Source organism: Streptomyces sp. NPDC007929 (assembly GCF_042959065.1).
Taxonomy (GTDB): domain Bacteria; phylum Actinomycetota; class Actinomycetes; order Streptomycetales; family Streptomycetaceae; genus Streptomyces.
The window spans coordinates 1-56627 of the sequence record NZ_JBIBKD010000004.1 but is presented as its reverse complement, the minus strand read 5'-3'; the positions used below and the strand labels follow the sequence as shown (position 1 = coordinate 56627).

Sequence of the window (56627 nt, the reverse complement as noted above, 5' to 3'; positions counted from 1 at the left end):
CCAGGTACTCGGCGTACAGCTCCGTACGCAGCTCCAGCAGGCGCGTGACCGACTCCCAACGCCAACGCCGCCGGTCCCCCAGCGCCGTCGCACCAGCACCCAGCAGAACTCCCAGCAGCGCGGACAGCGGCGATACCCAGCTCATCCGTGAGCACTTCCCGCCCAGCGCACGTGGAACGCCCCCTTCCCACGCCCCATCCCAGTTGATCAATCGTCAAGGACAGCACCATGGTTCCCCGGATCCAGAAGCGCGGACAGCGCACCATTGGCCTCCTGTACTACCTCTACGGACCAGGCAAGTACGAGGAGCACACTGACCCCCACCTCGTCGCTTCCTGGGACCACAACGCTCCCGACCCCGGCCGCGACGCCACCGCAACCCTCAAGCAGCTCCAGCAGCTCCTGGACCAGCCCGTCGACAACATCGACCAGTCACAACGGCCCAAGAGGCATGTGTGGCACCTCTCCGTCCGCAACGCCGGCGAGGACCGGATCCTCACGGGCGAGGAATGGGGCGACGTGGCACGCCGCATGGTCGCTGCCGCCGGCATCGACGACCCCGAGGCGGGAGCGGGCTGCCGGTGGGTGGCCGTCCGGCATGCCGACGACCACATCCACATCGTCGCCACCCTCGTCCGCGAAGACGGGTACAAACCCGACCTCGCCAACGACGCCAACCGGGTGCAGGCTCAGGCCCGAGCCCTCGAAGCGGAGCTGGGTCTGCGTCGCCTCAACAAGGGTGATGGCACCGCAGCGAAGCGCCCCACCAGCGCCGAGCGCCACAAGGCCCAGCGCCAGGGCCGCGAGCGCACCGCGCGGGAAGAGCTGCGTGAGACCGTACGCGGAGCCGTGACCGGCGCCCGAAACGAGACGGAGTTCTTCGACCGCCTCGCCGCCGCCGGCCTCCTGATCCGTAAGCGCGAGGCTCCCTCTGGCGACCTGCTCGGATACAAGGTGGCTCTGCCGGACGACCGCAACAAGGACGGCGAGCCCGTGTTCTATCCCGGAGTGCGCCTGGCCCCGGACCTGTCCCTGCCGCGGATCCGCGAGCGCTGGTCCGCCGACCAGACATCATCGACGGGTGCTCCCGGCCGCGCCGCTCCGACCAACCCGTCTGCCGCACGTCGGCGGGCAGCGTCGGCCGCCTGGTCCGCGATCACGGTCATCGAGCACGGTGACGACGCGGTCGCCGCCGCCTACATCTCTTCGGCTGGCGAGGTCTTGGATGCCCTCGCGAAGACGTCCGCTGCACACACCCGCCGCGAACTGCGGGATGCTGCCTTCGCGTTCGAGCGGGCCTCCCGATCCCACGTACGTGCCGAGCGTGGGCACGACCGCGCTCTACGGCAGGCCGCCCGCGACCTCGTCCACGGCGGTCCTGCGCTCGGCCGAGGCGAGGATGGTGCGAGCACCGCGATGGCCATCGACATGCTGTTCTTCCTCATCATCGCCGCCGCGCACTGGCACGCAAAGAAGGGCCACGCACAGCAGGTCGCTGCTGCGCGTCAGGCCGCCGAGCACCTGCGCTCCGCCTACGAGGATGCCGCCGCCCAGCCCCTCGGCGTGCTCTACCAGCGAGGCCGGCGTCTGAGCCGGCCGGTGTTTCAGCGGCAGACGGTACTGCTGCGCGAGGCGCTGCCGGGGCTGGCTGAGCGGATCCTTGCCGAACCCGCTTGGTACGCCCTGGCCGCCACCATCACCGACGCCGAGGCCGCCGGCCACGACCCAGCGGACCTCCTGTCCCAAGCAGTTGAGCGCCGCGAACTCGACACCGCGGACTCGGTCAGCGACGTCCTGGTGTGGCGACTTCGTCGCCTGGCCGATCTGCCAGCCGACGCTACCGGGATACCGGAGAACAACACGAAAAAGAGCCCGACGACCGTGCGCCCGGCATCGGCTCGCACCACCGCCTCTGGCCGCCGCTTCGGTGAAGAGGCGCCGGGCAATACACGATGAGCCTCGCGCAGGTGCGACGGCGCTTGTATGTCAGAGGAACTCACGGACGCCGCGCAATCTGGTACGCAGCTTGGCCTGGGTTGCGCGGCTGTCGAGCCGGACGTCGAGTGCGCCGGGAAGCGCGGTGGCTGCCCGGAGGCCCTTCGGTAGACGGGAAGCGTCGAGCCCGTCGCGGTGGGCGATGAGAACACCAAGGGCGTGACGACTCACGGCGTCGGGACCTGCAAGGTGGTGGATGCCGCGCGCGTCGGTGGAGGCCAGCTCCAGCAGGGCGGCGGCCAGGTCACCGACATGAACGGGGCAGCGGATGTCGTCAGTGAACAGGGATCCCGCTCGGGAATCGGTCGCGAGGTCGTGCACAAGGCGTACGTGCTCGGACTGGATGCCGCCGATGATCAGTGAGGTACGGGCAATGGCGGCGTCCGGGGCCAGCAGCCGGATGCCGGTCTCCGCCGCGGCCTTCGCTGCGCCGTACGGGGTTACGGGATCGGGGAGGCAGGATTCGTCGTAGTGGGCGCGCGTGCCGGAAAACACGGCGTCACTGCTTACGTGAACGAGACGGCAGTTGTGCTTCGCCGCGGTCATCGCCAGGCGCACGGAACCTTCGGCTGTGGCTGCCCAATCGGCGCTGCCGCTACTCGCGTTGATGACCATGCAGGGGGCGAGCGAGGAGACGACCTCCTCGACGCGATCGCCGTCCCGCAGGTCCAGGTCGTACCAAGTGGCCTCCGGACTGCTGACCGGCCTGGTCGCAAAGGTCGCGGCGGTGAGATGCCCGGCGGCAGATGCCTGGCGGACCAACTCGGTGCCCAGGAACCCGCTGCCGCCGACGATGAGGACAGTCATGGCATGCCACGGTAGACGGTCCTCGCTCGCTGGAAGCACCTCGCACAGAGCGGGCCCCGGCCCCGGGAAGCGATGAATCACCTTGCGACCGGCCCAAAACTGACTGTGATCTTTGTGAATTGAAACCGCCAGGGGCGTAGGGCACGATCATGAAGCGAGTAGGACGAGGCAAAGGAGGACGCCAGGGTGTTTCACCGGATACGCCGCCGGGCCAAGGAGCCGAGCGAGGCGCAGCGACAGTTCGCCGAGCTGCATGCGCGGCTGCAGAACCAGGTCCCGCCCGGGTTCGGGCTACCGCCGGCCGAGCCGGAGCGCACCGAGCCGACCGCCGTGGTGGACGACTTCCTTCCGCCGGAGCTGCGGGTACCAAGCCACGACCAGCTCGACGGCAAGATGATGCCGTGGAAGCAGCCGCTCGTCCTCGACGGTGAGATGGTCGCCTGCTCCGAGTGTGGCGCATACCGAGGCTGGCTCATCCTTTCCACGCGCGACCAGATCTGGCTGCGCTGCCGGGTCGGCCACCAGCAGCAGGAGACCCGCCTCAACACCGCCTGGTTCAACCGGAACTCCGGGCCGGCGGACGCGACGCACGCCACGTTCGAGGACTGCCTGCGCCACCTCGGACACTGACCTCCACTCCTACGACCCCACCGGGCCCGCGGGCCCGCACTGACCACCCGTCGCCTAGCACCAAGGGGTCAGTTCCGTCATGCGCGTTCGCGTCGCCAGCACCGCCCTCGGCATCACCGCCGCCCTCCTCGCCGTGCCCGCCTGCTCCACCGACACCGCCGGCACCGACACCTCCACCCGCACCGGGAAACCGGCAGACGCCGCGCAGCAGGCTGCCCCGCTCAAGTCGGCCACGCTGCAGACGCGTCTGCTCGACCAGAGCGACCTCGGCAGCAGCTACCTGCGCAAGCAGGAGCGCCCCACTCAGCACGACGACGTCACGGTCATCGGCTGCCCCGCCCTGAGCGAGCTGGGCGGTGACGCGGCGACCGGCGGCACTCTCACCTTCCCGCACAAGGCGAAGGCCGCCTTCACCTACGACGGCAGCAGCTCCGAGGTCGCCGAGGAGCTGTACAGCGACAGTGCGGACAAGCTGTCTGACGGCATCGGCCGGATCTTCGACGCCATGACGGGATGCCCCACGTACCAGGTCGTCGCGGGCGGCACCCCGGTCGACATGGCCTCGCAGAAGCTGCCCGCGCCCCGCAACCTCGGTGACGAGCAGTGGAGCCAGCTCCTGACGTTCTCCACCGGAGGAAAGAACACCGTGGTCAAGCAGACCGCGATCCGCGACGGCAGTCTGCTGCTGATCGTCTCCGGCTCCCCGGCCCTCGTCGACCGCCACCTCGACAAGGCGCTCGCCAAGGCCACGACAACGAGCTAGCCCCTCCACCACCCAGCTCCTGCCCCCGACCACCATGGGTCGGGGGCAGCAGCGCGTTACTGGCCGACCCGCTGAGCGGCGCGGGCAGCTTGGCCAGGCCCCAGGCTCGGACAGCCCGGGAAGCAAGGAACCCGGCGCCCTCCACCTGGGGAGGAGCCGGGCTGCGTGCGTTGGGAGTTGAGCGGGACGTTAGATGGCCGGCGCGCGCAGGAGGCGCTCCTGGGTTGCCTCGGGCAGCACTCGGCGCAGGACCGGTGCGGTCGAGCTGAAGGATGCGGCGAAGGCAGCCACGAGGTCGTGCGGGACGCTGGCCCCGAAGGAGGCCGCCCACAGGCAGGGGGCGCCGAGCGCGGGCTCGGCCCATGCCTGCCATCCGGCCGGTCCCGCCTCGTCGGCCTCGATGGTCAGGGCGCGCGGGTCGGCGTCCTGGATGAGGGGCGGCACCTCGCCAAGGCTGACGTGCGAGGTGAACGTCGGGTCCGTTGCCGCCGCCTGCGGCTGGTCAATGTCGCGGAGCCAGCCGTGTGCTGCGACGGCGTCGAGGACCAGCTCGGGGCCGGCGAGCGGCGCGGCGGGTTGGTCGCGGGCGTCGAGCGCGACAAGGAAGTCGGCCACGGCCTCGCCGGGGACGTCGGGGGTGAAGTAGGCCGACCACGACGCGATCGGGCTGCTCGTGTCCGTGCGGGCCGAGATCTGCCAGGCGATCGGTAGGTCGCCCAGGTGGAACGGCTCGTCCGGCAGACTCCACTGCGCCCAGCGGAGGGCGTCGGGGCTGATGTGCAGGACGGTGCTGCGCAGGACCTGGCGGTCCTCCGCTGCTTCGTCCGGCTCGTACCGTCCGCGGACGATCGTCAGGCTCGTCCAGCCCAGGCCGGAGAGCGTGTCGGCGACGGCGTCGTAGAGGCGCCCATCGTCGCCGGCCAGATGCCGGGGCCCGACCCAGAACGCGGGCTGGCCGCCGCGCGGAGTGGACGAGTCGAGCGGGAAGTCGGGGTACAGGGGCGCCTCCAAGGGCTCAGTGCGGGTCTAGTTGCCGCCGGCACGGCGGCGGGGGCGGCGCGGGGGTGCCTGGACGGGGCCCTGCCACGTCAGGTCGACGGCGACCTCGGACGGCAGATGGCCGAGTTGTGCGTCCTTGTCCCGCCCTTCGGCGAGGTAGACGACGGTCCGGCCGGTCTCGTCCACGGACTGCACGACCTGCGCCAGGCGGTGTGCCATCGGAAAGAAGGGGTTCATGGCCTGGCGGACCGGAGCACTCCGGTCGCAGGCGGACAGCAGGTCGATGAGATCACCGACGGTCATCTCCGGGGACGTCACGAACAGCCTCCTGGGGTGAGGGGAAACGGGGAGCAACGGAACGGGCCGGAGGCCAGCAGTAAGCCAGTCTTCCGAGTGAGGGCTACCAGTGGGCTCTACACGGTCATACGCGACGCGAGGTCTCCAGCACGCACGCCACGGCGGCGGCGACGATGTCGGCCGGCGTCTCGGTGTCGAACGACAGGTGGTAGCCGGGCACCTGGGCCGTGCCGGTGACGGCGATCCTCCATCCCTCGCCGTCGGTGCCGGGGCGACCGAGCGGGAACCAGCCAAGGTAGAAACGGCCGTCCTTCGAGCTGACGTGCACGTCAGCGCGGTCGTCCACAATCAGATGGAAGTCCTCTGCGGAGAACTGGTCCATGACGAGCGTGGGCTGGCCGGGGCCGAGCTGCCACTCGCGCAGCCGCAGGGCTTCGACGGTGGTGGAGAAACCGGGGGCCACTGGCGCTACGGCCACAGGCAATCACCTCTCTGACCTGGTGTTTCTTGCAAGGTCGTCTACGTTGACATGCTCTCGCCCGCGTTGGCCAGCCTTTCCGCGATCTTTCCTGTCTGCCCCCGGCGAACTGCTATTCCAAGTCACTTCGCGTCGAACTCACGAAGTCACCCCACGGGAAACGGGTGGCCGACTGGGGGCCTATGGGTGCATGCTGGCCCGTTTCCCATCGTGAGGAGAAGTACGTGGAGATCCGGCCCCTTGAGGATTTGCGCGCCGCGGACGATCTGTCGCTGGCGTACAACCCCTATGGGCTCGGCGGCCGTATGAAGCCCGAGGACGCTGCGGAGTTCCAGCAGCGGCAGATCGCCGACTGCGACCTGGCGAAGAGTGTCGCGGCTGGAACACGCGACTCCTTCGAGCGGCTGCGCACCGTCTTCGCCTACGGCGTGCTGTGCTACGACGTGTACACCATGGTCGGCGACCAGGCGCTCCTCATCTACGAACAGGCGTTGCGCGACCGCTTCATGGAGTGGTGCGCCGGCACCATCACCTTCCGCCCCACCCAGGCCCCGGACGTCTGCTACACCGTCTCGTCGTACGACGACGTCAAGAAGTGCGCGGACAGGATGGCGCGACAACACGCGAAGCTGGTCGTAGCCACCCACGCCATCGACTTCAACGGGATGCTGCACGGGCTCCGTCTGTGGGCGCGTGCGGCGGGTCTGCTTCGCGGGCGGCGCAGCCGCGCGGTCGAGGACGCGCTTGCCAAGCTGCGTAACTACGTCGCCCATCCCTCCGGCCACCATGTCGACACCCCCGTCGGGGCGGCCCGAACGGTGCGGGATCTGGCGGAGCTGATCAACCAGCTGTGGGGGCAGGCCACTCCCAATGGGCGCCTGTACCCGGCCCCTCTGCGCCGGGAGATCGCCGTGCTGAGCTGGAACGGGTCCGGGCGGACGCGGATGGAGCCCGCCGATGCTCTCACCGTCCCCGACCCCGTAGAAGATCAGGAGGACGACGAGTACCAGCACGTCGTGGTGCGGGCCATCCCCTTCGTCCCGGGCAGCCGCTGGGATGACGCTCACTGGGCGGAGTACGACACCCGCTACGAGACCACACGGTTCCCGACGGATTACCTGTGGGGGCCGGGCACCCGGGAGCAGGCCCGGGCGTGGCTGGAGCAGGAGCGCCCCGAGGGGGACAGCGTCGACTTCACCGACCGGGTGTTCCTCGTCCAGGACCACGAACGCCTGCTGCCGCCGATGCGGCCGGCGGTGGCGGCCGGGCTGCCCGACAACGAACGCGTCGGGATCTGGCATGCCGTTCGGGCCGACTTTCCCGACGACGCCTTCACGCACGTCCGAGGCTCCGCGGATCGCAGCGCCGGTCATGCCCGCCGCCCCGGTGACTGTTCTGCCTGTTCTGCTGAGGTCCTTGGTTTCGGCTCCTACGACGAAGCCCTTCGCGCTGCAGCAGCCGCCCTCGGACCGATCCGGGCGGTACAGCTGCCCTCCGTCCGGCTGCCTTCGTCGACCTTCTGGCCCGACCGACCGTGAGCGGCGCATCGCGGTGAGGCGGGTGGCAGGCCAACAACACCCGTCGCCATCGGACATGGCCGCGACTGCGCCATGACGACGGGAGTCAAGCAGATCGGCGGCCCGCTGCCCGGCATTCGGAAGGGTCCAGACCCGTGCCACAGTGATCCTCATGATCCCCGCACACATCGTCGACGAGCCGCCGCTCACCTACGCCGACAGCTTCGACGTACCGGTCCTGTTCCGTAACGGACCCGCGAACAAGCCCAAGAGGCAGTGGCGCACGGCGAAGCATGAGGCGTGGAGCGCGTCGGACGGGTTCCCGGCAACCGATGGCTGGTACGCCCCGACCACCACGTGGCGGGAGATCATCAAGGCCGCCACCGAGGTCGGCCGCGACGTCACCCCGCACCTGCAGAACCAGCCCCGGTACGCGCACGGGGAACTCGTCGCCCGGGTCTCCCCGCTGTACGCCTACCTTGGCACCCACCCCGTCACACCCCGGCACCCCGTACCGGGCGCAAAGGGCCAGCGCCTGACCCTGAACCCGGTGTACGAGCACGGCACCGAGCGCACTGCGAAGAACGCCGCCGCCTACCGGCTGGGCATGACGATGACTGAGTGGGCGTGCCGCTCCCTGCTCAGCCTCGGACAGACTCACCACCTCGAACTGGGCGGCCCCATCCCCGCCCTGAGCGGCACGTTCAAGGACCCGAAGAGGACGCTGCCCGACCTGTGGGGACGGCACGAGGCGGAAGAGATGTACTGGCTGATCGAGGCCAAGGGCGGCAGTGTCGGCGTCGGCGAGCTCCGCAAGGGGTGGGTGCAACTGGAGGCCGGCAGCAAGATTCTCGGCTCCTACAAGCACCGCATCGTCCTGGTCGGGGCGTCCGTGCGGCCCGGAGACGACCTCTTCCTCACGATCGACCATGACCTGCGCTCCGGCGAGCCGCCCCTTCTGCCTGCCGGATCCGGCGCTGACGACGCAGCGGTCGGCCCCGGCAACCTCGAAGACCACCTCGGGGACAGCGACGAAGCGCTCATCGGCGCCGCCCGTGCACAGATGCTCGCTTACCTGGCGCTGCGCTCCGCTCCCGCCTCTCAGTTGCGCACGGTACCGGTACCGGCCGACCGCGCTTCCCGCCACCGGCGTTCCGGACTGACCACCCCCTTGGAAAGCGACGACCTCACCCTCGCCATGCGGGCGGACGCCCGCGGAGCGGCGCTCCACATCGAGTCGCACACCCTGCGCGCCCAGATCCGCTCCTGGGGGCTCGACGACTTCCTCACCTGCCGCATCCCTGGAACCGAGGTCCACCTCGGCATGTCCAGAAAGCTGTTCGCCGCCTGCGCACGCCTCCACGAAGAAGATCTGGCCATCGCCCAGCGCACCCCGGGACTGCGCGCCGAGGATCAGCCGGCCCTCGACCACGGGCTCAGCGACGAAGCCCAGGAAGTACAACGGCTCACCCAGCGACGGATCTTCCGCGAGCAGCAGGAGGAAGCCCGCCCACGGCTGCGCCCCCTGCTCCGCGACGCCTACGAGCGGGGAGCGACGAGCGACTGGAGCGACCTGCTGCGCCGTCCCCAGGAGCCGAAGCTCGACCTGGAGGACGACGAGGGTCTCCTCGAAGCGGCCACGCCGGAAACGTACCTGGCCGTCAGCCGCTACGACCTGCCTCCCGCACGCGCTTAGTCCGGTCCGGGCGGCGTCCGGGGTGAGTGCCAGGCCACGAAAAATTTGGTCGGGTAGCTGGGGACCATTGCTGATCCCCAGCTACCCGACCACGGGAAATGTGACTGAGCGTCCAGGTTGGCCAGTCTGAGCACCACAGTTGGCCACACCTCGCGCCTCACTTCACTGCGCAGGGAGCGCGAGCCGGCACGAACTACCGGGACTGGAACCACCAGATCCCGCCAGTCACGGCAGCGCTGCCGACGGCGTACGCAGCACCTCGGATCATGGCGAACCCGGCAACCCGAAGCATGTGTCGAGGCCCCTTACGGAATCGGCTTGTCATTTGATCTTCCCATCTGGCCTGGTTGCCGTGCGCACAACGCGCGGCACTCGTATGCCCAGTAGGCCAACCCGTCCCACGGTGAGGGCCTCTGTGGATCGCGGGGTTCTAACTAGACTGGCCCCGTGGCGTGGAAAGAGCCCAGTGACGCCGAACGGCGACTGCGTGAGCGGCTTGCGGCGGATGGGCTATCAGTGAGCTGGGCGAAGATCCGCCGATGGCGGGAGTTCGGCGCGCTCCCCTGGAGGAAACAGCACGGCCTGGGGCGTGGGTCTGGGTCCACCTCGGAGCTCCTGCCGGAGACTTTCGTGGTCGCTGAGGCCCTGGCTTTGGCCACCATCAAGAAGAGACCCCTGGAGCAGGCGGTACTCCACGTGTTCACCACGCACCCTCGGTTCGATCAGGGCCTTGCGGCCACGTCGATACCGCTGCCCGAACGTGCGGTTCGACGCGCTTTGGCCTGGTACATGGCCCGGGACGACTCTCATCCACTTGCCGCCATCGAGAAGGCCGCCCGGTCCGCAAGCAGCTGCCCCGACAAGGCCATGGACGCCGCCCTGGAGTCGGCTCACCGCTATTTCTCCAAGCTGTACCGGCAGGCGACACAAAGAAGGCACCCACCGGGCACGACGGCACCCGATAATCTTGCCGACGCCGACGGTCTCGCCACCTTCGCCGTGGCCACAGTGCTCGGCTTCGAGAACTACGGCGCCGACGCCATCGTGGAGGCAGTCAGCAAGTCACTGCCGGAACTCGCTGACGAGTACGGCAACCAGTTGTTCGCCCAATGGAGTAAGGCCGTCCGAAAGGCAGAGGGCGTCAGCGAGAGACCATTTTCCCGCCAACCTCGCTGGCCCTCACTCGAAGACCGGGTCCAGAGGATGGAGCGGGTCGAGTATCCGGTGATCTGCACGGTCCGCGACGTGCTGGCCCTTCTCGTAGAAGCCTCCCCTGCGCTGGCCTTGGCCCGGCAAGCAGGGATCGACAATCCGGACGTACTGCACATTGAGGCAATTCGGACATCAAACCGGCGCACGGACGAATACCTGAAGCGGGCTGAGGCCATCAGCCGCCGTCCCGGGGAACGGGCCTGGAAAGGCTTCACTGGCCTTCTCCTGGACGTGTGCACCTCGCCGCGACGGCTGAGCACGTTCCAGGAGGATGTCACGGCACTGGACCCTGCCTTGGACGACGTGCCGGGCCTTGGTCGTCGCATACTCGCGAGCTGTAACGCACCCACCGCCAGCTCGGACGGCGAAGCATGAGGTCACCAAGCGCCACAAGACGCCGTTGGCCCGTTGAGCGTACGGATCTCCTCGACGTTGGACCCCGGGCCCGCACCCATTCCCCCGTCCCGGTCCTCCATATCGGGTCCCGGGCGGGCCACGTGGCACGAGGATGGGGGAACGCCGTGGGAGGCCGACGGGGAGCGAAGAGAATCAGCGAGTCTCTGGTGGAGATGGTTAGGGAAGCCGTCGCCGAGCTGATCCTCACTCCGATCACCTGGGACACGCTGCGGGCCGACCCGCTGGAGCAATGGAGTGTGGAGCTGCGCCGCGCGGTCCGAGCACAGGACCGCCCGAATTCGCCGTGAATGCCCGCGGGGACGCGCCGATCTCGTAACCGGGGCTCAGCGTAGACCATCATGTCCGGCGCTGCGGGTCGGGCGCGAGCGTGATGGCCATCCAAGGCGCCGCCTCCTCGCGGTAGCTGTGTCCGACCGGGGCCAGTTCAGCGCTGCGGGAAAGACTGAAGATCGCGACCATGATCATGTCCGAGCCGTCCGCGACGGAGGTGAGCTGGGTGCGGCAGCGCTGGCAGGACCCTCGATGAAGCGTCGGCCAGGTGGAGAAGTACGTCGGCTCACCTACCGGGCCCGTCCACTTCAGAGCGTCCCTGTGGAATCCGACCCACGCCATCGCCGGCGCACCGGACAGGCGCGTGCAGTGCTCGCACGAGCACAAGTGCGGGTCGTTCGGAATACCGGACGCCTCGTACGCGTGGTCGCCACACTGGCAGTGCCCCGTCCATAGGTCGGGGACGACGATCGACTCGGCCATGGGTGGCTCCTCTGGTGCGAGAACTCTGATTTCCCGCGGCAGCTTGCCGCACCTCTGCACGCCCGCGCTGGTGTTCGGTATTGCCCGACACCAAAGAGGTGGTAAGTCCACCCCTGACGGTGAACGCGCGTACGAGTCTTCACGGTTCGGCGATACGCAAGAGCCACGCATGGGCGGCGGGTGAATCGACCGCATCGCACACCGCCTCCGCTCGCATCGGATACGCATCCACGACAGAGCCTCCGGAATCGGGGGATTCCGGGGGCTCTGCGTCATGCCGTGAGTAGGGTCAGCTCTCGCTGGAGCCGTCGTCGGTGGAGTTGTCCGTGCGTCGGCGGCGAGCCGCAATGAGGGCGCCTCCGCCAGCAGCGATCAGAACTCCGGCACTGCCGATCAGCCACGGGGCGGCGTCGGCGCCTGTGTGCGCGAGCGAGCCCGCAGGGGCGGGCGCCGCGGTGCTCGCCGCGGTCTTGTCGGCGGTCGGGGTACCCGAGGCGGATGGCACCGAGACGTCCTCGTCCTTGCCGGGCTTGCTCGGGGAGGGCTTGTCGGTGGCCCTGTCGGTCGGCTTCTGCGGGGGCGGCGGGGTGGTCGCGGTCTGGGCGTTGGTGACTGTCACGGTCACGGGGACGCCGGGACCCGCGCGGAACGTCTTGGACGGCTCGTAGAGGTCGTAGCCGGCGGGAGCCTTGATCTCCTTGACCCAGAACTGGGTCTTCCGGCTCGACACCGGCAGCTCTCCAGAGGCGGTGCCCTTGGAGCCGGTGGTCAGAGTGAGCAGCGTCGAGTCGCCGGTTCCGATGTTCACGGTCGCGCCGGGCAGGAGCTTGCCGGACTTGTCGTCCTTGGCATGTAGGAGGACCTTGGCGGCCTTGAACGGGTCGGTGATCAACAGCCGTGTGGTCGCGCCCGGGGTGACGATGACGTCCTGGTCGGCGACGACCTCGTGGAGCGGGCTGCCAGAAGCCATCTCCTTGAGCCGGTAGACACCCGGCGCAAGGCCGGGGAAGGTCAGCTTCCCCAGTGAGTCGGTCTTCCCGCGTCCGGCTTCCTGGCCGGTGGAGTCGAGCAGCAGGAGCGTGGCGCCGGGGAGGACGTCCCCGGCCGTGTCCTTCGCGGTGATCTCGACGCTGCCCGCGTCCGGGGCTGGTGTCTCGGCGGGGACGGCAGAGGCCGAGGGGGTTGGTTCGGAGGGCTGGGCGCTCGCGGCCGGCGCCCAGGTGAGGGTGGCGGTCACCGCGACAGCGACGGCGGCGGATCGGACGAGACGTGCGTGCACGAAGAAGAGGACTCCTTGGTCAGTAGGGGGAAGGTCAGCGAGTGCGGCCAACGGCGTGCGTCGCGTCGGGGCGGCAGAGCGGGCGTCGGATAGCTGGGCGGCCGCTTGGCCGCAGCTGGTGCGGCGACGAAGAGGTGACGGCGGGTGTGGAAGGGGACCTCTTTGACGGCGGCCCGGTGCAGGGGCTCGGTGGAGATCAGGCAGACCTTCCTCCCTCCGGAGGGCCTGGGCAGCGTGCGCCACCGATATGGCCGGGACCGGCGAGGTGACCCGGGCGAACCCTCACGGTCTGGGCAGGGTCGAGGTCCTTGAAGGGGTCGGTGAGCGGTTCGGGCAACACGAGGGGAGGCTCCTGCCGGGAAGGCTGCGCGGAACTGAGCTGCGCGAGGATCGGTACGCGGAATCAGCGGGTGCGGGCCCTGGCGGGGGTGGTCGGCGGGACGGGAGTGCTGCGCGGTGTACGGCTAGCCGTGCGTCTGGGCGCGGACGCGGCCCAGGCGCCGGGAAACCAGACGGTGGTGTACTGCTCGATGGCGTCGCGCAGCCCGGTGGTGACGGCCCCGTCCCACGGGGGTCGGCCGGGGCGGTGGTACGTGTCGAAGGTGCCGTACTGCTTGGTGTTCGGTCGAGTGTTGGTGGCTTCGTCGCGGCGGTGGAAGGTCCCGTGGTCTACGAAGCTGAGCGCCACCGCGTCGATCTCGCCGCGGTCCGGGTGGACGACCGCCACACGCAGCCCGCCGTAGGTGTCCGCGTGGATGGTGCCGGTGAAATCGATTCGCAGCCGCAGCGGTGCGTCGGGGACGGGGGCGGCGAAGTAGGTGTTGCCCACGACCGTGTGGTCGTGGAAGGGGAGGCACAGCTCGGCGAAGAACTCGGGGGCTTGCAGGGACAAGAAGGTCTCCGGTCGGGGTTGGGCTGGTCCTACCGGCGTGGGCCGGGCAGGGCCGGTCGGCTGGCGGTGCTCCAGCGCGGGACGCTGGGAGCGGGGAGCGCGGCCGGGCGGCGGGATGCGACGGCCCGCTGCACGTCGAGCGGGGTGGGGGCCGGCGGTCCTGGCGGAAGGATCGGGGTGAGCTGGGCCATCCCCTTGATGTAGCTGAAGGTCTCCTCGCGCCAGCGGGGCAGCGGAGCCGGATCGGCGACGCACTCGGTGACGGCGGTGAGCAGGGCGACGGGGATGTCGGTGCTGGCCGTGGCGTACCAGACGGGCCGGTCGATGGACTTGCCCGCCCACAGCTGCCAGCGAGCGTCCCGCGTCGTCAGCTCGGCCTCCGGATCGAGGTCGCCGGTGGTGAACTCCATGCCGGCGAGCCCGTCCGGTGCCTGGACCGCGAAGACGCCCCAGCGCGGGCGGTCGATCTCCCAGCCCTGTTTCAGGAGCGGGACGACGGCGAGAAAGGGATCGTGCTCGTCGATGCCGGAGACCGGCCGGGCGAGGTAGGCGTCCGGCCCCTGCTCGTACGCCGTAGCGAGGACAGTGGTGAATGCCTGGACGAACTCGGTGGGGACGCGGTCGTTGAAACAGACGCCCCATGCCGGCGGGCCGAACGAGTCCTTGTAGGCGTTGATGCGCCAGAGCCCGTCGTCTTCGCCTTCGGGCAGGTAGCCCAGGCGCACTCGTCGGTCGGGAGCGCTTACGTACACGTTGGAGTCCTCGTCGTACCGGAGGTCCCAACCGAGGTCGAGCAGCGGCGCGAGGGCGGGGTCACCGGTCCCGGTGGTGGAGGCGAGATAGCGCGGGGAGACGTAGACGTCGCCGTCAATGTCGCAGCGCGGATCGGGCTGGTGGCTCATCGGTCCGTCCTCGTGGCGATGGTGATCTCGTCGGCGGCGATATCGAGGCGGTCGGTGACCTCGGCGGTGCTGCGGCCGGTGACGATGTAGAACCCGGCCCGGGCGGTGAACAGGTCGCCGTCGGGCGGCAGGAGGAGCTGCTCGCCGATCTCGCGGATCCACTGGATCTGCCGCAGCCACGGGGTGTGGGCGGCGAAGGGTTGGTTGATGTGCCGTGCGGTGAGGGTGCCGGAGGCGTCCGGGTAGAGCATGTGGATGCCTGCGGCTGCGCTGCGGGTGGGGGTGAGGTCCGGTGCACGGCCGCAGGCAAGGTCGGCGGCGGCCTTGGGCAAGTCGATGCCGGTGGCGAGGCGGACGAGGTGGCCGATCATGTCGCCGCCGACGCGTGCGTTGACCTCGATCAGCCGGGGCCTGCCGTCCACCAGGCGCAGCTCGACGTGCTGCACGCCTTCGGTAACGCCCAGGGCCTTGACCGCAGCAGCGGCTGCCGGGGCGACCTGGTCCAGGAGCGGGTCGGCGGCATCGACGGTGTGGCCAGTCTCGACGAAGTACGGTGCGGGGCCCAGGTGCTTGCGGGTCACGGCGACCGCTGTGGTCGCGCCGCGATGGGTGACGCACTCGACGGAGACTTCCGGCCCGTCGAGGTACTCCTCGACCAGGACGCCGGTGTCCTCGCGGCTGCGGCTCGCACCTGCGGAGGCGAACTCGAAGGCCCCAGGCAGTTCTTCGGGCTGATCGACGCGGATCACGCCGATACTGCCGGCGGACGCGGCGGGCTTGATGACGGCGGGGTAGCCCAGCGTCATGGTCGCAAGGCCAGCCTCCAGCAGGGTCCGCGCCTTCATCGAGGCGGCCGACGGCACTCCGTGGCGGGCGAAGAGGGTGCGGGCGGTGGCCTTGTTGCGGCAGGCCCGCATCACCTCGACGGACGTCGAGGACAGACCGAGCGCGCGAGCAAGGCGGGCTGTGGGGACGAGGTGCCACTCGTCCCAGGTGACCACGCCGGCGAGGTCGTGGCGCTCGGCCAGGGCCCGGCCGGCGGCAAGCAGTGCGGTGGGGTCGGTCAGGTCGACTACGGCGTGGTCGACGATGAACGGCTTCTCCCACGACGGCTCGGCGCCGGTGAGCAAGACGACGTCGTACGCGGCGGCCACCTGCTCAAGGAGGTAGCCGCGATAGGTCTCGTCGCCGGGAGAAACGACGAGCACGAGGGGACGTGCGGACAAGAAGGGGTTCTCCGTATCGGTGGACGGCAGGACGGGAGAAGAGAGGGGTGTCTCAGGCGGCACGGCGGCGGCGCAGCTCGAACGCCCCGGCCCAGTGGGGGTGGTCGTCGATCAGGCGGCGGGCGTAGAGGGCGGTGAAGTTGTTGTTCAGCCCGGCGACGCCGTACGGGAGTTGGCGGCGCAGGTCTTCGAAGAGGTCCTTGAGGCTGACCCGTGTGGCGCCGGCGGCCAGGCGGCGGGCGGCCATGCGTTCCAGAGCGCGGTAGACGTGCGGGTTGTGTGCGTCGAAGGCGTTGAACTGTTCGGTGATGGTGCGACCGCTCGCGCGGTTCGTCTTGAGGACGGCGGTGGGCATGAGGTTCTCCACAGGCTGGGCGCAGCAGGGTCAGGCGTGCAGGGCGGGATCGGTGCGCAGGCGGGCGAAGGCGCAGAAGAGGCCGAGGGCCTGCAGGGCGGCGCACGCGGTGATGACGTGGCCCAGCGCGTCGGGCGGGGTGAGCGCGGTGAGCACGCCGGCGATGGGGAAGGGCAGCAGGAGGATGAGGATGGTCGCCGACAGGGTGCTGCCGAACTTCTCCGGGGGGATCAGGCGGGAGCGCAGGGTGCGCAGCACGACCGTCATGCCGCCCTCGGCCGCCATGAGGACCGCGACAAGGACCAGGTAGGACAGGTAGTCGGGGGCCTGGGCCGCGGCGAGACAGGCGAGCGAGGCGAGGGCCGCGCAGGCGGCGCCGACCGGCCAAAGGCCCAGACGGTCGAGCGCGAACCGGCAGAGCGCGACGCTGAGGAGCGTCGCTCCGGCGGCTGCGGACCAGACCAGGCCGACGGCAGTGGTGGACTGCCCGAAGCGCTGGACGACCATCACGGGACCGGCCGCTTGGAGCAGCCCGATGGCCAGGTTGGACAGGGTCAGCCCGGTCACGAGCCAGCCGAGCGCGGGAAGAGAGCGGATGGTGCGCCACCCGGTGAGGAGTCCGGAGCTAGACCTCCCCTTCGGCGCGCGGGCCGGGGCGACGGGCGAGGGGGGTGTGCGCAGGGCGAGCAGCGCGGCGAGAAGCGAGAGCACGGTGATCACCGCGAGCATCGACGTCGGCCCGGCGAGCAGGAGTACCCCGGCGAGCGCCGGGCCGGCCAGGGTCGCGGTCTGGTCAATGCCGAGCAGGACGGCCTGGACGCGGTGGGCCTGCGCCCCCGCTCGGCGGCCGGCGGCGGCACCCGCGGTCTCGGCAGCAATGTAGCTGAACTCGGTGAGCACGCCGGTGGTCGCCGCGAGGACCATCACGGTCGCGGTCGCGACGGTGCCGGTTGGGTGGAGGTGGAGCAGGGCTGCGCCAGCGGCGAGGGCCAGCGCGCGTCCCAGGGAGGCGAGGTGGAAGACGACGGCCGCCCCACGCCGGTCGACGATCGATCCAGCCCACCCGAACGCCGCCAGACGCGGGATCCATTCCAGAGCGAACGCGGCGCCCGTCAGCGCGGCGGAGCGCGTGGTGGCCAGGACCAGAAGCGGGATGCCGTAGGTGGACATGGCGAACGCGAGGGCGTCCGCCGTGCGCGGCAGGTAGATGCTGTGCATCAGCCCGGCGGCGTGGCGTGCATGCCGGGGTGTAACTGCTGCGCTCACGCGGCCGGCTCGGGCTCGAGCACCCGGGTGACCTGGGGGTTGCCAGCCAGCCACTGGATCAGGAGAGCGCGAGGGCGGGCAAGGTCCGCCTCGGCCTCGTCGCTGGGCCGTCGCGTGGCGGACGGCCACGACAGGCCGTTGGCGCGCTCGGCCGTGAGCGAAGGCGCCAGGAGGTCGAGCACGTGACGGATGCGACTACTGAACTCGCAGACCGGTGCCGGGTAGGCGTGGTGTCGGGCCCAGCGCGCAGCCGCGTCGTACAGGTCGGCCAACTCCGCTCCACAAGCGGTGAGTTCCAGGCCGGCGCCGGGTGCGGTCCGGACGAGACCGTGGGCACGGGCCGCTTCGGCAGCGCGGCGCAGGTGATGCGAGGAGAGGTCGGGGAGGGTGGCGGCCAGTCGGCGTGGCGGTATCGCTCCGTTGTCGTCGATCTCGGTGACCAGGCGGATCAAGGAGCGCGACGCCAGCAGCTCGACCGCGTTGCGTACTTCGGCGGTGGTGAAGGGGGTGGTCATCGGCGCGGACCTCCCGCCTGGATGACCGCCTTCGGGCGGGCGGTCGTGGCGTGCGAGAAGAGATCGCGGCTGTGCCACGCCTGAGAGGACTCCCCTGTCCGGGCCTGCGGGAGGGCTGCGGGGGCTGGCCAGGACGGGCTGCTGACCCACGGCCTCGGCGCGGGCTTCGCCTGCGGGTGCCCCCAGACCGGGTGTTGGCCCGCGTGGTTGAGGGGCTGCCCGGCGGACCACGCGGACAGAGCGCCGAGAACGGGGCTCAGGCCGTCGCCCGCCGCGGACAGCCGGTAGGGCCAGCCGATGCCCTCGGTGTCGACCAGGCCGTCGGCGACGAGCTGCCGCAGCGGCGGGTACACGTTGGTCCAGTCGCTGCTGGGCATCACGATGCGGGCAAGGGCCCGTCCGCTAACCTCGCCACGGGACTTGAGCACCCACAGGATGGCGGCGGCGTGCCGCCGGGTGAGCAGGGTGAGGCTGTCCTCGATCTGCTCGATCGCGGGCAGCGGTCGGTCCGCGGTCTCCAGATGCTCCTCGGCCCAGGTGACGATCATCGGAAGCACCGGCAGCAGGGCGACACCACGCTCGGTGTGCCCGTAGGTCACATGGCGTGCGGTGTGTTCGGTGCGCTCGACAAGGCCCGCGTCGCACAGCGCCTTGAGCTTGGGGTGGAGCTGGCCGTTCTGCAGCCAGGACACCTTGGCCGCCAGCTCGCTGTAGCGCAGCGGCGGGCCGGAGAGGGCCAGCATGATCCGGACGTTCCAGCGCGGGGTGATCATGGCCAGGGCCTCGGTGACCCGGGCGATGTCGGCGTCGGTGTCAGGGGGCAGAGCGGTGATGGCCAAGGGAGGAACTCCAGGGTGCATGAAAGGTGGGATCGCCTGCGAGTCAGCGGCTCTGCGCCGGACTCGGCGCCGCAAGAGGCGGAGCCGGAGCAGGTGGCGAGGGAGCTGGCGGGACAGGCGTCGGGGCCGGGACGCGGGCCAGGCTCTGCAGGACGGCGGCGACCGATTTGGCCTGGACCTCGCGGACGGCGACGGCTTCGGCGAGCCGGCGGGTCCCGTCGAGGAGGTGGGAGACCTCGTGCGGGCCGATCTGCCGTTCAGGGTGGATGAGCCGGGCGAGGTGGTCGCGGTGGAAGTCGATGCTGCGCTCGGCGAGGGCAAGGTCGTCGTGCATGCCGAGCAGGGCGGAGAGCATGCCGGGCGGCTGGTCCTGGGCGTGGGCTTCGAGGTCGGCGAGCGGTGCGCCGTACAGGTCCTCGATCCGTCCAGCTATGTCGGTGGACGTGGGGTGGGGCAATCGGGGGCTTTCACGGTCGGCGGGCCCGGGCCGCCCCGGCACGCTGGGGTGCCGGGGCGGCAGACGGGGGCAGGGTTGCGGTGGCCCTGAGCTGAGCCGTTCGTACGGGCCGGGCCTGCTGGGCGGGCGGGGGCATGGTGCGCAGCAGCTCGCCGAGGGCGGCGCGGTAGCCGTCGCGGGCCTTCAGTGCCGCGTCCAGCCACTGCGCGTCGAAGCGGAGCTTGTCCGCCGACAGTTCGCCCATGTTGCGGTCCGGATCCATGTCGGCGTGGACGCGGTCGCGGACGCGGGCGACCTGCTCCTCGGTGAGCGCCAGGAAGGACCGCAGTTCCAGGGCCCGGGCGAGCGCGGGCGAGGCATCGTAGTCGGCAGCCGCCTCGTACAGCTCGAGGACCGGCTTACCGAAGACCTTCTGCAGGTCGGCGTCCATGGTGCTGGCCTTGTCCCGGCTCATCGGGCGGCCCTTGCCGACCGCCAGGCCGTCGCCGGTGCGGTTGAACCCGCTGGCCGGTTGGGGGCGCTGGTCTGCACCGCAGGCCCGGGGCGGGGCCGAAGGCGGGCGAGGCGCTCTGCGGCGAGGTCCTTCTTCCCCGGGGCGTTCGGGTCGAGGAGCCATCGCACCACCATGGCCCGGCCGTCGCGGGCAGTGACGGCCGCGTTCACCCGGTGGGCGAGGCCCATCGTCGGGTCGTCGACCTCGCTGGGCTGGGTCTGCAGTGCGGCGAGGAGGTCGTCCTCCGCGCGCTCCAGCACGGACTGGGCCTCGACGAGAAGGCCGTGCCACTTGACGACGTCGCTGGCGTCAGGGTTCGCGGTCGGCGCGGCGGCGACCGCGGCCTTCAACTGGTCCATGCCCATGTCGAAGCGCGCTTCGATCCGTTCGGTGAGCACGCCCACGACATCCGCAGAACCCTCGGTTATGCCGTCGGACAAGGGGGATCTCCTGTTCTGGATAGGCTGATGCGTAGGGAATGTGAGGGGCCCCGTACTCGGCAGATCAGCCGCTTGCCGGGAGGTGCTGAAGCCTGGTCAGTCCAGGCACATACGGACGTCGCGGTAGACGTACGTGCCGGAGACCCAGCCCTTGACGCCGGTCGTCTTGTCTGTGATGTAGAGCCAGTTGCCGCTCTTCTTGGAGACGGTGAACTTGTGGCTCTTGTAGAGCACGCCGAGCGCCGTGGACTTCGAGCTGGCCTTGGACCGGATGGTCACGGCCTTGGCGTGCACCGCGTACGGGAGCGGCGGCAGGTTGTGGCAGCTGACGGCGGGGGCGGCGGTTGCTGCGGTAGGTACGGTCGCGGCGCTGGCGGAGGTGGCGGACAGCACCGGCAGCGCGAGTGCGCCGAGCATCGCCGCGGATATGGCAATTCGGGTGGAGCGCATGCGGAAGAAGCCTCCGTGAAGGCGTGGGGAATGTGTGGAAGGGCGCCGCGGGGGTTGTCCCGGCGGCTGTATAAGAGTCCGGAGAATCGCCGGTTTGGCTAACCGGCGATCGTCGGCTATGTTGCGCCGCCCTCGTCGGGCTGAGCGCTCAGCGCGAACGGCCTGGTGGGCGCGGGGCAGGGGCCTTCGCCACACCGGCCGGGCGGCTGGCGGCGGCTGCCGGGCGGACCGGCGGGAGAGGGCCGGCCTCGCCGGTGAGCCGGTCGTCGCACCACTGCAGGGCCTCGTCGACCGTGTCGAAGCCGCCCTCGCGCAGGGTGTGCGTCCAGGTGTCGGTGTCGACCTCTTCGACCACAACGCGGAACGGCGACGGGGCGCGTTCGTCCAGGGCACGCAGTGCCACGACGACGACCATGTCGTCCGGGTCGTCGCTCGTGTAGGAGTAGCCCATGGCGTAGTGGTCGCCGTCGCCGGCGAGGCGTCGCTCCAGTGCTCGCGTGGCCTCGTCAGCCGGCGGCGGGCCCAGCTCGGGGTCGAGGCCGATGGCATCGTGCGGGCAGCCGCGGTGGATGAGCCAGGACTGCGCCATCGCGGGCAGCGGCAGCGGGGCCTTCTCGAAGCTGAACGTCCGCTTCTCGTGGTCCCGTTGCAGATGCACGGCGAGCACCTGGGGCATGCCGGGGTGTCCCCAGGTCGCGGTGCGGTCGAACAGGACGTAGTAGCTGTGCGGACCGTCGTGATGTTCGGCGAGGGGGACGAGCATGTCCTCGTGGACGCCGACCTTGCGGTAGAAGTCGAGGTACCTCTCCTCGTCGGCGTCGAGGTCGTCCAGATCGAAGTCGACTTGAGGGATGGACTTCCGGACCGGCGCCGGTTCGGTGGGAGACAACAAGGGGCCTTTCGGTGGAGTTCAGCGCCGCTGCGCCGGAGTGGACGGCGATGTGCCGGGGCGAGCTGGGACCTTCGGCGTCTGCGTCGTGGGGGCCCGGCGGGCGGCGAACAGCGCGGCTCTTCCGGCGTCGGTGAGCGCGACCGGCTGGCCAGCGTGTACGGGGTGGCCGGTGTCCTGGGCGACTAGGCCGGCGTCCTCCAACCGCCGTAGCTTGGTGTGGGGGATGCGGGTGCCGGAGGCGGCTGCGACGGACATCCGGCCGGTCAGCAGGTGTTCGTAGAGCTTGGCGACGCCGGCGATGGCGAGCAGCGCCGCCGGGTCGTCAGTCGAGAGCTGCTGCGCGTCGGGCGCGACGGACGCTGCTGCGGCTCCGATGGGCTCCAGGGCGGCGAGCACATCCCGTGCAGCGGCGTCCCGCGCGTCGGCAGCCTCTTCCAACTGGTCCACGGTGCGGTCGATACGCGTGAACAGAGCGCCGTCGATGTCGAACTCGCCGCTGGACAGGCGGTTGAGGAGGCGCAGATGGAAGATGACGCCAGTCTGGGTCTTGGCCAGCTTCCGGTGCCGGTCCACCAGTTGGGCGTGCTGCTCGTCGAGGACGCCGCGGTCGCGGTAGGCCCACAGGGTGTCGATGTCGTGCCCGGTGGCGGCTTCGAGGCGATGGTCGAGAGGGGAGACCGCACGCCGGGAGGGTGTCGGCGCGGGTTCAGGGGGCATAGGCGACGCTCCGTGCGTTCAGCGGGTGGGATGGTGCGCGGGGTTCGGTGCGGGACGGGGCAGACCCGGTGGCGCAGTGGGCGGCGGACCGGGCCGGGGCACGGGCGCGCGGGCGGCCAGTTGCGGGGAACGGGAGCGTGCCGCGTGGGTGCGGGCGCTCAGCGGCCGGCGAGTCATGCCCAGACGGCGGCCGACCTCGTCGTAGACGTCGTTGCCCGCGCGCGGCCGGATCGCGACGACGTGGATCTCCTTGTGGTGGGCGGACTCCGCGGGCGCCGGCCGGACGGCGTAGACGACACGCCAGTCCTTGCGGGAGTCCACGAACAGCTTTCGACAGCCCTCCAGATCACCGTCGAGGCGCAGCCCGAAGCGCTGCGCGTTCACGACTTCCTGCAGGTAGGCAAGGGTGAGGTCGCGTATGTCGCTGGGGGCCTGGAGAAGATCGGTCAGCGCGCGCGGATCGAAGCTCAGTCCGAAGGCGGGCTGTCCCTGTCCCGCGGTCATGACGCCGGCTCGTCCTGGTCAGCGGCTTCCGCCGTGGCCGCCGTATCCGTCCGTACTGACGGCGGCGGGCCGGGCAGGAGACGGTGTGCGGGCCGGTCGGGAGAGGTCATGCAGGCCGACAGCGGGCCGCCGGGTGCGCGGATCGCCGCGACGGCGTGGGTGAGGAAGTCTCGGTGCCACACGAACAGGCCGGAGAGCCCGGCTTCGGGGTCCTTGTGCTGCTGGTAGGCGAGCCACAAGGCATGGAGCCAGGCCACGACGTCGTCGTGCTCCTGCCACTGCAGGCACCAGGGCGCCGCGGTGGTGACCTCCGCCCCGTAGACCGGGAGGAAGAAGTCGTCGACCCAGTCGGACAGGGCGTCGAGTTCGTCCTCGCGTTCCTCTCCGTCCAGTTCCAGGATCGGGCGGGGCTCCGGTGGAGCGGCGGCCGGCGGGCCGCCGAGTCCCGGCATGCCGAACGCGGCGGACAGTGATCCACTCGGCGACGGGGCGGACGCTAGGTGGTCGAGCTGCTGAGCCTGTTGCGCCGACTGCTCCATGAGCCGCCGCACGCTCGCCTCGATTCCCTCCAGCTGCGGATCCGGAATACGAATCGGCTCCGTCTCTCCATCGTCGGCAGGTTTTGCGGATTCGGGCATTGAGAAGTTCGGCCTCCTACGAGACGCGGAATGAGGGAAGTGCGGGGGCGCACTCTCGCGGCACCGTCGGCGGATTGCACGTTCCTCCGGCGGTATTCCGCCGACGGCTACGCCTGGGAGCTGGTCGCCTTGGCGACGGGCAAGGACGCGGCTCAGGCTGTGAGAACCACGTCGTCCTGCGTGAGGGTTGCGTGGATCGTCTCGGTGAGCCGGTCGGCCGCGATCGACGCGTAGTGCTCGGTCTTCTCCACGCCGATGAAGTCCCGGCCTTCCAGCAGGGCGGCCACGCCCGTGGAGCCGGAGCCGGCGCAGAAGTCGAGGACCGTGCCGCCCTCGGGGCTGATCTTGACCAGCTCGCGCATCACCTCGACCGGCTTCTGCGTGATGTGCTGGCGCTTCGCGCCAGAGGGCTGCGAAGCCGAGTACGTGCCAGGCAGATAGACGGGGTTGCGGGAGCCGTCGATCGGCCCCTTGCTGGCCCAGACGATGAACTCGCAGTTCTGGGTGAACCGGCCCTTCTGGGGCCTGGCCTGCGGCTTGTGCCAGGCCAGGACACCGCGCCACAGCCATCCGGCCGCCTGGATCGCGTCCGTCGTCGTCGGGAGCTGGCGCCAGTCGGTGAACAGCAGGGCCGTCCCGCCGGTCTTGGTGAGGCGGTGAGCCTCGGTCATGATCTGCGTCAGCCAGAACGAGTAGGACCTCTGGTCCATGTTCTCGCCGGTGAAGTCGGCAAGGTCGTTCTTGGAATCGGCGGAGGTGTACTTCTGCTTCGCGGAGCGCGTGGTGCGCTCCTTCGCGGTCCGCCCTCCGCTGTTGTACGGCGGGTCGGTGATGACAGAGTCGACGCAGCCGTCCGGAAGACCGGAGAGAACGGCCAGAGCGTCTCCCTGGTGAAAGGAAAAAGGCAAAGAGGAACCCCTATTCGGGTGCGGAAAGGCGGAGGGAAATAATCGCCTCGCTCAGGAGTCCTCGCGGGCCGGAAGTGGGCATGCAGAAGCCCAGGGCCGCAGACCGAGGAGGGCGAGGGGAGTCCAAAAACTGTAGAGGCGAAACCGCCGACGACCAAGAAGTGCCCTGTCGAGGTATCGGTTTCCGGCACCTCACGCCGACTTTTTGGTCAACCGCCGATCCGCGCCTACTGTTTTTGAACCGCCCGGCGCACACCGCCGCCGGCCACTCCCCTGCCACACCTCACGGAGGTACCCCTTGCCCCGGCACACCTAGCTCACGGTCCGGCCACGCGGAGCGAGCGGCAACTCGCCCCGCACCGGCCCGTCCCGATCGCCCACCCCGGCTGCCGCGCCCTTCCGAGACGCCTCGCGCACGCGGTACGCCGGACACCGCACCCCCAAGGACACGTTCATGATGTCTCGCTACCCACCCATGCCCGAAACCGCTGACCGGCGAGCGGTCCGCTCGGATTGAAGGGGCTCGCCGCCGGCATCGGCGTCGTCTTCCTGTCCCCGATCCTGATCGCCGGCACCGGCATGATGCTGGCCTCCTCGGCCGACGCCGTGCAGAGCAGCGGCTCCTTCAGCAGCTGCCTGAGCGACATCGACAGCGACAAGGTCGCCGAACAGGTCACCAAGATCCTCGACGGCGCCTCCGGCAAGGACGTGCACGTCGAGGGCCTGGACCTGCCCGCCGAGCAGGTCCCCAACGCCCAGACGATCGTGGCCGCCGGCCTCTCCCTCGATGTCCCCAAGAAGGGACAGATCATCGCGCTCGCCACGGCGATGCAGGAGAGCCGACTGCGCAACCTCGCCTACGGCGACCGCGACTCCCTCGGCCTCTTCCAGCAGCGCCCTTCCCAGGGCTGGGGCAGCGCCGAGCAGATCCGCGACCCCACCTACGCGAGCGAGCAGTTCTACAAGCACTTGCTCAAAGTGAGCGGGTGGCAGCAGATGACCGTCACCCAGGCCGCCCAAGCCGTGCAGAAGTCCGGCCTGCCAGACGCGTACGCGCAGTGGGAAGAGCTCGCCACCGCGCTGCAGGCCGCCATCGCCAAGACCTTCCCCGGCGGCGGTGACGCGGAGGGCAAGGGCACAGACCAGGACAAGAAGCCGTCGACCAGTACGACCGGCTGCGCGCCGGGCGAGGACGGTTCCGGCTTCGGCCGCATCCCCGAGGGGAGCGTCCCGAAGGGCTACTCGATCCCCAAGGACGCCCATCCGAGGGCCCGTAAGGCCATCACGTGGGCGATGCAGCAGCTCGGCACCCTCTACCAGTGGGGCGGCTCCTGCACGAACTCGCACGGGCCCGACCCCATGGGCCGCTGCGACTGCTCCAGCCTGATGCAGCAGGCGTACGCGCATGCCGGCGTAACGCTCACCCGCACCACGTACACGCAGGTCAACGAGGGCAATGCGGTCTCGCCCTCCCAACTTGAGCCCGGGGACCTGATCTTCAGCCGGGGCACCGCCGCACAGCCCGAGCATGTCGGCATGTACATGGGCAAGGGCCTCGTGATCGAGGCGCCGCGCACCACCAAGCCGGTCCGGATCACCCCGATCAAGGACTGGACGATCCTCGCCGCCCGCCGCGTCATCTGATCCCGAACAGCCCGCAGGCCCGCGAGCCGCCGTCACCAGGACCTCGCCGGCGGTCTGCCCGATAGCTGGGCTCGGTGGCCGACTCCCCATCTCTCTCGACCGCTTCGCCCGACGGCCGCCCAGCAGGACGAGCCGACGGCCCACTCCCTATCCCTCAACACCCCGGAGCATCCACGTGACAATCCACCCCCGCGTCCGGCGCGCCCTCGCGGCCAGCTCGATCGGCCTCGCAGTTGCGGTCAGCGGCCTAGCCAGCGCCTCCACAGCCCAGGCGTACGACACCGGCCACACGACGATCTCGTGCAAGGCGGTCAAGGTCCGCAAGGACCCTTCGAAGAAATCCACCGTCGTGGGCATCGCCTACCGGCACGACAAGGTCACCTATAACCAGTTCGCGTACAAGCACGCAGAGAAGACCTGGTACACCCGCGGCACGGTGACCCGGAAGTCCGACGGCAAGAAGATCCGCGGATACATGATCTACGACTGCGCCAACCCGTACGGGTCGAACCCGGCGCCGAAGCCGTCGATCCCGAAGTAGCACGCCCCGGCAGCCCTCCCTGGCCCCGAGCCGAAAAAGCGGCTTCGAAGCCGCGCCCCGGCCCTAGGAGTGGACTCTGCCCCGCCTCTGCCCGACGCCGGTCCGGGCGGGGCGCCGCCGCGGCCACTTCCGCGCTCCGAGCGCACCTCCCCCTCCGCTTTCCCCCTTTCCCGCCGGCCCTCGCCTGGCCCCGCGTATGCAAGGAGCCCTGCCACACCTATGTCCGTCCCTCTCGCAGACCGCGTCATCCAGCTCGCCTACGACCCAGGAATCTCACCCAAAGGCGGCGGACTGCCCGGGCTGAGTGTGCTGAAGAACGTCGTCAACAGCATCAACATGTTCGGGATCATCGCCGTCGTCGGCGCCCTCGCCGTCTCGCTCGGCGTCTGGGCCTGGGGTCACCACACCGGTGGTCACCAGGCCGAAGCCAACGGTAAGAAGGGCGCGGTCGTGGCCGCCGGCGCTGCCCTCGGGTTGGGTGCCGCGAACGGAATCGTGGCCTTCTTCTCCGGCCTGGGGTCGCAGGTCCACTGATGCGGAAACGATCCCCCTCCTTTTCGCTGTCCTCGTACGGCTCGGGCTGGTCGGCCAACCGGCGCATCGCGATCGTCACCTGCGTAGTCGCAGTCCTGCTCGCCATCGCCGGGATCGTCGCCCTGCTGACCGGCGGTGGGAACAGCCACCCGGCCCCGGGCACCGCCGCGCCCGCCCCGGCTGACAGCCCGTCCTCCACCGAGGCCGCCCCGAAGCCTTCCTCCGGATCCGGTTCGGTGCCCAAGCCTCCGCAGATCGCCGAGCCGGTCGCCTACGCCAAGGCGGCGGCCCGGATGTTGTGGTCGTACGACACCCGCGACACCAGCCGCGACCAGCAGCTCGCCGGAATGCGCGCCTGGATGACCACGGAGCCCAAGTACGCCGACTGGGCCTCGGTCTCCGGCCAGGTTCCCGATCCAGTGCTGTGGTCGCGGATGGCCGACCAGGACCAGCGCGCGACCGCCAGCGTCACCGAGGGCCACTACCCGTCCGCCTTCAAGGCGGCCCTGGCCGACGACCCGTCCGGGATCACCGAGGCGTACATCTACGTCGTCACCGTCGACGGCAAGCAGACGCTCAGTTGGAAGAAGGGTGGCGGAGGGGCCGAGGAACGGGCCGTGACACTCGCCGTCCAGTGCCGCCCGAACCACGACTGCACCCTGGCCGCCATCGCACCGAGCGTCACGCAGTGACCCGCGCCTGACATAAGAATGGAGGAGTAACTCCCCGTGGGTTTCTGTGATTTCCCCCTGGCAGACAAGCTGTGCGCCGTCGGTGACGCGGTCGACTTCGCCTCGGACCCCGCCAAGGCCATGGGCGACTGGATGGCGAAGTCCGCCGGTGAACTGGCAGCCGCCGCAGCCGAGCTGGCGGCCGTGGCAGTCAACACCACCACCAAGGTCGATCTGAACGCCGGGTGGTTCCTGGACAACTACGAGATGTTGCTGCCGCTTGGCCTGGTTCTGCTGGTCGCGACGTTCTGCGCGCAGCTGGTCCGAGCCGCCGTCAGGCGCGACGGACAAGCTCTGACACAAGCGTTCACCGGCACCATGTCGGGCGTCCTGTTCGCCTTCTGCGCCATCGCCCTGACCACGGTCGCCGTCGAAGTGGTCGACGCCCTGTCTGCCGGCCTGTTCAAGACAGCGAATCTGAACATCGAGTCGGCTGTGCGCCGCATCGTGAAGGTCGGCCAGATTCCGGGCCTGTCCGCACTGGGCTGGCTCGTGGCGGCAGTCGCCGGTCTCGGCGCCGCCATCGGCGCGTTCCTCTACTGGTGCGTGATGATGGTCCGCAAGGTCGGCATCCTCGTCATGGTCACCCTGGCCGTCTTCGCGTCCGCCGGCGGTGGCTGGGAGGTCGCGCGCCGCTGGCGCAGGGGCTGGATCGAAGCCACCGCCACGCTCGTCGTCTCCAAGCTGCTGATGACCGTGATCTTCGTGCTCGGTATCGCCGCCATGGGCAAGACTGAGGCCGGCGATGGTATCGCCGCTCTGGCCGACGTGATGTCCGGCATCGTGATCATGATTCTGGTGTTGCTGTGCCCGTACGCCGTCTTCAAGTTCGTGCACTGGGCAGCCGAAGGCACCGACGGCGAGTCCATCCACCGGGCCGGTGGCGCTGGGGCCCAGATGGCCAAGGCTCACGCCGAGAAGGCCGCCCGTAAGACCGCCGCCGCTGCGGCCACCGCCGGAACCGGTGGCGCTGCCGCCGGAGCAGGCGCCGCAGCGCTGGGCAGTGAGGCTGCTGCCGGAGGCGGTTTCCCTGGCGACATCGCCGCCGACCCGACCGGCGGAGGCGGCGAGGGCAAGGAGGGAGCGCAGAGCGGCGGAACGGGTGCCTCGCCCGGCGGCGACGCGGTCAAGTCCGGCTTGGAGAAGGCCGTCCAGCCCGCGCCGACGAGCGTGTCCGACGACACCAGCGGCCAGGTGGGCGGCAGCCCGGGGCCTGGCGGATCCGACGCGAGTGCCGCGTCTGGGCAGAGCGGCGGATGGCAGTCCACTCCGCCGACGACGACACCGCCGCCGCAGGGCGCACCCCTGTCCTCCGGCACGCAGAATGCCCCGTCGAGCGGGGCGAGCGGGCCCCCGCCGCCTCCGACCGGCCCCTGATTCCCTGACCGATCCCCGGGGGCGGGATGTGCACGCGCCCTCCCGCCCCCGGGTTCCACCCGCGCCTCCAGGACCCGCCCCTTGACTGATCTTTCCGTCGCCCCGGTCACGGTGAAGTTCCCGCACCGGAGCCGCCGCGGCATCCTCCTCGGCCTCTCCCTGCCCCAACTCGTACTCGTCTCCTGCATGCTGGCCCTGCTGCTGATGACGGTGATCTCCACCGGGCTGCTCGGCGCCGTCGCCCTGGCACCGCTGTGGGCGGCATCCGGGGCACTCGTCGCGATCCGCCGGCATGGCCGCTCCCTGATCGACTGGGCGCCGATTGTCACCCGGTATGCGCACCGTCGCCGCACCGGCCAGACCCTGTGGCTCGCTCGGCCCGTCACCCGTCCCCGGCAGGACGGCGTCCTCCATCTGCCCGGCACCGCCGCTTCCCTCAAGGTGGTCACCCCCGGCGACTCCGCCAACGGCGCCGCAGCCGTCCACGACCCGCACCAGCAGACCCTGACCGCCATCGCCCGCGTCACCAGCCGCGCCTTCGCCCTCCTCGACCCTGCCACCCAGAACCACAACGTGAGCAGTTGGGGACGCGCGCTCGCGGGCATCGCCCGCACCGGGCACGTCGCCACCGTGCAGGTGCTGGAACGCACCGTCCCCGACTCGGGCGACACCCTCACCCGCCACTGGACCCACAACGGGCAGCCCCAGACCCCCGTCGCCGGACAGATCTACTCCGAGCTGGTCTCCTCTGCCGGCCCTGCCGCCGCCCCGCACGAGACCTACCTCGCCATCTCCCTCGACCTCAAGGCCGCCCGGCGCCTGATCAACCAGGCAGGCGGAGGGCTGCCCGGGGCGTTCACCGTCATGAAGCAGACCACCGCGTCCATCGCGCAGGCCGCCCGCACCGCAGGGCTCCAGGTCACCGGCTGGCTGAGCGCGCGGGAAATCGCCGCCGTCATTCGCACCGCCTACGACCCGAAGGCCCTCGCCGCGCTCCAGCAGTGGTCCGAGACCGGCCGCGCCGAAGCCGACCCCGCAGCCGCCGGTCCCGTCGTGCAGTTCGAGGAGTACGACCGCCTCGCCACCGACAGCGCACGACACGCGACGTACTGGGTGGAGAACTGGCCGAGGACCGAGATGGGGGCCGGGTTCCTGCACGGGCTGATGTTCACGGCCGGCGTGCGCCGCAGCCTCTCCCTTATATACGTACCGCAGGGACTCGAGTCCGCACTGCGGGACGTCCAGCGCAAGAAGGCCGCGATCATCGCCGACGCCAACGAGCGCGCACGCCGCGGACAGGTCGACTCCGAAGAGGACTCCGTCGAGTACGCCGACGTCAAAACCCGCGAACGCCAGCTCATCGCCGGACACGCGGACGTCGCACTGACCGGCCTGGTCACCGTCACCGCCGAGACCGACGCCCTCCTGGACGCCGCCTGCGCACAGATCGAGACCCACGCCGTCACCTCCGGCGTCGACCTCCGACGGCTCAACTACCAGCAGCCCGACGCCTTCGCCCTCACCGCGCTCCCGCTCGCCCGCACCGCCCTGTGAACCAACGGCGCCCGTGCGCACCCCGACCCACCGCACTCCGGATCACCGCCGACGGGGCGCCCCTCACCACCCTGCCTACCGGCAGGAAGGACCACCACCTTTGACCTCTCCTACGCGCCCCGACGACGCGCACCCCTACCTCCGCGCCGCGAGCGCCGGCATCCGCCACCACGCCCGGACCCTAGCGCCGTCGGACGCGGACCCGCCCAAGCCCGGAGATCGTCTGCACCTTGACGTGCTGCACGCCCACCTCACCGCTCTGCTCCAGCTTCTGGACCGGCTCGCCGACAACACCCGGCCCCCTCACCCGGCCGCCGGACGTCACCTGGCAACCGCCCACACCAGGCTCTGGCAGGCCACCAGCGAAGTCCACGCCGCCTTCCACCTGCTGCCCGGCACACCCCAGGCCGACGCCGAGACAAGCGCCTGCCATCCAGAACGGCTCCCCGAGGGCCCGCCCGTGCTGACGATCTGCCAACGCCACCTCACCGCCGGACACGTAGTCCGCCGCAAAACCACCCCCACCGACCTCCGCCCGCACACCACGGCCTGCGTGCGATGAGCACCACCCGCAGAATCGAGGGCCCCCGATGAGCCACCGGCCCGCCCGTCGCGCCCGCCGCGCGTCCGCCAGCCCACTGTTCACCCCCCACGGCACCGACCGCGCCAGCCGCAAGGCCGCCCGCCGCCAGCTCGCCGAGGCCACCGCCAAAGCCCGCGCCGAAGCCAGCGCCCACCAGAGCGAAAGCACGCCCGCCGAGCACCAGATGCCCGCCCCGCTCTACCCACCGAGCGGACGCCCCGGGCCCGCCTCCTCTCGCAACAACCGGCTGAAACTTCCCGCCCACCGCATGACCACCGCCGTCGCGGCCGGCGCCTATCCCTTCCTCGCCGAAGGCGGACTCGGCGCCGAGGGCATCTACATCGGCCGCGACGTCCACGCCGAAGCATCATTCGTCTTCGACCCATTCGCTCTGTACGGCAACGTCGAGGGATTCACCAACCCCAACCTGTTGCTCGCCGGCGTGATCGGCCAGGGCAAGAGCGCCCTCGCCAAGTCCTTCGCGCTGCGATCGGTCGCCTTCGGATACCGCGTCTACGTCCCGTGCGACCCAAAGGGCGAGTGGACTCCGGTGGCGGAAGCCCTCGGCGGCCGGTCCGTCGCCCTCGGTCCCGGACTGCCGGGTCGCCTGAACCCTCTGGACGCGGCCCCGCGCCCGGAGAGCGTGGCCGAGGCCGACTGGGTCGGCGAGATCCGCAAGCGGCGCCTGCTCCTGCTCGGCTCCCTTGCCCGCACCATCCTGGGCCGGGACCTGATGCCCATGGAGCACACCGCCCTGGACGTCGCCCTCGACGCCGTCGTCACCCGCGCCGCCGACACGCACCGCACCCCGCTCCTCGGCGACGTCGCCGCCGCCCTCAACAACCCCCACGAGCTCGACGAGACAGCCGGGATGATGTCGGGCCAACTCGGCGACGCAGCACGAGACTTGGCCCACGCCATGCGGCGCCTGGTCCACGGCGACCTGGCCGGCATGTTCGACGCCCCCTCCACCGTCGCATTCGATCCGAACGCGCCGATGCTCACCATCGACCTGTCCCGCCTGGGCGGCTCCGGGGACGACACCGCCCTCGTCCTGGCGATGACCTGCGCGAGCGCCTGGATGGAATCCGCCCTCTCCGATCCCAGCGGCGGCCGGCGCTGGATCGTGTACGACGAGGCATGGCGCCTGATGCGGCACGTCGGCCTGCTCCAGCGGATGCAGGCCCAGTGGAAGCTCAGCCGCGGCCTCGGCATCGCCAACCTCATGGTGATCCACCGGCTGTCCGACCTGCTCACCGCCGGCGACGCCGGATCACAAGGCCGCGCCCTGGCCGAGGGACTCCTCGCCGACTGCAGCACCCGGATCATCTACCGCCAGGAAACCGACCAGCTCCACGCCGCAGCCTCCCTGCTCGGCCTGACCTCCGTCGAGATGGACGCCATCGCGCACCTCAACCGAGGGCGTGGCCTGTGGAAAGTCGCAGGTCGAAGCTTCATTGTTCAGCACCTCCTGCACAGCCACGAACTGGCGCTCTTCGACACCGACGCCCGTATGCACTGAGGACCAAGAGGCCCGTGAAGCCCGACTTCCAACGCGCCTTGATACCGAGCTACGAGGTGCTCCAGCTTATCGGCGCACTCAACGCGATGAAGGACGAACTGCTCAACGCTGCCCAGCAGTGGGAGCTGCTGGACGAGAACGGACACGTACCGGACACACCTTCCTACACCGCGCTGCTCCAGCACGCCACCGACGCACAGGACCTCTCCCGCGATGTCCTCCGGCTCACTGCTGACTTCGCCAGGAGCCCACACCACACCACCCGCGCCGGCAGCACCGTTCTGAAGCATCTCGGCACGGCGGCGACCATGTCGAGCCACGCAGCCCCGCACTTCACCGAGTCTGCGGAGTGTGCCCTGGCCCTGCCCCGGTCTGCCAACCCGACCGACCGGCACTACCTCGCGAATCGCATGGTCATCGACCACGCCTCAGCCCGCGCCTTCCTGCGGCGCACCTCGGAATCCCTTCGTGACGCGGCCAAGGAACTCGACGACCACCTCGGCTTCCAACGCTTCCTCGCGACGCTCACCCGTCAGGAAGTCCCGCCGGCACCTCGGCCACCCAGGCCGGGCGATCGCCACCGCTGACCGCGCCTGCCCTGAAACCCGATCCACCCACATCCCAAGGAATGCTCTGAACCGCCCCGCTCATTTCAGCGACGCCGACTGGGCCGAATACCAGCAGTGCCAGGCCGAGCACGGCGACCTCATGGCGCAGGTCGCCGAACGTGAAGCCCAGCTGGAACACGACCTGATCACCGCCTACGACGAGTACGAACTCGACTCCAGTCCGGTTCCGAAGCCAGAAGCCGACCTCGCTCGCCGAACGCCTCCGTCACACCGACCGGCGTCCCGCAGGAGAATCCGTGGCCGCTAACGAGGCGAACGCTACGGACGCCCGCGCGGCTCCGATCGCGCCGCTTCCCGACTACCGCGACGTGAACATGCCGTGGTGGCAGGAACTGTGGCGCCGCCATGCGCACATCACCACGCCGCTGCGAGCGCGCGGACTTCCATGCGACATCGAGTTCGGCCTCAGCGCCTACATCGTGCGCGTCTCGCTCCCCGACGACAGCTACCTGATCATCAGTCCGCCGCAGGAACCGTCCTCCGACCGCCCGCCCGGAGACCCCGAGGGCTGGATCGCGACCCGCGAGCACCCCGACGACCAGACGCTGTTCGAGGTCCTCTACGACTCTGCCCCCTCCGACGACCCCGGCGCTCGCCGGCGGTCCGAAGCCCGCCACGGCGGCAGCGCCCAACCCCTGATTGAGGCGATCGACCTCCGCCTCGCCCAGCTCGGACTGCTACCGCACCCCGTTCTGCCCCACGAAAGCCCCCACGTGCACCCGGCCCAACCGACGCCCATGCCCCCGTCCCGGGACACCCCCGGCGCACCAGACCGCGGCCCCACCTACGTCTACGGCGACGCGCTGCGCGATCTGACCGACCGGCTCAACGCAGCCGAGTCGCACGCGGATGCCGCTGCCCTTTTGCATCAGATCCTTGAACCCACCGACGGCCTGCTGGCACAGCTCGGCGAGTTCTTCGAAGCAGCCGGCGAGAAAGCCAAGGAAGCCGAGGAGGACGACGGCTTCGACCTGTCCTACGACCTCGCCGACGCCGCTGCCGAGATCCGCAGCCTCGGAGAGGTCCTGCATGTGGCCGAGGACCGGATGCGGGCCCTCACCCCGCTCGCACCCGCACCGCGGCTGCCCTCCACCCCGGCTCGTGCACCGTCCCTTCCGCCGCGAGCCCTCCCGTCGGCTCCGCCGCGGCACACGCGCTGACGCCGCACCGCCGCCGCACTCCCCTTCCCACCGCCTACGGGGACAGAGGTCGCGCACTTCGCGTCCACGGCGTGGTCCAGCAGCTCACGGCCAAGGGCATCAGTGTGAACCTCCGCCACTCGGCGCCCACGACCAGCGCGGCCTTCCGCCGGCATCGCCGAAGACAGCACCCACGACCAGTCGTGCCCGCTCATCCCCATCCGCCCAGCAGACCCTTGGAGCCCCCTATCCGCACCGCTCGCCGTACCCTGCCGATGTTCGTCGGCGCCGCCTGCCTCGCCCTGGCCCTCACCGGCTGCGCCGGCGAAGACGGCCCCGCCCATGCCCGGCAGACGCCCCGCGCCAGCACCGCCCCGAAGCCCGTGCCCGCTCTCAGCGCCGCCCAGGCCCGCGACGTCATCACCCGCTATTCGAAGATCAACAACGAGGCCAACACCGACCGCGACCGGCGCCTGCTCGACACGGTCGAGGACGGCCCGCTGTACGCGATGTCCATCTCGGACTACACCGAGACCGAAGGGCTCCCCGCGGCAGACCGCAAGCCGTACAAGCCGTGGTCCTACGACTCCGCGGACGCCAAGTTGTACATCCCGCGCCTGGGAGCCGGACAGAACCGCTGGTTCGCCGCCGCGCTCTCGGACCAGAAGGGTAAGGCCCCCTCGCGCTTGGCCGTGTTCGCCGAACGCCCCCAGCACAAGCGCTGGGAGATGGTCTCCGTCGTCGACCTCGACAGCCCGGACCTGCCGGACATCGCCCTCGACCACGACGGATACGCAACGGCCGTCACCACCGACGGCAACAAGCACCTCGCTGCCGACGCCAAGTTGCTGCGCACCGCGGTCCTCGACAACTTCGCCACCGGAGGTACGAACACGGGGACGAAGGTCTTCGCACCGACCAAGGCGAGCAAGCGGCAGATCGCAATCCACGACAAGACAGGCACCCGCTTCGGGGCCCAGGGCACCACCGTCTTCGCCGGCGCCGCCAACCGCTACACGGACGCCTACGCCCTCAAGACCACCGACGGCGGCGCGCTGATCCTCTTCTCCCACACGCACACCCAGACCGACGCCGTCGCGCACTCCGGCCTTCAGATCAACCCCGGCAAGGACGACCGGGCCTGGCTCCACGACGTGCCCCGCACCTCCATCCGCTACACGTTCGTGTGCAACGACGCCGCCACCGTCCCCGCGAAGGCCGAGCCCTCCCGCCTGATCGGCTACACCTGCGCGCGTACCGACGCCTCCGGCCCTCCGGTCCCGTCCTGGTCCGACCGCGCGTAGACGCACCCACGCGCCACCGTGACGGCCGCCGAACCTCCCCCGCACCCCGCTCGCTCCGGAGAACACCTGTCCACACGCTCCTTCATCGCCCGCCCCACCCGCGGTACGGGATACACGGGCATCCACGTCCAGCTCGACGGCGTACCCAGCCACCACCTCCCCTTGCTCCTGGCCGCCTACCAGTACAAGTTCGGACGCAACATCGAGGCCATGTCCCGACACCTCATCGACGACGTCGCCGTCGGCTGGGACGAACTCGGCACCGATCTCCTCGACGACGCCCCGCCCGCACTCGTGACCGCGCTGACGGGCGGCGAGCACTGGCCCAGCCGAACCCTCGACCACCTGATCACCCCGGACGGCTCACCCCCGGTACGCATGTCGGTCACCGACACGACCGCCGATGAGCAGGACGTGCAGTGGGGGTACGTCCTGCACAAGGAGGGCGTCGAGGTGATCAGCCTCCTGCACGAGGACATCGGCCCGATCGTGAGCTGGTCCACCGACCCGCGCACCGCCTTCAACGACCACCCGGCGGCCTGGTCCGTCCTCGACTCCCCGCCCGCCATGCGGGCATCGCGCGGCAGGCAGCCCCAGAGCGCTCCTGCCGCAGCCCCGGCGAAGGCCAGCGCCCCGCGCCCCGCCGCCCGACGCTAGTTCCCCCTCGTCTTCCCGGAGCCTTCTCTGCCCCCGTACACCACGCCCCTGATCACCGTCGTCATCGCAAGCCGCCTGCGCGAAGAGCGGCTGGACTACCTGACCGCCATGCACGCCAGCCTCACCCGGCAGTCCGTGCCGTGGGAGGCCGTGATCGCGCTCGACGGTGCATCGCCCGACCGTCTGCCGGCCTCGCTCGCGCAGGATCCGCGCGTTCGCACGCTGGCGCTGCCCCGTCCGGTCGGCGCCGCCTGCGCCAGGAACCTGGCCCTCGCTCACGTACGCACCCCGTACACCAACTGGGCCGACGACGATGACCTGTTCCCCGACGATGCGATGGCCGTACGGCTGAACACCCTGGAGTCGACGAGAGTCGGCTGGTGCGCCGGCTGGAGCGAGGACCAGCACCCCGACGGCTCGACCACCCTGTGGCGCTGCCCCACGCCGCCAGGCCGGCATGAGGCCGGTGACGTGTGGACGTACTGGAAGTCGCCTGCGGACACCATCCCCATCGGGCCGACCACGATCCTCGCCCGCACCGACCTCGTGCGCGCCGCTCCGATGGGCGGCCTCGTCCAGGGCGAGGACTACTGCGCGGCCCTCGGCGTCACCGCTCTCGCCCCCGGCATCCTGCTGCCAGTACCCGTGTACAGGTACCGCAAGTGGGACGGGCAGATGACGGCCCAGGTCGGATACGACCGGCTGGAGGCAGCTGCCCGGGAGCACGCCTGGGCATACGGCCGCAGCCTGCGCACCGTCCTGCGCGGTGGCGAAAACCTGGTCCGTGGCTGAGGCGCAGATCGTCCTGTCGCACAGCCGGGAGTCCGGGATCGTCGCTATCGCCTCGGGCGAGCAGTACCGGTGGGCGCACACCGCCCTTCCGTGCCGAAGCAGGAGCGCCGAGCACACGCGTGGCCAGCCATCGAGACGTGGCTCGCCGACGGTGAAACGTCCTTTCGTCAGGCGCGCATCAGCGCGCTCCATCGTCACCCGGCCCCGCCCGTCACCGCGCCAGCCCGCCCCCCTCACCGCGGCCCGGCCCGCGCACCGCGGCCCCTGACCCTTCCGCCCCACGCCCCGAGGAGAGCCCCGCCCCCTTGCGACCCGGCACCCACTTCGCCTTCGGCGACCACGAGGAACACGGCTTCGTGGCCTCCTTCACCACCGCCCTGCCCGCGCACCTCGCCCACTGGTACCTGGAGCGCGAGCAGTTCGAGCCCGTTCCCGGAGAACCCGGCCTGTACCGGCTCAGCGATTCCGAGCACGACGGAGTCCGCCGCACCCGCCAAGCCGTCCACGACCTGCGCCGCCACGGCTACACCGTGCAGGCCGACATCCGCCTCGACCCGTCCCTCTCGGCCGGCCCGCCACGCCCCGTCCGGCCCAACGGACTCCAGGAGCGCCGCAGCCGGCTCACCCAGGCCGCCGCCGGCCGGACGACGCAGCGCTCCGCACCGCCCACCACCTCCCCGCCAGCGGCCCGGCCGATCCCGCCGAAGCCCACGTACGCTCCGACCGTCCATTTGACGGCCGCGACCGGCGGGCAGTCACGATGACACCCGCGAGCAGCCCGGCCCCCGACGACCCCTTGCCGACAGCTCCCGAACTGGCAAACCGGGCACGCGACTTCCGCTTGCGGATGGCGGTCATCTACAGCGAGACCGAGGCTGCGCTCGACATGACACGCGACCGCTACGGCCGTACCGTCCACGCGGGCGCCGCCGCAGCCGCACGAGCCCACCGTGACAAGGCGGCGGTGGAGGCGTACGCCACCCACCTCGCCCCGCACGCCGAGGCTCTCCTCGGTGCCGCCCGACTCGTACTCGACGAGCTGCCACCCTCCCGGCACCTGACCGGGTGGCGGGCCGTCCTGGACGGCCTGGCTGCCTCCGCCGCCGAACTCCGCCGAGCCCTCGACCGGCCGGCCGCGCCCGGCTCCCCCGCCGAACGCACTCAGCACGCGGCCTTGTGGCCACACCTCACCGCTTGGGCGGACCACAGCTCTATCGCCAGCAACCTCGCCGACCAGCGCGCCGGCCAGAACCACAAGGCTCCGCTGACCGACGAAGAGCAGCAGATGTGGACCGAGAGGGCCCAGGCCGCGCAGCGGCGCGGCGAGCTGGAGCTGACCGAGTCGTGGTATGCCGCCGACGGACAGCCGATCACCCTCGCTTACCTGGTCGAGGACAACGACTCGACGGTGGTCGCGCTGCGCGGCGACCCGGGCGTACCGGGCTGGCAGGTGATCGGGCATTACGCCCACGAGCATGAGGCGGGCAAGTCCCTGCCCGCTCCGGTCCCGCCCGGCATCCTGCGCGCGGACGTCTCCCAGTTCAACCGCCCGGCACCGGCCCCGGAGATGTCTCTGCAGGAACTCATCCGCGACGTCGTCGAAGGCCACAGTGCCGGTGACGCCTCGAATGCTCTCCTCGGAGCCGTCCAGCGCGGCTACGCCGCCGGCCCGATGGTCCGCCTGCAGGAACTTCTGGAGACGAGCAGCCAGTTCGCCAGCGCCCTGGAGACCGTGCAGGGCCGCCAGATCGCCGCCCGCCTCTCAGCGTTGGGACGGCAGATCGAGTTCCTCACCCGTGAAGTCGAAGAGGCAGCCGAAGACCTCGGAGCGACCGTCGCCGTCCTGCCCCCGCACCGCACCCCCGTGCTACGCGCCCGCCCGCGCCCGGCCGTGGACACCACCCCGCCCACGCCGCCACCCCGCGCCAGCACGACCGCCCGCCACCGCTAGACCCCGAGAAAGCACCCGTTGTCCCCGACCGCACCCCCGGCCCCGGCACCGCGCATCACCTACGGCGCGGTGCTGGGCAGCCCGTACGTCGCCCGCCTCCTCGGTGGCACCCTCACCGGCCGACTCCCCAACGGCATGGCGCCCGTCGCCATCCTCCTGTGGGCCACCACGAGCGGCAGCAGCATCGCCTTCGGCGGACTGCTCAGCGCCCTGTACGGGCTGTCCTCCTCGGTGGTGCAGCCCGTCAAGGGACGCCTCATGGACCGCCACGGCCAGATGGCGGTGCATCTTCCGGCCGCCGTGCTCAACTCGGCTCTCCTGGTGACCCTTCCGCTGACGAGACCGTACGGCGGACCGGGCCTCGCCCCGGCCCTCGTCGTCGCCGCCGGCCTGACCACCCCGTCCCTGGAGGCCGGGCTGCGGGCCCTGTGGCCCAGCGTGCTGCCCGACGCCCGCCTTCGACACGCCGCGCTCGCCCTCGACACCGGTACGCAGGGCCTCCTGTACATCGTTGGCCCCCTGCTCGTCGCCGCCCTTGCCTCCGCGTACAACCCCAGCGTCGCACTCACCGTCACCGCCGTCCTCGGCCTGGCCGGCACCACCGTGGTCGTCCTCGCTCCGCCATCGCGGCGCTGGCGATCGACGCCGTCAGTCGGCACCCTGCACGGTCCCGTTGGACGGCTGACCAGCCCCGGTCTGCTGCTCCTGTTCGTCTCTCTGACCGGCATAGGGTTCGCGATCGGGGCCTTGAACGTGTGGTCGATCGCCATAGCCGAGGACCACGAACAGGACATGCTCTCGGGCATCATCCCCGCTGCGTTCTCCACCGGCAGCTTCCTGGGCGGCCTCGTCTACGGGCGCCGCACCTGGAGTCGGACCGCCGCCGACCGGCTGATCATCGCCAGCGCCGCGTTCCTCGCCGGATGGCTCCCGCTCGCAACCCAGCCCGCGCCGTTCGCGGCCACCGCCGCGGTCACCGTGCCTGGTGCGTTCCTGACCGTCGTGGTCGCCTGCGCCTACGTGACCACCGATGCTCTCGCTCCTGCGGGCCGGACCAGCGAGGCGTATGCGTGGCTGATCCTCTCGATCGGCGTCGGGCAGTCCGCCGGTACCGCTCTGGCCGGACGCCTCGCCGAGCAGACGCTGGCCAGCGCGGCGCTCCCCGCCGCCGGCGCGGCCTTCGCCCTCGCCGTCCTTCTCGCCGCGCGCCGACAGCTCCGCCCCGCCGGGCACCGGCCGCCCGGCCGACACCGCCGCCCACTCCGAGGCCGGCACAAGCCGTCCTGATCAGGGCACGCCCCCACCTTCCAACCCCTTTGAGGAGATCGAATTATGGCCGTGCGTACGCACTGGACCGTGGAGCACGCCTGCTCCCACAGCGTGGATCATGACCTGTCCAATCGTCCTGCCGACAAGCGGGCGGGCTTTGCCCGTTGGCTCGCGTCGAAGGACTGCACCGACTGCTGGAAGGCGGCGCGCGACGCCGACTCCGAGTCCAAGGAGGAGTGGCTCGCGACCAAGCGGGCCGAGGAGCAGGAGGCAGCCGTCGCGTGGGCCAAGCAGTTCTACATGCCGCAGTTGGAGGGCCCGGAGAAGGCCCTGGGCTGGGGCGAGCGCTCCCGCCACCAGCTGATGACGGCCGCGCACACCGCGCTCGTCGTCGAGGGCACTTGGGACGAGGCGGACTGGGCGGAGCTGGAGGAGAAGGCCCGCTCCATCACCCGTGCCGGATGGTGGATCGACCAGCGGGACGCCGAAGGCACTGACCTGCTCGAACTTCTCGACGCGGCCAGTGAGGCGGACCGCGGGACGGGGAACCCGTTCCGCTGACGGCGGGGCAACATAGCCGGGAAACGCCGGTTAGCCAAACCGGCGTTCCTCCGGACTATTGATGCTCCCACCCCGCCAGCCATCGCGTGGAAGGAACTCATGTCCCAACCCCCGTCCGCCTCGGCGTTCGCACCGACGCCCGACCCGCTCACCCCCGACCGGGACATCACCCACGCCCATTTTCAGGCCGGTGACACCATCGTCGTCCTGAAGGGGGTGGCTGGCGGAGAACTGTGGGGCGACGCGATGCGCGTCGTGGCCCCTTCCTGGCACACCCCGACCGACGAGGACGGGTGGCGGCTGCGTGATGCGACAGGCGGCGCCCAGTCCTACGTCACCGCCCACCCCCGCTACCTCGTGCACCTCTCACGCCGCTGCCCTGACTGCCTGATCTATCTACGGGCCATGGAGGACACCCTCCTCGCACGGTTCGCCGACCGCGACGAACTGATCGACTGCGGCTGGTACACCACCACCGACCTGGGCCAGCTCGTGCACATCGCCGACATCCGGAGCGGCCGGTGATCCCCCGCCTGCACGAGCAGACCCACCGGCCCCACGACCCGCTCGAAGAGGCGCTGGGGCGGCCGGTCTCACCGAACGAGGGCCTGACGGAGCACACGATCGTCGCCCACTGGCCCGGCCTGGATTGCTTCACCCTTGACGACGAGCAGAGGATCTGGACGTCCGTCCAGTGGGCCGAGCACCTCGAAGACCCCTACCTGGAACATCCATTCGCCGCCAGCCCCGACGACGACCGGCGGGCGATCCTCCACCTCGACATCCGCCTTCACCCGGACGACCGGGAACTGACAGGACCGGAGTGGGCCGAGGTCGCTCAACGGCTCGCACGAGCCGCCGGCATCGAGATCCCCGGCAAGGAACATGGCTGCCGGTGGATCGCCGTCCAGGCCCAGCCCGGCCGCCTCGACCTGATCGCCAACCTGATCCACCTCGACGGCGCGTGGCACGCTCTTCCCGCGGACAATCTGCGGCGCCTGGCACAGGAGGCGCGTCGCATCGAACAGGACCTCCACCTGGTCCCTGTCCGATCCGACCCCCCTTCGCGGCCTGCTATCCGCGCGGCGCTCACGGCGTCGGCCCAGCTCGCGACCATCCTCACGCAGCTCGCCGACGAACAGGCCGGCCCTCTGGCCGCGGTACGCGGACTCGTCGAGCACACCTCGCACCGGATCGCCCGCCAGCCGGGAGCAGCCAGCACCGATACGGCACACCGCCTGGAGCTGATCGCCCGCCGCCTCTACGCCATCCAGCAGGACCTGGACACCACCGCAGACCGCCTGGTCCATCCCCGCGCCGTCCCGGCCCCGGACGCCGTCCGGCACAACGCCCACCGATCGCCGTAGGAGAAACGTCTCCTTGCCCCGCACCGACCGCTTCCTGGACATCCGCCGCGACCCGCACTCCAACGAACTCCTTGCCTGCGGCGGCGACTCCGAGGCACACAGCATCCTCCAGCGCGCGGGCTTCGTCGCCGTCGTCCGCGTCCATGAGACGTACCACCGCGCCCCGACCGGCCTAGCGGAGGACGACGAGTCCCGTCTCGCCACCGACGCCGTGGCCCGCCTGCGGGCGGCCGGCTACCACGTCGACTGCGACGCGGACTTCGACACCGACTCGCGTCCGGCCAGCTACCTGCCGCTGGGATCCTCCGTTGCCCACGTCGCCGAGCGCCTTCGCGAGGCCGCCACTACGGGCGAGGCGGCTGATGCGCTGACTGAGCTGACCGCCGCCCACGACGGCGTCCTCGCCGCGCTGGAGGAAGTCCTCACCGCAACCGCCGACTTCCACGACGGGCTCGGCCAGGCGGCCGACCCCTACATCGCGCGGCGGCTTCGCTACCTCGCCGACGAGCACCTTCGCGTCATCCGTACCGACCTCTCCGAGACCCGCAACCAGCTCGCCGACCGGCATGCCCCGCACCCCGGCCGCAGCATCTGCACCGGGGAAGTCCCGTCAACCGAGCAAGAGCGCTCTGCCGTGTGCGCCTGCCCGCCACCGCCGCGCACCCTACCGGCCCCGCCGCCCCCGATGGCCGCCGGACTGCGCCGCTGACTCCCACCTCGCCCAAGGACACCATGCACGACCACCACACCTCCGAGCGCCTCGCCTCGTACGCCGACGTTCTCGCCGGCGAACTCCCCGACAGTTGGACCAGCTCCCACCTGCCAGCCGACGCCAAGGACGACCTCGCCGAACTCGCCGACCGAATCTGGGACCTGGACCTGGTCGCCGCCTCTCTTGCCGAGCACCCCCTGCAGCAGGCCGCCATCCTGAGCCGACAGGACGGTGCGCAGCTCGTCCTTCTGGACCGGAACGACGAGCGCGACGGCTTCCTCATCGCCGCCGTCGCCCCGCACGCCCTGCCCGACGAGGCGTTCCGCGGCGTTCCCGAGCCCAACGGCATCGCCCTGGCCGATGACCCGTTCCTGAGCGCCGAGCAGGTCACCGGCGACCTGCTCGCCCGCTACGACGCCGCCCTCGCCCAGGTCCGCCACAACGCCCTGGGCGGCATCCAGCCCTCCCAACCGGACCGGGTCGTCCTGACCTGGCAGCCGGACGGCAGCATCGCCACCGCCCCCGCCGACGACCGCGCCAGCGCGGTCCTCATGGCCCACGGCTTCGTCCAGGACCCGCAGAGTGGCATCTACCGCCTGGGTGGTGACGACACCCAGGCCCAGGCCCGCGCCCTGTGCGAGATCGGCCCGCGCCTCGACACGCTCGGCATCGGCACCGCTCTGCAGCACCCCGCAGGCCGGACCGCGCTCACCACCGCCGCTTCCGTGCCGCACGTCCCGGCCGGTCCCCGTACCCCAACCACCCGGTCTCGGTGAAGCAGACGGAGTCCGACTTCTGGGTGCTGGATTACGTCACCATCACCAAGGACCCCCGCACCGACCTGGTCGTGGCCATCGGCGGCACCGACAAGGCCGCGGACATCCTCCAGCGAACCGGCGGCTTCCTCTCCGCTCCCGGACCGCGCGGGGACTATCACCGGCTTCCACACGGCTTGCCCATCGAGCAGCAGCGCCGGAAGGCGACCGCAGCCTCGCACGCCCTGCTCGCCGCCTGTCACAGCGTCCACCTCGACCCCACGCTGAACATGCTGGTCGCACCGGACGGTGAACGTGAGGCCGCCCTGCGCTACCTGGCGGGCCTCGCTGAGCGAGCCGCAGCCGCCACAACCAGCAGCGAGGTGGCCGAGGTCCTGACCGAGGTCGCTGCCCCCGTCCACGGGCTGCTGCCCCTCGCCAGAGAGGTCGTCGTCCGCGCCTGGATCGCCGCCAGCGACTTCCAAGGGGCCGCGCCCACCGGGGAACCCGATCCCATCGCACGGCTCGGAAGCACCGCCACCTCCATGAGCGAGGCCGCGCGCGCCATCCTCCACGCCCGCAACCACGCCGCGCGCCCTGCGCAGCGGTCGGCCACTACCTCACCGCCGCCGAGCCGCGCCCAGCCCGCGAAATCCCGCCGCCGCTGACTTCGGAGAACCACATGGCCAACCTGGCCGACGAATACGGCACGGACGTCGAGATCTACATCAAGGCCCTGACGACCACCATCCACGCCGACACCCCAACGGGCGCCTCCGACCAGCTCCACGACCTGCTGGAACACCTCGGCCTGGAACGCCACGAGTACCCCGCCGACACGCCCATCTACATCTGGCACACCGTGCCCGAACACCTCGACGCCGACGAGCAGAAGCGGCTGGCAACCCGCGCCATCCCCGTCCTGCTCCTGGCCGGGTACGAGGTCAACTGCACGCCCGAAGTCTTTGACGAATCCGCCTACCGGCAGGCCGTGCAGGACCTGCGCACCCGAGCGGGCCGCCCTGCCGTGCGGCAACAGGCACCGATCGGCTCCGCCTCGCCTGCAGCTCCGGCCCGCCGCACCCCGTAAGGCGCCTGGGCGGTCCCGGCACCGCGCCGGGACCGCCCGCCTCACCACCCGAGACCCGGAGATACCCGTAGCAATCCGCACACCCCCACCGATCAGCAACCGGCTCAAGCCCCGACTCGCCACGGCCTTCTTCCGCCGCTATCTGCGCGCCTGTATTCCGACCGGCCCCGACCACGCCTCCCCGCTGGCCGGCGCCCGCCCTGAGGCCGCCCTCGCCGAGACGCAGCGCGTCGGGCACCGCCACCACTGACCGTCCACCGACCCGGAGGAGCATGTCCCACCCCGCCCCCTACCCGGTGAGACTGGCCGACGAGATCACCCGCCAGCTCGGCCAGCTCGCCGACCACCTATCTCAGCTTCCCCCGCCCCAGGCCGCTCAGGTCATCGCCCGCGTGCTCGACCCGGGCACCGGAGTCCTCGGCGGCGTCACCCACCTCGTCGCCACCGGCAGCGTGTTCGCCAAGGACCAGGCAGAGCGAGGCGCGCTCCCCGCGGAGGTGTGGCTCGCCCTGGGCCGTGCCTCGAACGAACTCGGCGACATCACCCTCGACCTGGACGAACACAAAGACGCTCTTCAGCGCGTCGGCGCCCCGCCCGCCACTACGGCGGCGAAGCCCCCGGCACCCGCACCGCTCGTCATCCGGCGCCGCCGGTGAAGAAGAAGCAGTGGCAGGGCTGGGGACCTGACGAGCAGGCCGAGCAGCACTACCTCGTCCAGCCCCGCGTCCTGGCCGGCGGCGGCGACGTCCGGCACGTCTCGGAGTTCCTGCGCGCCTCCGGCTGGAGGGACAAGTCCAAGACGGGCGGCCCCCTGCGCATGGAGAGCCCGGACCGCACCGTCCGCATCGCCTACGACCCCTACGTCCTCCCCGGCGGATGGACCATCCACGGCCAAGCAGACGGAGCGAACGGCGAGTGGTCTGCCCACCTGGGCCGGCAAACGCCGGTGGAGATCGTCGCCGGCCTGACCGACGCCCTCACCCGCCACCGCTCCGCCCACGCCCCCAACGTCTGGGCCCCTCTGCAGGAGCAGAACTGGCACACGCGCTTCGAGGGCCAGGACTACATGGCGACGAGCCCCGACGGCACCGCGTGGATGCAGTATCGGCAGAGTCCCGACGGGGCGGTGATGTGGTGGACCGGAGCGCAGGACAAGCAGGGCAACGGCTGGACGGCCAACTTCACGCCGAACACCCCGATGCACCTGGTGCAAGCCTTCTCCACCGAACTCGCCAGCCCGGACCCTGTGATGCGCCCGCGCGGACGCGTGCCGCACAGCGCGCAGATTCGTATCTGGTCGGTGTCCGTGAAGCCCTCCCAGCTCAGTGCGTGGCAGCAGGCCCGCATCACGGCCGCCCGCGCCGCCACCTGGGCCCGCAACGGCGCCCGTAGCACCAGGCCGCGCACCAGCGCCCGTCCCTACACCTCGGCCGGCGGCGCACGCACCCGCCGCTGACCGCAATAGCCCCGCCCCGAGGAGCCCGATGCCCGCACTCACCCCGGACACCATCCGCACGCTGACCGAAACGCTCGCGGACCTCACCGACTACCTGCGCGAGAACCCCGACCCTGCAGAAGCCCTCGCCCTCGTCGAGCCCCTCCTCGACGAGTACACGGGCCTGCCCGTCCAGTTCGCCGACACGCTGCGCGCCCTCGCCCGCGCCGTTCAGGAGAGCCCTGACGCGCCGCGCAGGGCGCAGGGCGACTTGCTGATCACCGAGCTGCGCACGGCCGCGTGGGAACTTGCCGACCAGCACACCCTCCACTACGTGCTGGACGATCTCCGTGACCTGTACGGCAGTTCGCCGACGAGCGAGCAGGGGTGCTGCTGGTGCCGCTGAGCGAACGGCAGCTCGCCGCCTTCGCCGACAAGCACGCCGTGCAGATCCCGTACGACACCAGCCCCCGCCACCTCGCCGGCCCCGGAGACGCCCGCCACGTCACCCACGGTCTGGCCGCCGCCGGATGGAACGCCGTCTCCGACCCCCTGAGCTCCGAGATCATCCTGGCAAGCCCTGACCTTCGCCACCGGCTCCAGTTCGACCCGCAGTCCCGCACCTCGGCGTGGTGGCGGCTACGGGCGGAGCCCGTCGGCACCGAGCCCGGCTGGTACGCCGAGTTCGGCGAACTCGTGCCCGCCGAGGTCCTCGCCGCCTTCACCGACGCCCTCACCGCCCCGCCGCCACAGCAGCCGGACCCGTGGCAGCAGGTGACCTCGGCAGGATGGCACCACGAGCCAGACGGCGCGCGCTCGCCGGACTCCATGTGCCACATCGAACTGCGGCCGTTGAGCGAATTCCACGACCGGTCGTCCTGGCACATCGAGACCCGCGAGCCCGGCCACGGGGAGTTTCCCGGCCCGCGCATCTGGCACGCCTACCTCGACGAGCACACCCCCGCTCACCTGGTCAGCGCGTTCCTCACCGCGCTGACCGACCGCAACCCGCTCCAGCGCGGCATGTTCGAACGCACCGGCCACTACAGCGCCGTACAGAAGCCCAGCCCGCTGCGCCCGCAGCAGGTGGTCGACGCCCACGCCACGCGCATCAAGCATCTACGCGCCCAGGCACGCTCAACCCGCCGCCAGCAGACGAAACCCGCGACGATCCCGGCGCACGCCAATACCGCGCAGCCGGCCGCTCGCCGCTGACCTGAAAGGACCCCTCCCCATCTCCCGAGACCACCACGCACACCGCGACTTCCTGCGCCACCTCGACCACTACGTGCGGGACAGCCAGAAGATCCTCGACGCCTGGGACGCCTACTCCGACGAGCACACCGGCCTCGACGGCTGGCCCTACGACGACCACGCCTACGGCATGCGCAAGAGCCAGCGCGATGCCGACACCGCCGAGGCGTTCGAGCCGCTCCGCTACGGCGCCCGGCACCTGCTTGCGACCGCCGAGACACAGCTGGCCCAACTGCCGGAGAACACGGTGCAGAGCCGCTGGGTATACCAGCTGGGCGTCCTGCACACGGCCCTCGACCGTCTCGACGAACTGCACGAGCAATGGCTGCTCACCCGCGACGCCCTGCCCGCCACCGCCAAGCCCGGCACCGCCGAATTCGACGACGCCCTCGCCGAACATCACGCCGAATCCTGGAGCTACCTCGACGACTGGGCCACCCACGGCAAAGCGCTCCGGGAGATCAACACCGCAGCCCGCAAGACCCCCTCATCCCTGGTTCCCACTCCTGCCCTCGCACCCCTGCGACGAACCGCGGCACGGAAGTGACTAGGCCCCGACTCCCGAGACCGTCGAGGTCGACTTCATCACCCCGCCCCACCTCGCCGACGGCGGTGACCTCGCCTAATCACCCTCTCCCTCGTGCCTGCGGATGGAGCCACGGCAACGACCCCCTGATGCCACGCGTCCTGCCTCCCGCCCCGACCAGAAGACCCTCCTGCGCCTGGAGCCCGACCCCTACGACCAGTGGAGACCCTGCACCACGTCGCCGAGCCGGACCGGCCGCCTGGTACGCCAGCTTCGGCGCCCGCACGCCCATCGAGCTGATCGCCGCCTTCACCGACCCGGCCCCAGCCGCTGACGCGCAGTGCGACCCGTACGGTGACCAGCCGGCCTTGCTTTCCCAACAAGACGGCGTACGTCGAGCGGCTGGGAGCACCGGCTGATCCGGAAGCCTGGTTCGCCACGGTCACCCTCGGCATGCACCAGAAGGTGAGGCAGGCCCGCTTCAGTGCGCACACTCCGCCACACCTTGTCGCCGCGTTCACCGCCGCGCTCGGCGATCCGAAGCCCGTGCCCCGCACCGACAGCGGGCGCAGTATGCCGACCCTCGACCCAAATGTCGTCATCCGACGGACGACCGACGTGCTCGTCGTGTACGTCGCCGGCGCGCTGGAAGACCGCGTTCACTCCCTGGCTGCCCGGCACACCACCGCGCCGACGGCCTCGATCCCCTCACGGCCAGCGCCGCCCAGGCCCGGCCGCAGCCGCTAACCCTCCCCCCGCCCGGAAGCACGTAGCCCTTGCCCCCTTCCTCCTCCAGCAGCAACACCGACGGATACGACCTCGTCCTGCGCCTCCTCCTCGGGGTGCTCGCCGTCGTCGTCCCCTTGTCCCACCTGGCCTGGCTGTCCGGCAACATCACCGCCTACCTCACCGGCACCAGCTGGGCCCCCTACCAGCCGACCAACGCCCTGCTCCACCCCGAGCAGGTCTGGCCCGACGCGGGAGAAACGTCCCTGCTGATCGGTGCCCGCATCGTCCCCGTTCTCCTGCTCCTCGCTTTCGGGGCTGGGGCTGGCGTCCTGTGGGCCCGGCACAAGAACGGAAGCGGCGGCCGGAAGAAGATCAACGACATGGCCAAGGCCCGGGACATCGAGCCGCTGATGGCCAAGGCGATCACCGACAAGGCCCGTTCCCTGCGCCCCAGCCTGAAGGACAGCAAGCACATCGACGCGAAGGACACCGGCATCCTTCTCGGCAACCTGCAGGGCAGCCGCCACGAGGTGCGGATGGGGTTCGAGGACGTCGCCGTCGCGATCATGGCGCCCCGTTCCGGCAAGACCACCTCGCTCGCCATCCCGTCCATGCTCGGCGCACCCGGCCCGGTCCTGCTCACATCGAACAAGGCCGCTGGCGACGCCTTCACCACCGCCTACGAGGCACGGGCCCGGGCGGGGGCGGTGTGGACCATGGATCCACAACAGATCGCGCATGCCGCCCGCGAGATGTGGTGGAACCCTCTCGCCAGCGCGACCACCTTGGACGGGGCGAACCGTCTGGCCGGACACTTCCTCGCCGCCTCGGTGGACGCCTCCCAGCAGGGCGACTTCTGGTCGAAGGCCGGCAGCAACATCTTGTCCCAGCTGCTCCTGGCAGCAGCGCTCGACGAGCGGCCCATCACCGACATCATGCAGTGGCTCGCCTTCCCCGCCGACCGCACCCCGCTGGACATCCTGCGCGACCACGACTTCGCCGCCGTCGCCGCTCAGCTCAAGGGCACAGTCGAGGGCCCCCCGGAAACGAGGGACGGCATCTACGAGACAGCCCGGCAGTACGCCTCCGCGCTCCTGAACGCGGAAATCGCCGCGTGGGTGACCCCGCAGAAGGACGTCCCGGAATTCCGTCCGGAGCAGTTCGTCACGTCCACAGACACGCTGTTCCTGCTCAGCAAGGACGGTGGCGGCGGAGCCTCGGCGCTGATCGCCGCGTGCGCGGACTCGGTGATGCGGGCCGCGACCGCGCAGGCCGAACGTGCCGGCGGGCGCCTGGATCCGCCCATGCTGGCGATCCTCGACGAGGCCGCCAACGTGTGCAAGATCAGCGACTTGCCAGACCTGTACTCCCACCTCGGCAGCCGCGGGATCATCCCGATCACGATCCTGCAGTCCTACCGCCAGGGCCAGAAGGTCTGGGGAGACGCGGGCATGGACGCCATGTGGTCTGCCTCGACTGTCAAGGTGATCGGCAGCGGTATTGACGACCCGGACTTCGCGGACAAGCTCAGCCGCCTGATCGGTGACCACGACGTGGAGACCACGTCCACCTCGCACTCAGAGTCTGGAAAGAGCACGTCAGTGTCGATGCGGCAGGAGCGGATCCTGCCCGCCGACGCGATCCGCGCCCTGCCCAAGGGCACCGCGCTCTGCTTCGCCACCGGCATGCGCGCCGCCATGCTCGACCTTCGGCCGTGGTACCGGGAGCCCGGCGCGGAGGAGCTGTCCGCGGCGTCCGCCCGCGCGTCGCAGGCAATCACCGCCCGCGCCGTGGCGAAGCACGCGCCGACACAGTCCGACTTGGGGCTGACCACGTGATACTCGACCTCTTCGCGGGGCCGGGCGGCTGGAGCAGGGCACTGCACGTCCTCGGCGTGCGCGACGTCGGGCTGGAATGGGACGAGTGGGCGTGCAAGACCCGGGCTGCGGCTGGGCAGTTGACGATCCGCACCGACGTGGCAATGTATCCGACGTGGCCTTTCATCGGCCGCACCCGCGGAATGATCGCTTCCCCTCCGTGCCAGGCGTGGAGCATGGCCGGCAAACGCCTCGGCCTGCTCGACCAGCCGCTGGTGCACGCGGCGGTCGAGGACCTGGCCGCCGGACGCGACTCCCGCGAACGCCTCCTCGCCGCATGCCGTGACGAGCGCTCCCTGCTCGCAGCCGAGCCGATGCGCTATCTGTACGCCCTGAACACGGTTGGCGAGCCCGACTGGGTCGCCATGGAGGAAGTGCCGCACGTCCTGCCCTTGTGGAAGCAGTACGCGGCCGTCCTGCGCGGGTGGGGGTTCTCCGTCTGGTACGGGATCCTCAACGCGGCCGACTTCGGCGTCCCGCAGACCAGGAAGCGGGCGATACTCCTGGCCTCCCGCGTCCGTACGGCGCAGCCTCCTACCCCCACGCACTCCCAATTCGCCGAACCGGAGTCGCTGTTCGGTCCGGGCCGCGCCCGCTGGGTCAGCATGGCCGAGGCCCTGGGATGGGGCGCGACCGACCGGCCCGTCCCCACCGTCTGCGCGGGCGGTGGACCCGGCGGCGGCCCCGAACCGTTCCCGTCGGGCTCCCGCAAGACGCTGTCCGACGCCCGTGAGCGCGGCACCTGGATGCCCCGGCCGGACGGAGTGGTCCTGCAGTCCCGTCGTGAAGGCGCCGGATGGGCGGCCCGGCACGGCACCCGCGAGAACCGGGCCGCCGACGCTCCGACGCCGACGTTCACCGCTGAGGCCCACCGCTGGTCCTGGTCCCTGCGCAGCAACAACCAGGCCAACGCCACCGTCCGTCCACTGTCCGAGCCGGCTGGCACGCTGTTCTTCGGGCACCGCGCGAACGAGTGCACTTGGATCGCCGAGCCCGCCTCACCGCCGGCTATGGATGTCGACGCGCCTGCGGTTCCCGAGGCGATCCGGATCACCGCCCGCGAGGCCGGCCTCCTACAGACCTTCCCCGCCGACTACCCCTGGGCCGGCAACAAGGGCCAACAGTTCTCCCAGATCGGCAACGCCGTACCCCCGCTGCTCGCCGGCCACCTCCTCGCCCCGCACCTCGGCCTCCCCCTCGACCCCGACGACTTCACCCTCGCCGCCTGATGCCCCACACCCCCAACCCCGACGAAGACGACCTCGACGCCATCGCACCGCCCCAGCCTGTGTTCCACGTCGAGCAGGCCCTCCTGGGGGCCCTCCTCCTCGACCCGCACCACCTGGACAACGTGAGCGGCATCACCGCCGACTCCTTCTCCACCGCCGCGCACGTGGCCCTGTATGCCGCGATCAGCACCCTGCCGCGGCCCGACCCCGCCGAGCACGCGAAGAACACCAAGTGGCTCGACCGCGTACTCGCCACCGCCCTGGAGGAGGCGCGCGGGCTGACCGCCTCCTATCTGCACACTCTCGTCCAGGTCTGCCCCTGGCCCAGCCACGCCCCCGCCTACGCCCGCATGGTCGAGGCCGAGCACGCCCGCCGCCGCCTGCTGACGGCCGCCGAACGCCTCGTCCACACCGTCCACGACACCAGCCTCCCGCTCCCCGTCCAGACGGTGCTCGCCGAGGCCGACGTGCTCGCCGCGGTCGTGGACGACATCGCGAACCACTTTCCCCCGCGCTCTGGCGTCCTCCCCCGCACCCCGGCGCCGCTCCCTGCCGCCCCTGACCACACCGAGGCGGTCGAGGAGGAGCAACTGCTGCTTGCCACCGCCACCGCCCGCCCTGACGAGATCGACGCCGTGCGGTGGCTGGTCCCCGATGACCTGACCCTGCCGCTGCACGCCAGCCTGTGGCAGTGCCTGACCACCCTCGCCCGCCGCAACGAGCCCGTCGATCCCGTCACCGTCCTATGGGAAGCCCAGCAGCGCGGCCTGCTGGACGGCGGCAGTGAGCCAGGCGAGGTCCTGCGCATGCTGACCGAACCGGCCGGATCCGTCCGGCACTGGGGCGAACGCGCCCTGCAGCGCTCCCTCCTGGCCACGGCCGAGCACACCGGACGGCGCATCGAGGCGTACGCCGGCGACCCGGCGAACACCCCCTTCCAGCTCGTCGTCGGCGCCCGCCGCGCCCTCGCTGACATCGCCGCCGTCCGCACCCGCTGGCAGAACGCCACCGGAACCACCCCGCCACAGCAGCGGCGACCGGCGCCTGCCATCCGCGCCGGCCCGCCGACGACCACGGCCGCACACGCCGCCCGATCGACACGAGCAACCCGATAACTCCCGAGTACGCCGGTGGCCGGACCCGAAGGCCCGGCCACCGGCAGAACAGATGAGACCCACGTGACTCCCGCCATCGACGCCCATGTCCGCCTCGACACCCATCCCACTCACCCGAGCGCCGTGCAGGCTCACGTCACCGGTGGCCAGGCCACCGTCGCTCTCACGGCCATGGAGGCTGCCGGCTGGAGCGTCGCCGCCACAGGCGTCCTGGTCCTGGCCCGCATCGATCACGAGGAGTCTCAATGACTGAGTCAAGCCACCTGCCTGGTCTATCGCAGAGCGTCGAGGCCCATGACTTGCCTGTGCAGCTGTCGGCCGCCTCGCCTTGCAAAGGCTGGTTCCGCTGTGATTTCGCCGCTGAAGATCGACGATGATGGAGCCCCTCGCACCAGACGACGACAAGGGGTGGGTGACGTGGCCAGCCTGATCAGGCGCCAGGAGTATCCGGTGAATGTGGACTACAACGGATGGGCCTTGCAGGACTTCGACGACACGCAGGTTCCTGTGCTGTTCCCCGAGGGCTTCGAGGGCGACACGTTCCTCACTGCTCACCCCGGGCGCCTTGATTTCTACAGTGCCGGGCACACCCACACCGCGTCCCTGACGGTGGAGGTCTGGGACGGGGAGCCTGCAGTGCCGGCCGGAGAGTGGGACGAGACAGCCCTTGCCGGCATCGTTTGTTCTTCGGGCAAGTTGCGCGCCAGGGGGATGGCGGCAGGGCCGATGCCGGAGGCGATCGAATTGTCGGCCGGGCCGGGCGTCTGGACGGTGCGAGTGGTGTGCACCGGCCGTGAGGCGGCATCTGCGCAGACCCAGCACGGTGTGGTGCACGGAGTCGAGCGCTACATCGCACAGTTCTGGCCGAACGCCTGAAGTACTGGGGGCGGCTCCTGTCTCCGAGCCGCCCCCACACCTGTCAAAGTCGCTACGAAGTGATCTCGACCCAGAAGCCGTCGTCCGGTCCGTCTATGACCCTGTTCTTGTCATAGAACTGCGCGAGCAGGCTTCCCGCAGCCCCATTGTCCTCCTTCTTAACGGGCAGGACACTGAAGTTGCCCGGCTCGGCGAGGTGATCGTAGTCCGAGTGGCCTGCCCCCTCGTACGTAGACGCCATCGGATACTCATCACATTCACGCGCGTACCCCGCTGACGTAGCGTAGTCCTCGCCGAAGTACTTCCCGCAGTTGTAGACAGAGCGGTTGCGGTTCAGCTCGCGGCGTTTGTTGTCCCAGTACAGACGCGTCAGCCCGGGCTTGGGACCCTTGCCTGGGAGATCCTTCTTGGCCATGGGGGGCTGCGTCGCCCCTGGCGTGGTGAGCGCTTTCTGGATATGCAGGGCTACCTCCCGTTCTGGAGCACCAGCAGCTGTGCTGTACTGCAACGGCGTGACGACGGCCCATGAGGCTGCGCCCGCCGCTGCGTTAGGCAGGTACGAAGCCTTGTCCCAGCGGGGCGGCAGCATGAACAAGTCGCCACCCGTAATCGGCAGCGACGACCAAGCAGGCGGTGCCTTGAGGCTGATGTTCGGCACGTACACCGCGGCGATAAGATCCGTCCTCGCGGTGTCAGACCCCTGGCCGGCGGGGACGGTCAGCGTGTGCTTGTAGGTGTCCGCACCCAGCAGCTCACTCCATGTCCGGGTGAAGGGCATCTTCACGCCGCCCTGAGTATAGGCAGCAGTGGACGGCCAGAGATGGGTGATGCTGCCCTTGGTCGTGATGCCCATCGCGGCGGCGCCGTTCTCCTTGGCCGCAGTGAAGTCGGTGAAGTAGTAGGTGATCGTGATGGTCCTGCTGTTCTTCGGGATGGTGCCGACGGCGAGAACGTCGAACTGACTGGTGCCGACGGGCTTGCCGTTGCGCAGCCAGACCTGCTCGAACTGCTTACCAGAGCACAGTGCGTAGCGGGACTTGACATAGAACGTATTCGTCGCGAGTCCCGCGATGCATTCCTGTTTCGTCATCGTGCGCGGCGGCTCGGGAAGGCTGATTGCTGTCGGCGCTCGAGAGTCGAGCGGCTTACGGCTCGGAGGCTGGTATCGCGCCGAATCCTCCGTGGCGAGCGGAGCGTAAGTCTTGGCCCGGCCGAGCGTCTCACGAGGCAGAACGGCCTGCGCGGTCTCCCCGCTGGACAGGCTACGTAGCTTGCTCGGCTGCTGTTGAAGTTCCTCGAGGTCGAGCGGCTCGGCGTTCACCGGCCGCATGTATGACTCCATGCTCAGCGAGTCAGATCCGTCAGCCTGGGCACTACTCAAGGGCATGAGTAGTGAAGCAACCAGCCCGGGAACCAGTACAGCGGCCGCGCGTATTCGGGCCCGCGAGAGCACACGTCTCATCATCATCCACACCCCTGTTCTCAGGTACACGCCATGCGACCTGGGCGCCAACAGAGCTACCTGACACAGGAAGTGCACAACCTCCGCTTGATCCACTCTGACTTGATCAGTGCCGAACCTGGCGCAAATACACGTTCGAGCGTCTCCCGATGCACATGCGCGACAGCCCGCTGTTCAACACCTACCTCACCGCTCCGCAAGCCCAGCAGACAGCAGCTGGGACTGCTGCAAGGTTGGGTGACACCTGACCTGGCTCGCTGAGAAGCGGCCTGGAAGGATGTTGCAGTGCCCAAGCCGTATCCGAAGGAGTTCCGCGAGGATGTCGTGCGGGTCGCGCGTAACCGCGAGCCCGGCGTCACGCTGGAACAGATCGCCGCCGACTTCGGGGTCCACCCGATCACGCTGTCGAAGTGGCTGCGCCGTGCCGACACCGACGAGGACACCACGCCGGCAGCGACGTCGGGGGAGTCGGCCGAGTTGCGCGAGGCCCGCAAACGGATCCGGCTGCTGGAGCAGGAGAACGAGGTGCTCAGGAGGGCTGCTGCGTATCTGTCGCAGGCGAACCTGCCGGCAAAATGATGTACCCGCTCGTCCGCGAGCTGGCCGCCGCCGACGCCCCTCACAAGGTGCCGGTGGCGGTGACGTGCCGGGTGCTCGGGCTGGCCCGCCAGCCCTACTACCGGTGGCTGGCCTGCCCGGTCACCGATTCCGAGCTGGCCGAGGCGTATCGGTCTGATGCGCTGTTCGACGCGCACCGTGACGATCCCGAGTTCGGTCACCGGTTTCTGCTCGACGAGGCCCGCGCCAACGGTGAGCCGATGGCCGAGCGGACTGCCTGGCGGATCTGCCGGGACAACGGCTGGTGGAGCGTCTTCGGCAAGTCCAGGGGCCGCGGCAAGAACGCCAAAGCCGGGCCGCCGGTCCACGATGACCGGGTGCGGCGCAACTTCGCCGCCGACGGGCCGAACCTGTTGTGGCTCACCGACATCACCGAGCACCCCACCGGCGAGGGCAAGCTGTACCTGTGCGCGGTCAAGGACGTGTTCTCCGGCCGCATCGTGGGCTATTCCATCGA

Annotated in this window: 66 protein-coding genes and 1 pseudogene (1 of these 67 running past the window's edge); 43 read left to right on the top strand and 24 right to left on the bottom strand. The window is 70.4% G+C overall.

Translation table 11 applies throughout. The annotated features are described in order from the left end of the window. Window positions 1–145 carry the beginning of a hypothetical protein gene (locus ACFZDE_RS13890; protein ID WP_391199992.1) on the bottom strand. The gene continues 341 nt to the left of window position 1, outside the view, so the window shows 145 of its 486 coding nt (coding positions 1–145); its start codon is at window positions 143–145; its stop codon lies beyond the left edge, outside the window. Between the two features lie 83 nt (window positions 146–228). On the opposite strand from ACFZDE_RS13890, the gene ACFZDE_RS13885 reads away from it, so the two are divergent. Continuing rightward, entirely contained in the window at window positions 229–1956 is a 1728-nt protein-coding gene (locus ACFZDE_RS13885; RefSeq protein WP_020276722.1) for a relaxase/mobilization nuclease domain-containing protein, read from the top strand. Between the two features lie 30 nt (window positions 1957–1986). On the opposite strand, the gene ACFZDE_RS13880 is transcribed toward ACFZDE_RS13885, so the two are convergent. Continuing rightward, complete coding sequence (locus ACFZDE_RS13880) at window positions 1987–2802, bottom strand: sugar nucleotide-binding protein (protein WP_020276721.1); 816 nt, start codon at window positions 2800–2802, stop codon at window positions 1987–1989. A 186-nt stretch (window positions 2803–2988) separates the two neighbouring features. On the opposite strand from ACFZDE_RS13880, the gene ACFZDE_RS13875 reads away from it, so the two are divergent. Beyond that, complete coding sequence (locus ACFZDE_RS13875; protein ID WP_391199991.1) at window positions 2989–3432, top strand: hypothetical protein; 444 nt, start codon at window positions 2989–2991, stop codon at window positions 3430–3432. 79 nt (window positions 3433–3511) lie between these two features. Continuing rightward, window positions 3512–4195, top strand: a complete 684-nt coding sequence (locus ACFZDE_RS13870) for a hypothetical protein (RefSeq protein ID WP_391199990.1) — start codon at window positions 3512–3514, stop codon at window positions 4193–4195. Between the two features lie 189 nt (window positions 4196–4384). Here the strand turns inward: ACFZDE_RS13870 and ACFZDE_RS13865 are convergent, their stop codons facing one another. The 3 genes from ACFZDE_RS13865 to ACFZDE_RS13855 form a co-directional block, all read right to left on the bottom strand. Next, a complete protein-coding gene (locus ACFZDE_RS13865; RefSeq protein WP_391199989.1) occupies window positions 4385–5206 on the bottom strand; it encodes a DUF317 domain-containing protein in 822 nt (273 codons plus the stop codon). A gap of 15 nt (window positions 5207–5221) precedes the next feature. Beyond that, window positions 5222–5512, bottom strand: coding sequence for a hypothetical protein (locus ACFZDE_RS13860; RefSeq protein WP_391199988.1), 291 nt, complete (start codon window positions 5510–5512; stop codon window positions 5222–5224). 103 nt (window positions 5513–5615) lie between these two features. Beyond that, window positions 5616–5969, bottom strand: coding sequence for a DUF317 domain-containing protein (locus ACFZDE_RS13855; protein WP_037673256.1), 354 nt, complete (start codon window positions 5967–5969; stop codon window positions 5616–5618). Window positions 5970–6193: 224 nt separating this feature from the next. Here ACFZDE_RS13855 and ACFZDE_RS13850 point away from each other — a divergent pair, with 224 nt between their 5' ends. The 4 genes from ACFZDE_RS13850 (at window position 6194) to ACFZDE_RS13835 (ending at window position 11098) form a co-directional block, all read left to right on the top strand. After that, on the top strand, window positions 6194–7507 hold the full coding sequence (locus ACFZDE_RS13850) for a hypothetical protein (protein ID WP_391199987.1): 1314 nt from the start codon (window positions 6194–6196) through the stop codon (window positions 7505–7507). Window positions 7508–7658: 151 nt separating this feature from the next. Next, window positions 7659–9182 carry a gamma-glutamyltransferase gene (locus ACFZDE_RS13845; protein ID WP_391199986.1) on the top strand — a complete coding sequence of 508 codons (1524 nt, stop codon included), beginning with the start codon at window positions 7659–7661 and terminating at the stop codon, window positions 9180–9182. A 447-nt stretch (window positions 9183–9629) separates the two neighbouring features. After that, window positions 9630–10769, top strand: a complete 1140-nt coding sequence (locus ACFZDE_RS13840; RefSeq protein WP_175435652.1) for a hypothetical protein — start codon at window positions 9630–9632, stop codon at window positions 10767–10769. 188 nt (window positions 10770–10957) lie between these two features. Then, window positions 10958–11098: a hypothetical protein gene (locus tag ACFZDE_RS13835; RefSeq protein ID WP_020270146.1), complete on the top strand. Its 141-nt coding sequence runs from the start codon at window positions 10958–10960 to the stop codon at window positions 11096–11098. Between the two features lie 49 nt (window positions 11099–11147). Here the strand turns inward: ACFZDE_RS13835 and ACFZDE_RS13830 are convergent, their stop codons facing one another. The 18 genes from ACFZDE_RS13830 to ACFZDE_RS13745 form a co-directional block, all read right to left on the bottom strand. Further along, the gene (locus ACFZDE_RS13830; RefSeq protein WP_020270147.1) at window positions 11148–11564 is read right to left on the bottom strand and encodes a GFA family protein; all 417 of its coding nucleotides are present in this window, start codon (window positions 11562–11564) and stop codon (window positions 11148–11150) included. A gap of 289 nt (window positions 11565–11853) precedes the next feature. Continuing rightward, window positions 11854–12843, bottom strand: coding sequence for a SpaA isopeptide-forming pilin-related protein (locus ACFZDE_RS13825; RefSeq protein WP_391199985.1), 990 nt, complete (start codon window positions 12841–12843; stop codon window positions 11854–11856). Window positions 12844–13246: 403 nt separating this feature from the next. Beyond that, window positions 13247–13735: a hypothetical protein gene (locus ACFZDE_RS13820; RefSeq protein WP_185015086.1), complete on the bottom strand. Its 489-nt coding sequence runs from the start codon at window positions 13733–13735 to the stop codon at window positions 13247–13249. 29 nt (window positions 13736–13764) lie between these two features. Next, complete coding sequence (locus tag ACFZDE_RS13815; protein ID WP_391199984.1) at window positions 13765–14637, bottom strand: DUF317 domain-containing protein; 873 nt, start codon at window positions 14635–14637, stop codon at window positions 13765–13767. After that, the gene (locus ACFZDE_RS13810) at window positions 14634–15863 is read right to left on the bottom strand and encodes an ATP-grasp domain-containing protein (RefSeq protein ID WP_391199983.1); all 1230 of its coding nucleotides are present in this window, start codon (window positions 15861–15863) and stop codon (window positions 14634–14636) included. Before ACFZDE_RS13810 ends, ACFZDE_RS13815 begins: the two co-directional genes overlap by 4 nt. Window positions 15864–15915: 52 nt before the next feature. Further along, window positions 15916–16218 (bottom strand): hypothetical protein, encoded by a 303-nt coding sequence (locus ACFZDE_RS13805; RefSeq protein ID WP_387582122.1) that lies wholly within the window; start codon window positions 16216–16218, stop codon window positions 15916–15918. Between the two features lie 30 nt (window positions 16219–16248). Beyond that, complete coding sequence (locus ACFZDE_RS13800) at window positions 16249–17436, bottom strand: MFS transporter (protein ID WP_020271114.1); 1188 nt, start codon at window positions 17434–17436, stop codon at window positions 16249–16251. A gap of 44 nt (window positions 17437–17480) precedes the next feature. After that, window positions 17481–17999: a regulator gene (locus ACFZDE_RS13795; RefSeq protein ID WP_306688707.1), complete on the bottom strand. Its 519-nt coding sequence runs from the start codon at window positions 17997–17999 to the stop codon at window positions 17481–17483. Continuing rightward, entirely contained in the window at window positions 17996–18838 is an 843-nt protein-coding gene (locus ACFZDE_RS13790) for a winged helix-turn-helix transcriptional regulator (RefSeq protein ID WP_391199982.1), read from the bottom strand. The genes ACFZDE_RS13795 and ACFZDE_RS13790 overlap by 4 nt, the downstream gene beginning before the upstream one ends. 43 nt (window positions 18839–18881) lie before the next feature. Next, on the bottom strand, window positions 18882–19295 hold the full coding sequence (locus ACFZDE_RS13785) for a hypothetical protein (RefSeq protein WP_181361252.1): 414 nt from the start codon (window positions 19293–19295) through the stop codon (window positions 18882–18884). Between the two features lie 10 nt (window positions 19296–19305). Further along, on the bottom strand, window positions 19306–19749 hold the full coding sequence (locus tag ACFZDE_RS13780) for a hypothetical protein (RefSeq protein ID WP_358323017.1): 444 nt from the start codon (window positions 19747–19749) through the stop codon (window positions 19306–19308). After that, the gene (locus tag ACFZDE_RS13775; protein WP_391199981.1) at window positions 19746–20228 is read right to left on the bottom strand and encodes a hypothetical protein; all 483 of its coding nucleotides are present in this window, start codon (window positions 20226–20228) and stop codon (window positions 19746–19748) included. The genes ACFZDE_RS13780 and ACFZDE_RS13775 overlap by 4 nt, the downstream gene beginning before the upstream one ends. A 96-nt stretch (window positions 20229–20324) precedes the next feature. Beyond that, complete coding sequence (locus tag ACFZDE_RS13770; protein ID WP_358323023.1) at window positions 20325–20678, bottom strand: SH3 domain-containing protein; 354 nt, start codon at window positions 20676–20678, stop codon at window positions 20325–20327. Between the two features lie 148 nt (window positions 20679–20826). Continuing rightward, window positions 20827–21570, bottom strand: coding sequence for a hypothetical protein (locus ACFZDE_RS13765; RefSeq protein WP_391199980.1), 744 nt, complete (start codon window positions 21568–21570; stop codon window positions 20827–20829). 18 nt (window positions 21571–21588) lie between these two features. Then, window positions 21589–22287 (bottom strand): hypothetical protein, encoded by a 699-nt coding sequence (locus ACFZDE_RS13760; RefSeq protein ID WP_391199979.1) that lies wholly within the window; start codon window positions 22285–22287, stop codon window positions 21589–21591. Window positions 22288–22305: 18 nt separating this feature from the next. Next, window positions 22306–22791: a hypothetical protein gene (locus ACFZDE_RS13755; protein WP_020271124.1), complete on the bottom strand. Its 486-nt coding sequence runs from the start codon at window positions 22789–22791 to the stop codon at window positions 22306–22308. Beyond that, a complete protein-coding gene (locus tag ACFZDE_RS13750; protein ID WP_391200493.1) occupies window positions 22788–23330 on the bottom strand; it encodes a DUF4913 domain-containing protein in 543 nt (180 codons plus the stop codon). The genes ACFZDE_RS13755 and ACFZDE_RS13750 overlap by 4 nt, the downstream gene beginning before the upstream one ends. Window positions 23331–23581: 251 nt before the next feature. Further along, window positions 23582–24337 (bottom strand): DNA methyltransferase, encoded by a 756-nt coding sequence (locus tag ACFZDE_RS13745; protein WP_391199978.1) that lies wholly within the window; start codon window positions 24335–24337, stop codon window positions 23582–23584. Between the two features lie 513 nt (window positions 24338–24850). Here ACFZDE_RS13745 and ACFZDE_RS13740 point away from each other — a divergent pair. From ACFZDE_RS13740 to ACFZDE_RS13570, 35 genes are all read left to right on the top strand, one after another. Next, complete coding sequence (locus ACFZDE_RS13740; RefSeq protein WP_391199977.1) at window positions 24851–25981, top strand: NlpC/P60 family protein; 1131 nt, start codon at window positions 24851–24853, stop codon at window positions 25979–25981. A gap of 175 nt (window positions 25982–26156) precedes the next feature. After that, window positions 26157–26522 (top strand): hypothetical protein, encoded by a 366-nt coding sequence (locus ACFZDE_RS13735; RefSeq protein WP_391199976.1) that lies wholly within the window; start codon window positions 26157–26159, stop codon window positions 26520–26522. A gap of 219 nt (window positions 26523–26741) precedes the next feature. After that, window positions 26742–27056: a DUF6112 family protein gene (locus tag ACFZDE_RS13730; protein ID WP_011031268.1), complete on the top strand. Its 315-nt coding sequence runs from the start codon at window positions 26742–26744 to the stop codon at window positions 27054–27056. Next, window positions 27056–27748, top strand: a complete 693-nt coding sequence (locus tag ACFZDE_RS13725; RefSeq protein ID WP_391199975.1) for a hypothetical protein — start codon at window positions 27056–27058, stop codon at window positions 27746–27748. Before ACFZDE_RS13730 ends, ACFZDE_RS13725 begins: the two co-directional genes overlap by 1 nt. A gap of 36 nt (window positions 27749–27784) precedes the next feature. Continuing rightward, window positions 27785–29164, top strand: a complete 1380-nt coding sequence (locus tag ACFZDE_RS13720; RefSeq protein WP_391199974.1) for an ATP-binding protein — start codon at window positions 27785–27787, stop codon at window positions 29162–29164. Between the two features lie 81 nt (window positions 29165–29245). Next, window positions 29246–30718, top strand: a complete 1473-nt coding sequence (locus tag ACFZDE_RS13715) for an SCO6880 family protein (RefSeq protein ID WP_189722368.1) — start codon at window positions 29246–29248, stop codon at window positions 30716–30718. 100 nt (window positions 30719–30818) lie between these two features. Beyond that, the gene (locus ACFZDE_RS13710; RefSeq protein ID WP_306688685.1) at window positions 30819–31280 is read left to right on the top strand and encodes a DUF6238 family protein; all 462 of its coding nucleotides are present in this window, start codon (window positions 30819–30821) and stop codon (window positions 31278–31280) included. 28 nt (window positions 31281–31308) lie between these two features. Next, the gene (locus tag ACFZDE_RS13705) at window positions 31309–32823 is read left to right on the top strand and encodes a VirB4 family type IV secretion system protein (protein WP_391199973.1); all 1515 of its coding nucleotides are present in this window, start codon (window positions 31309–31311) and stop codon (window positions 32821–32823) included. 14 nt (window positions 32824–32837) lie between these two features. Next, window positions 32838–33410: a hypothetical protein gene (locus ACFZDE_RS13700; protein ID WP_391199972.1), complete on the top strand. Its 573-nt coding sequence runs from the start codon at window positions 32838–32840 to the stop codon at window positions 33408–33410. Between the two features lie 278 nt (window positions 33411–33688). Then, window positions 33689–34612, top strand: coding sequence for a hypothetical protein (locus ACFZDE_RS13695; protein WP_391199971.1), 924 nt, complete (start codon window positions 33689–33691; stop codon window positions 34610–34612). A gap of 254 nt (window positions 34613–34866) precedes the next feature. After that, window positions 34867–35895 (top strand): hypothetical protein, encoded by a 1029-nt coding sequence (locus ACFZDE_RS13690; RefSeq protein WP_391199970.1) that lies wholly within the window; start codon window positions 34867–34869, stop codon window positions 35893–35895. Window positions 35896–35979: 84 nt separating this feature from the next. Further along, window positions 35980–36552, top strand: a complete 573-nt coding sequence (locus ACFZDE_RS13685) for a hypothetical protein (protein WP_391200492.1) — start codon at window positions 35980–35982, stop codon at window positions 36550–36552. Window positions 36553–36600: 48 nt separating this feature from the next. Then, a complete protein-coding gene (locus ACFZDE_RS13680) occupies window positions 36601–37344 on the top strand; it encodes a glycosyltransferase (protein ID WP_391200491.1) in 744 nt (247 codons plus the stop codon). Between the two features lie 305 nt (window positions 37345–37649). Then, window positions 37650–38108, top strand: coding sequence for a hypothetical protein (locus ACFZDE_RS13675; RefSeq protein ID WP_391199969.1), 459 nt, complete (start codon window positions 37650–37652; stop codon window positions 38106–38108). After that, window positions 38105–39295, top strand: a complete 1191-nt coding sequence (locus ACFZDE_RS13670; protein WP_391199968.1) for a hypothetical protein — start codon at window positions 38105–38107, stop codon at window positions 39293–39295. Before ACFZDE_RS13675 ends, ACFZDE_RS13670 begins: the two co-directional genes overlap by 4 nt. Before the next feature lie 18 nt (window positions 39296–39313). Then, window positions 39314–40582 (top strand): MFS transporter, encoded by a 1269-nt coding sequence (locus ACFZDE_RS13665; protein WP_355821314.1) that lies wholly within the window; start codon window positions 39314–39316, stop codon window positions 40580–40582. 45 nt (window positions 40583–40627) lie between these two features. Beyond that, window positions 40628–41125, top strand: coding sequence for a hypothetical protein (locus ACFZDE_RS13660; protein ID WP_391199967.1), 498 nt, complete (start codon window positions 40628–40630; stop codon window positions 41123–41125). 99 nt (window positions 41126–41224) lie between these two features. Beyond that, complete coding sequence (locus ACFZDE_RS13655) at window positions 41225–41650, top strand: hypothetical protein (RefSeq protein WP_391199965.1); 426 nt, start codon at window positions 41225–41227, stop codon at window positions 41648–41650. Next, window positions 41647–42492 carry a relaxase/mobilization nuclease gene (locus tag ACFZDE_RS13650; protein ID WP_355821315.1) on the top strand — a complete coding sequence of 282 codons (846 nt, stop codon included), beginning with the start codon at window positions 41647–41649 and terminating at the stop codon, window positions 42490–42492. The genes ACFZDE_RS13655 and ACFZDE_RS13650 overlap by 4 nt, the downstream gene beginning before the upstream one ends. A gap of 13 nt (window positions 42493–42505) precedes the next feature. Beyond that, on the top strand, window positions 42506–43201 hold the full coding sequence (locus tag ACFZDE_RS13645; RefSeq protein WP_391199963.1) for a hypothetical protein: 696 nt from the start codon (window positions 42506–42508) through the stop codon (window positions 43199–43201). Window positions 43202–43224: 23 nt separating this feature from the next. Next, entirely contained in the window at window positions 43225–43980 is a 756-nt protein-coding gene (locus ACFZDE_RS13640) for a hypothetical protein (RefSeq protein ID WP_391199961.1), read from the top strand. Further along, a complete protein-coding gene (locus ACFZDE_RS13635) occupies window positions 43977–44627 on the top strand; it encodes a hypothetical protein (RefSeq protein WP_391199959.1) in 651 nt (216 codons plus the stop codon). The genes ACFZDE_RS13640 and ACFZDE_RS13635 overlap by 4 nt, the downstream gene beginning before the upstream one ends. A gap of 14 nt (window positions 44628–44641) precedes the next feature. Next, on the top strand, window positions 44642–45049 hold the full coding sequence (locus ACFZDE_RS13630) for a hypothetical protein (protein WP_020271152.1): 408 nt from the start codon (window positions 44642–44644) through the stop codon (window positions 45047–45049). A gap of 272 nt (window positions 45050–45321) precedes the next feature. Then, a complete protein-coding gene (locus ACFZDE_RS13625) occupies window positions 45322–45705 on the top strand; it encodes a hypothetical protein (protein WP_391199957.1) in 384 nt (127 codons plus the stop codon). Further along, the gene (locus ACFZDE_RS13620; protein WP_391199955.1) at window positions 45702–46505 is read left to right on the top strand and encodes a DUF317 domain-containing protein; all 804 of its coding nucleotides are present in this window, start codon (window positions 45702–45704) and stop codon (window positions 46503–46505) included. Before ACFZDE_RS13625 ends, ACFZDE_RS13620 begins: the two co-directional genes overlap by 4 nt. Before the next feature lie 28 nt (window positions 46506–46533). Further along, the gene (locus ACFZDE_RS13615; RefSeq protein WP_391199953.1) at window positions 46534–46890 is read left to right on the top strand and encodes a hypothetical protein; all 357 of its coding nucleotides are present in this window, start codon (window positions 46534–46536) and stop codon (window positions 46888–46890) included. Further along, window positions 46881–47699: a DUF317 domain-containing protein gene (locus ACFZDE_RS13610; protein WP_391199951.1), complete on the top strand. Its 819-nt coding sequence runs from the start codon at window positions 46881–46883 to the stop codon at window positions 47697–47699. Before ACFZDE_RS13615 ends, ACFZDE_RS13610 begins: the two co-directional genes overlap by 10 nt. Window positions 47700–47772: 73 nt before the next feature. Then, window positions 47773–48285 (top strand): hypothetical protein, encoded by a 513-nt coding sequence (locus ACFZDE_RS13605; protein ID WP_391199950.1) that lies wholly within the window; start codon window positions 47773–47775, stop codon window positions 48283–48285. A 128-nt stretch (window positions 48286–48413) separates the two neighbouring features. After that, window positions 48414–48683 (top strand): DUF317 domain-containing protein, encoded by a 270-nt coding sequence (locus tag ACFZDE_RS13600; RefSeq protein ID WP_391199948.1) that lies wholly within the window; start codon window positions 48414–48416, stop codon window positions 48681–48683. Continuing rightward, on the top strand, window positions 48619–49011 hold the full coding sequence (locus ACFZDE_RS13595; RefSeq protein ID WP_391199946.1) for a DUF317 domain-containing protein: 393 nt from the start codon (window positions 48619–48621) through the stop codon (window positions 49009–49011). Before ACFZDE_RS13600 ends, ACFZDE_RS13595 begins: the two co-directional genes overlap by 65 nt. Window positions 49012–49040: 29 nt before the next feature. Continuing rightward, a complete protein-coding gene (locus ACFZDE_RS13590) occupies window positions 49041–50831 on the top strand; it encodes a TraM recognition domain-containing protein (protein WP_391199944.1) in 1791 nt (596 codons plus the stop codon). Further along, window positions 50828–52099 (top strand): DNA cytosine methyltransferase, encoded by a 1272-nt coding sequence (locus ACFZDE_RS13585; protein ID WP_391199943.1) that lies wholly within the window; start codon window positions 50828–50830, stop codon window positions 52097–52099. The genes ACFZDE_RS13590 and ACFZDE_RS13585 overlap by 4 nt, the downstream gene beginning before the upstream one ends. Continuing rightward, complete coding sequence (locus ACFZDE_RS13580; RefSeq protein ID WP_391199941.1) at window positions 52099–53214, top strand: DnaB-like helicase N-terminal domain-containing protein; 1116 nt, start codon at window positions 52099–52101, stop codon at window positions 53212–53214. Before ACFZDE_RS13585 ends, ACFZDE_RS13580 begins: the two co-directional genes overlap by 1 nt. A gap of 63 nt (window positions 53215–53277) precedes the next feature. Next, window positions 53278–53463 carry a hypothetical protein gene (locus tag ACFZDE_RS13575; RefSeq protein ID WP_391199940.1) on the top strand — a complete coding sequence of 62 codons (186 nt, stop codon included), beginning with the start codon at window positions 53278–53280 and terminating at the stop codon, window positions 53461–53463. A 168-nt stretch (window positions 53464–53631) separates the two neighbouring features. Next, window positions 53632–54090, top strand: a complete 459-nt coding sequence (locus ACFZDE_RS13570) for a hypothetical protein (RefSeq protein WP_391199938.1) — start codon at window positions 53632–53634, stop codon at window positions 54088–54090. 52 nt (window positions 54091–54142) lie between these two features. Here ACFZDE_RS13570 and ACFZDE_RS13565 read toward each other — a convergent pair whose 3' ends face one another. After that, window positions 54143–55420, bottom strand: coding sequence for a hypothetical protein (locus ACFZDE_RS13565; RefSeq protein ID WP_391199937.1), 1278 nt, complete (start codon window positions 55418–55420; stop codon window positions 54143–54145). A 417-nt stretch (window positions 55421–55837) separates the two neighbouring features. Between ACFZDE_RS13565 and ACFZDE_RS13560 the strand changes: the two are divergent. Continuing rightward, a pseudogene (locus ACFZDE_RS13560) lies at window positions 55838–56627 on the top strand (transposase); the annotation flags it as partial.

Coding starts and splice junctions, on each gene's coding strand:
- ACFZDE_RS13885 (WP_020276722.1), top strand. CDS start 229: ATGGTTCCCCGGATCCAGAAGCGCGGACAGCGCACCATTGGCCTCCTG.
- ACFZDE_RS13880 (WP_020276721.1), bottom strand. CDS start 2,802: ATGACTGTCCTCATCGTCGGCGGCAGCGGGTTCCTGGGCACCGAGTTG.
- ACFZDE_RS13870 (WP_391199990.1), top strand. CDS start 3,512: ATGCGCGTTCGCGTCGCCAGCACCGCCCTCGGCATCACCGCCGCCCTC.
- ACFZDE_RS13845 (WP_391199986.1), top strand. CDS start 7,659: ATGATCCCCGCACACATCGTCGACGAGCCGCCGCTCACCTACGCCGAC.
- ACFZDE_RS13830 (WP_020270147.1), bottom strand. CDS start 11,564: ATGGCCGAGTCGATCGTCGTCCCCGACCTATGGACGGGGCACTGCCAG.
- ACFZDE_RS13815 (WP_391199984.1), bottom strand. CDS start 14,637: ATGAGCCACCAGCCCGATCCGCGCTGCGACATTGACGGCGACGTCTAC.
- ACFZDE_RS13805 (WP_387582122.1), bottom strand. CDS start 16,218: ATGCCCACCGCCGTCCTCAAGACGAACCGCGCGAGCGGTCGCACCATC.
- ACFZDE_RS13800 (WP_020271114.1), bottom strand. CDS start 17,436: ATGCACAGCATCTACCTGCCGCGCACGGCGGACGCCCTCGCGTTCGCC.
- ACFZDE_RS13795 (WP_306688707.1), bottom strand. CDS start 17,999: ATGACCACCCCCTTCACCACCGCCGAAGTACGCAACGCGGTCGAGCTG.
- ACFZDE_RS13780 (WP_358323017.1), bottom strand. CDS start 19,749: ATGAGCCGGGACAAGGCCAGCACCATGGACGCCGACCTGCAGAAGGTC.
- ACFZDE_RS13770 (WP_358323023.1), bottom strand. CDS start 20,678: ATGCGCTCCACCCGAATTGCCATATCCGCGGCGATGCTCGGCGCACTC.
- ACFZDE_RS13760 (WP_391199979.1), bottom strand. CDS start 22,287: ATGCCCCCTGAACCCGCGCCGACACCCTCCCGGCGTGCGGTCTCCCCT.
- ACFZDE_RS13755 (WP_020271124.1), bottom strand. CDS start 22,791: ATGACCGCGGGACAGGGACAGCCCGCCTTCGGACTGAGCTTCGATCCG.
- ACFZDE_RS13750 (WP_391200493.1), bottom strand. CDS start 23,330: ATGGAGCAGTCGGCGCAACAGGCTCAGCAGCTCGACCACCTAGCGTCC.
- ACFZDE_RS13730 (WP_011031268.1), top strand. CDS start 26,742: ATGTCCGTCCCTCTCGCAGACCGCGTCATCCAGCTCGCCTACGACCCA.
- ACFZDE_RS13725 (WP_391199975.1), top strand. CDS start 27,056: ATGCGGAAACGATCCCCCTCCTTTTCGCTGTCCTCGTACGGCTCGGGC.
- ACFZDE_RS13705 (WP_391199973.1), top strand. CDS start 31,309: ATGAGCCACCGGCCCGCCCGTCGCGCCCGCCGCGCGTCCGCCAGCCCA.
- ACFZDE_RS13690 (WP_391199970.1), top strand. CDS start 34,867: ATGTTCGTCGGCGCCGCCTGCCTCGCCCTGGCCCTCACCGGCTGCGCC.
- ACFZDE_RS13670 (WP_391199968.1), top strand. CDS start 38,105: ATGACACCCGCGAGCAGCCCGGCCCCCGACGACCCCTTGCCGACAGCT.
- ACFZDE_RS13660 (WP_391199967.1), top strand. CDS start 40,628: ATGGCCGTGCGTACGCACTGGACCGTGGAGCACGCCTGCTCCCACAGC.
- ACFZDE_RS13655 (WP_391199965.1), top strand. CDS start 41,225: ATGTCCCAACCCCCGTCCGCCTCGGCGTTCGCACCGACGCCCGACCCG.
- ACFZDE_RS13640 (WP_391199961.1), top strand. CDS start 43,225: ATGCACGACCACCACACCTCCGAGCGCCTCGCCTCGTACGCCGACGTT.
- ACFZDE_RS13630 (WP_020271152.1), top strand. CDS start 44,642: ATGGCCAACCTGGCCGACGAATACGGCACGGACGTCGAGATCTACATC.
- ACFZDE_RS13625 (WP_391199957.1), top strand. CDS start 45,322: ATGTCCCACCCCGCCCCCTACCCGGTGAGACTGGCCGACGAGATCACC.
- ACFZDE_RS13615 (WP_391199953.1), top strand. CDS start 46,534: ATGCCCGCACTCACCCCGGACACCATCCGCACGCTGACCGAAACGCTC.
- ACFZDE_RS13600 (WP_391199948.1), top strand. CDS start 48,414: ATGCCACGCGTCCTGCCTCCCGCCCCGACCAGAAGACCCTCCTGCGCC.
- ACFZDE_RS13580 (WP_391199941.1), top strand. CDS start 52,099: ATGCCCCACACCCCCAACCCCGACGAAGACGACCTCGACGCCATCGCA.
- ACFZDE_RS13565 (WP_391199937.1), bottom strand. CDS start 55,420: ATGCGGCCGGTGAACGCCGAGCCGCTCGACCTCGAGGAACTTCAACAG.